The 52,553-nt window shown below is 66.0% G+C and carries 63 protein-coding genes and 2 pseudogenes (2 of these 65 cut by a window edge); 37 read left to right on the top strand and 28 right to left on the bottom strand.

Annotated features, from left to right (window positions below; translation table 11 throughout):
* On the bottom strand, positions 1 to 200 hold the 5' end (the start) of the coding sequence (locus AC1RMD_RS12860) for a glycine zipper 2TM domain-containing protein (RefSeq protein WP_492927012.1). Its footprint begins 430 nt before the window's first position; only the first 200 of its 630 coding nucleotides appear in the window; the start codon lies at positions 198 to 200; the stop codon falls past the left edge of the window.
* A gap of 120 nt (positions 201 to 320) precedes the next feature.
* Here AC1RMD_RS12860 and AC1RMD_RS12865 point away from each other — a divergent pair, with 120 nt between their 5' ends.
* Positions 321 to 1,070: a Crp/Fnr family transcriptional regulator gene (locus AC1RMD_RS12865; protein ID WP_492927013.1), complete on the top strand. Its 750-nt coding sequence runs from the start codon at positions 321 to 323 to the stop codon at positions 1,068 to 1,070.
* 108 nt (positions 1,071 to 1,178) lie between these two features.
* Here AC1RMD_RS12865 and AC1RMD_RS12870 read toward each other — a convergent pair whose 3' ends face one another.
* Positions 1,179 to 1,403, bottom strand: a complete 225-nt coding sequence (locus AC1RMD_RS12870) for a YMGG-like glycine zipper-containing protein (RefSeq protein ID WP_492927014.1) — start codon at positions 1,401 to 1,403, stop codon at positions 1,179 to 1,181.
* A gap of 117 nt (positions 1,404 to 1,520) precedes the next feature.
* Positions 1,521 to 3,572, bottom strand: a complete 2,052-nt coding sequence (locus tag AC1RMD_RS12875; RefSeq protein ID WP_492927015.1) for an AsmA family protein — start codon at positions 3,570 to 3,572, stop codon at positions 1,521 to 1,523.
* A gap of 137 nt (positions 3,573 to 3,709) precedes the next feature.
* On the opposite strand from AC1RMD_RS12875, the gene AC1RMD_RS12880 reads away from it, so the two are divergent.
* The 7 genes from AC1RMD_RS12880 to AC1RMD_RS12910 all read left to right on the top strand — a co-directional run bounded on the left by AC1RMD_RS12880 (position 3,710) and on the right by AC1RMD_RS12910 (position 7,882).
* On the top strand, positions 3,710 to 4,099 hold the full coding sequence (locus AC1RMD_RS12880; RefSeq protein WP_492927016.1) for a DUF4398 domain-containing protein: 390 nt from the start codon (positions 3,710 to 3,712) through the stop codon (positions 4,097 to 4,099).
* An 11-nt stretch (positions 4,100 to 4,110) separates the two neighbouring features.
* Positions 4,111 to 5,004, top strand: a complete 894-nt coding sequence (locus AC1RMD_RS12885) for an OmpA family protein (RefSeq protein WP_492927017.1) — start codon at positions 4,111 to 4,113, stop codon at positions 5,002 to 5,004.
* 20 nt (positions 5,005 to 5,024) lie between these two features.
* Entirely contained in the window at positions 5,025 to 5,552 is a 528-nt protein-coding gene (locus AC1RMD_RS12890) for a ferritin-like domain-containing protein (protein WP_492927018.1), read from the top strand.
* Between the two features lie 61 nt (positions 5,553 to 5,613).
* On the top strand, positions 5,614 to 5,916 hold the full coding sequence (locus AC1RMD_RS12895) for a DUF883 family protein (RefSeq protein WP_020705833.1): 303 nt from the start codon (positions 5,614 to 5,616) through the stop codon (positions 5,914 to 5,916).
* A gap of 18 nt (positions 5,917 to 5,934) precedes the next feature.
* Positions 5,935 to 6,303, top strand: a complete 369-nt coding sequence (locus AC1RMD_RS12900) for a phage holin family protein (RefSeq protein WP_492927335.1) — start codon at positions 5,935 to 5,937, stop codon at positions 6,301 to 6,303.
* Positions 6,304 to 6,315: 12 nt separating this feature from the next.
* Positions 6,316 to 6,681 (top strand): hypothetical protein, encoded by a 366-nt coding sequence (locus AC1RMD_RS12905; RefSeq protein ID WP_492927019.1) that lies wholly within the window; start codon positions 6,316 to 6,318, stop codon positions 6,679 to 6,681.
* A 43-nt stretch (positions 6,682 to 6,724) separates the two neighbouring features.
* Positions 6,725 to 7,882: a patatin-like phospholipase family protein gene (locus AC1RMD_RS12910; RefSeq protein WP_492927020.1), complete on the top strand. Its 1,158-nt coding sequence runs from the start codon at positions 6,725 to 6,727 to the stop codon at positions 7,880 to 7,882.
* Between the two features lie 3 nt (positions 7,883 to 7,885).
* Here the strand turns inward: AC1RMD_RS12910 and AC1RMD_RS12915 are convergent, their stop codons facing one another.
* The 3 genes from AC1RMD_RS12915 to AC1RMD_RS12925 are packed head-to-tail and all read right to left on the bottom strand — an operon-like array spanning position 7,886 to position 8,883.
* Positions 7,886 to 8,224: a hypothetical protein gene (locus AC1RMD_RS12915; protein WP_492927021.1), complete on the bottom strand. Its 339-nt coding sequence runs from the start codon at positions 8,222 to 8,224 to the stop codon at positions 7,886 to 7,888.
* 17 nt (positions 8,225 to 8,241) lie between these two features.
* The gene (locus tag AC1RMD_RS12920) at positions 8,242 to 8,394 is read right to left on the bottom strand and encodes a DUF3309 family protein (RefSeq protein WP_492927022.1); all 153 of its coding nucleotides are present in this window, start codon (positions 8,392 to 8,394) and stop codon (positions 8,242 to 8,244) included.
* Positions 8,395 to 8,436: 42 nt separating this feature from the next.
* A complete protein-coding gene (locus AC1RMD_RS12925) occupies positions 8,437 to 8,883 on the bottom strand; it encodes an outer membrane lipoprotein (protein ID WP_492927023.1) in 447 nt (148 codons plus the stop codon).
* Between the two features lie 209 nt (positions 8,884 to 9,092).
* Here AC1RMD_RS12925 and AC1RMD_RS12930 point away from each other — a divergent pair, with 209 nt between their 5' ends.
* The 3 genes from AC1RMD_RS12930 to AC1RMD_RS12940 all read left to right on the top strand — a co-directional run bounded on the left by AC1RMD_RS12930 (position 9,093) and on the right by AC1RMD_RS12940 (position 11,000).
* On the top strand, positions 9,093 to 9,404 hold the full coding sequence (locus tag AC1RMD_RS12930) for a BON domain-containing protein (protein WP_492927024.1): 312 nt from the start codon (positions 9,093 to 9,095) through the stop codon (positions 9,402 to 9,404).
* A gap of 65 nt (positions 9,405 to 9,469) precedes the next feature.
* Positions 9,470 to 10,624, top strand: a complete 1,155-nt coding sequence (locus AC1RMD_RS12935) for an AI-2E family transporter (RefSeq protein ID WP_492927025.1) — start codon at positions 9,470 to 9,472, stop codon at positions 10,622 to 10,624.
* 85 nt (positions 10,625 to 10,709) lie between these two features.
* Positions 10,710 to 11,000: a hypothetical protein gene (locus AC1RMD_RS12940; protein ID WP_492927026.1), complete on the top strand. Its 291-nt coding sequence runs from the start codon at positions 10,710 to 10,712 to the stop codon at positions 10,998 to 11,000.
* Positions 11,001 to 11,061: 61 nt separating this feature from the next.
* Here AC1RMD_RS12940 and AC1RMD_RS12945 read toward each other — a convergent pair whose 3' ends face one another.
* From AC1RMD_RS12945 to AC1RMD_RS12955, 3 genes are all read right to left on the bottom strand, one after another.
* Positions 11,062 to 11,259 (bottom strand): hypothetical protein, encoded by a 198-nt coding sequence (locus tag AC1RMD_RS12945; protein ID WP_492927027.1) that lies wholly within the window; start codon positions 11,257 to 11,259, stop codon positions 11,062 to 11,064.
* A 19-nt stretch (positions 11,260 to 11,278) separates the two neighbouring features.
* Positions 11,279 to 11,509 carry a hypothetical protein gene (locus AC1RMD_RS12950; protein WP_492927028.1) on the bottom strand — a complete coding sequence of 77 codons (231 nt, stop codon included), beginning with the start codon at positions 11,507 to 11,509 and terminating at the stop codon, positions 11,279 to 11,281.
* A 69-nt stretch (positions 11,510 to 11,578) separates the two neighbouring features.
* The gene (locus tag AC1RMD_RS12955; protein ID WP_492927029.1) at positions 11,579 to 12,625 is read right to left on the bottom strand and encodes an OmpA family protein; all 1,047 of its coding nucleotides are present in this window, start codon (positions 12,623 to 12,625) and stop codon (positions 11,579 to 11,581) included.
* 380 nt (positions 12,626 to 13,005) lie between these two features.
* Here AC1RMD_RS12955 and AC1RMD_RS12960 point away from each other — a divergent pair, with 380 nt between their 5' ends.
* The 3 genes from AC1RMD_RS12960 (at position 13,006) to AC1RMD_RS12970 (ending at position 16,009) form a co-directional block, all read left to right on the top strand.
* Entirely contained in the window at positions 13,006 to 13,596 is a 591-nt protein-coding gene (locus AC1RMD_RS12960) for a winged helix-turn-helix domain-containing protein (protein WP_445232481.1), read from the top strand.
* A gap of 133 nt (positions 13,597 to 13,729) precedes the next feature.
* Positions 13,730 to 14,605 carry a M90 family metallopeptidase gene (locus AC1RMD_RS12965; RefSeq protein ID WP_492927030.1) on the top strand — a complete coding sequence of 292 codons (876 nt, stop codon included), beginning with the start codon at positions 13,730 to 13,732 and terminating at the stop codon, positions 14,603 to 14,605.
* 87 nt (positions 14,606 to 14,692) lie between these two features.
* On the top strand, positions 14,693 to 16,009 hold the full coding sequence (locus AC1RMD_RS12970; protein ID WP_492927031.1) for an ATP-binding protein: 1,317 nt from the start codon (positions 14,693 to 14,695) through the stop codon (positions 16,007 to 16,009).
* 3 nt (positions 16,010 to 16,012) lie between these two features.
* On the opposite strand, the gene AC1RMD_RS12975 is transcribed toward AC1RMD_RS12970, so the two are convergent.
* The 6 genes from AC1RMD_RS12975 to AC1RMD_RS13000 are packed head-to-tail and all read right to left on the bottom strand — an operon-like array spanning position 16,013 to position 22,124.
* Complete coding sequence (locus AC1RMD_RS12975; protein WP_492927032.1) at positions 16,013 to 16,507, bottom strand: response regulator; 495 nt, start codon at positions 16,505 to 16,507, stop codon at positions 16,013 to 16,015.
* Positions 16,507 to 17,832, bottom strand: coding sequence for a response regulator c-di-GMP phosphodiesterase, NosR family (gene nosR / locus AC1RMD_RS12980; protein ID WP_492927033.1), 1,326 nt, complete (start codon positions 17,830 to 17,832; stop codon positions 16,507 to 16,509). Before nosR ends, AC1RMD_RS12975 begins: the two co-directional genes overlap by 1 nt.
* The gene (locus AC1RMD_RS12985; protein WP_492927034.1) at positions 17,829 to 19,316 is read right to left on the bottom strand and encodes an ATP-binding protein; all 1,488 of its coding nucleotides are present in this window, start codon (positions 19,314 to 19,316) and stop codon (positions 17,829 to 17,831) included. Before AC1RMD_RS12985 ends, nosR begins: the two co-directional genes overlap by 4 nt.
* Positions 19,313 to 20,146, bottom strand: coding sequence for an HDOD domain-containing protein (locus AC1RMD_RS12990; protein ID WP_492927035.1), 834 nt, complete (start codon positions 20,144 to 20,146; stop codon positions 19,313 to 19,315). The genes AC1RMD_RS12985 and AC1RMD_RS12990 overlap by 4 nt, the downstream gene beginning before the upstream one ends.
* Complete coding sequence (locus AC1RMD_RS12995) at positions 20,143 to 20,475, bottom strand: hypothetical protein (RefSeq protein WP_492927036.1); 333 nt, start codon at positions 20,473 to 20,475, stop codon at positions 20,143 to 20,145. The genes AC1RMD_RS12990 and AC1RMD_RS12995 overlap by 4 nt, the downstream gene beginning before the upstream one ends.
* Positions 20,472 to 22,124 (bottom strand): EAL domain-containing protein, encoded by a 1,653-nt coding sequence (locus AC1RMD_RS13000; RefSeq protein WP_492927037.1) that lies wholly within the window; start codon positions 22,122 to 22,124, stop codon positions 20,472 to 20,474. The genes AC1RMD_RS12995 and AC1RMD_RS13000 overlap by 4 nt, the downstream gene beginning before the upstream one ends.
* Before the next feature lie 237 nt (positions 22,125 to 22,361).
* On the opposite strand from AC1RMD_RS13000, the gene AC1RMD_RS13005 reads away from it, so the two are divergent.
* Positions 22,362 to 22,724 carry a hypothetical protein gene (locus tag AC1RMD_RS13005; RefSeq protein ID WP_492927038.1) on the top strand — a complete coding sequence of 121 codons (363 nt, stop codon included), beginning with the start codon at positions 22,362 to 22,364 and terminating at the stop codon, positions 22,722 to 22,724.
* A gap of 15 nt (positions 22,725 to 22,739) precedes the next feature.
* Here the strand turns inward: AC1RMD_RS13005 and AC1RMD_RS13010 are convergent, their stop codons facing one another.
* The 7 genes from AC1RMD_RS13010 to AC1RMD_RS13040 all read right to left on the bottom strand — a co-directional run bounded on the left by AC1RMD_RS13010 (position 22,740) and on the right by AC1RMD_RS13040 (position 29,207).
* On the bottom strand, positions 22,740 to 23,114 hold the full coding sequence (locus AC1RMD_RS13010) for a TraR/DksA family transcriptional regulator (RefSeq protein WP_492927039.1): 375 nt from the start codon (positions 23,112 to 23,114) through the stop codon (positions 22,740 to 22,742).
* Between the two features lie 50 nt (positions 23,115 to 23,164).
* The gene (locus AC1RMD_RS13015; RefSeq protein ID WP_492927040.1) at positions 23,165 to 23,590 is read right to left on the bottom strand and encodes a hypothetical protein; all 426 of its coding nucleotides are present in this window, start codon (positions 23,588 to 23,590) and stop codon (positions 23,165 to 23,167) included.
* A gap of 18 nt (positions 23,591 to 23,608) precedes the next feature.
* The gene (locus AC1RMD_RS13020) at positions 23,609 to 24,376 is read right to left on the bottom strand and encodes a hypothetical protein (RefSeq protein WP_492927041.1); all 768 of its coding nucleotides are present in this window, start codon (positions 24,374 to 24,376) and stop codon (positions 23,609 to 23,611) included.
* Between the two features lie 68 nt (positions 24,377 to 24,444).
* A complete protein-coding gene (gene otnI, locus AC1RMD_RS13025) occupies positions 24,445 to 25,224 on the bottom strand; it encodes a 2-oxo-tetronate isomerase (protein ID WP_492927042.1) in 780 nt (259 codons plus the stop codon).
* Between the two features lie 110 nt (positions 25,225 to 25,334).
* Positions 25,335 to 26,747, bottom strand: a complete 1,413-nt coding sequence (locus AC1RMD_RS13030; protein WP_492927043.1) for a DEAD/DEAH box helicase — start codon at positions 26,745 to 26,747, stop codon at positions 25,335 to 25,337.
* A 224-nt stretch (positions 26,748 to 26,971) separates the two neighbouring features.
* On the bottom strand, positions 26,972 to 27,769 hold the full coding sequence (locus tag AC1RMD_RS13035) for an inositol monophosphatase family protein (protein ID WP_492927337.1): 798 nt from the start codon (positions 27,767 to 27,769) through the stop codon (positions 26,972 to 26,974).
* A 295-nt stretch (positions 27,770 to 28,064) separates the two neighbouring features.
* Positions 28,065 to 29,207, bottom strand: a complete 1,143-nt coding sequence (locus AC1RMD_RS13040) for an acyltransferase family protein (protein ID WP_492927044.1) — start codon at positions 29,205 to 29,207, stop codon at positions 28,065 to 28,067.
* 133 nt (positions 29,208 to 29,340) lie between these two features.
* On the opposite strand from AC1RMD_RS13040, the gene AC1RMD_RS13045 reads away from it, so the two are divergent.
* From AC1RMD_RS13045 to AC1RMD_RS13110, 14 genes and pseudogenes are all read left to right on the top strand, one after another.
* Positions 29,341 to 30,129, top strand: a complete 789-nt coding sequence (locus AC1RMD_RS13045) for an RNA methyltransferase (RefSeq protein WP_492927045.1) — start codon at positions 29,341 to 29,343, stop codon at positions 30,127 to 30,129.
* A gap of 57 nt (positions 30,130 to 30,186) precedes the next feature.
* On the top strand, positions 30,187 to 30,393 hold the full coding sequence (locus tag AC1RMD_RS13050) for a hypothetical protein (protein WP_492927046.1): 207 nt from the start codon (positions 30,187 to 30,189) through the stop codon (positions 30,391 to 30,393).
* A pseudogene (locus AC1RMD_RS13055) lies at positions 30,390 to 30,668 on the top strand (M1 family aminopeptidase); the annotation flags it as partial. The gene AC1RMD_RS13050 and the pseudogene AC1RMD_RS13055, both read left to right, overlap by 4 nt.
* A gap of 506 nt (positions 30,669 to 31,174) precedes the next feature.
* Positions 31,175 to 31,699 carry a twin-arginine translocation signal domain-containing protein gene (locus AC1RMD_RS13060; RefSeq protein WP_492927047.1) on the top strand — a complete coding sequence of 175 codons (525 nt, stop codon included), beginning with the start codon at positions 31,175 to 31,177 and terminating at the stop codon, positions 31,697 to 31,699.
* Positions 31,696 to 33,351 (top strand): GMC family oxidoreductase N-terminal domain-containing protein, encoded by a 1,656-nt coding sequence (locus AC1RMD_RS13065; protein WP_492927048.1) that lies wholly within the window; start codon positions 31,696 to 31,698, stop codon positions 33,349 to 33,351. The genes AC1RMD_RS13060 and AC1RMD_RS13065 overlap by 4 nt, the downstream gene beginning before the upstream one ends.
* 27 nt (positions 33,352 to 33,378) lie before the next feature.
* Positions 33,379 to 34,335: an esterase/lipase family protein gene (locus AC1RMD_RS13070; RefSeq protein ID WP_492927049.1), complete on the top strand. Its 957-nt coding sequence runs from the start codon at positions 33,379 to 33,381 to the stop codon at positions 34,333 to 34,335.
* A gap of 94 nt (positions 34,336 to 34,429) precedes the next feature.
* A pseudogene (locus AC1RMD_RS13075) lies at positions 34,430 to 34,588 on the top strand (histidine kinase dimerization/phospho-acceptor domain-containing protein); the annotation flags it as partial.
* A 137-nt stretch (positions 34,589 to 34,725) separates the two neighbouring features.
* A complete protein-coding gene (locus AC1RMD_RS13080) occupies positions 34,726 to 38,385 on the top strand; it encodes an EAL domain-containing protein (protein WP_492927050.1) in 3,660 nt (1,219 codons plus the stop codon).
* The gene (locus tag AC1RMD_RS13085; RefSeq protein ID WP_492927051.1) at positions 38,382 to 39,605 is read left to right on the top strand and encodes a DUF1444 domain-containing protein; all 1,224 of its coding nucleotides are present in this window, start codon (positions 38,382 to 38,384) and stop codon (positions 39,603 to 39,605) included. Before AC1RMD_RS13080 ends, AC1RMD_RS13085 begins: the two co-directional genes overlap by 4 nt.
* 100 nt (positions 39,606 to 39,705) lie before the next feature.
* Positions 39,706 to 40,449: a substrate-binding periplasmic protein gene (locus AC1RMD_RS13090; protein WP_492927052.1), complete on the top strand. Its 744-nt coding sequence runs from the start codon at positions 39,706 to 39,708 to the stop codon at positions 40,447 to 40,449.
* A 63-nt stretch (positions 40,450 to 40,512) separates the two neighbouring features.
* Positions 40,513 to 40,800, top strand: a complete 288-nt coding sequence (locus tag AC1RMD_RS13095; RefSeq protein WP_492927053.1) for a phasin family protein — start codon at positions 40,513 to 40,515, stop codon at positions 40,798 to 40,800.
* A gap of 122 nt (positions 40,801 to 40,922) precedes the next feature.
* The gene (locus AC1RMD_RS13100) at positions 40,923 to 41,588 is read left to right on the top strand and encodes a TetR/AcrR family transcriptional regulator (protein WP_166100382.1); all 666 of its coding nucleotides are present in this window, start codon (positions 40,923 to 40,925) and stop codon (positions 41,586 to 41,588) included.
* Positions 41,589 to 41,604: 16 nt separating this feature from the next.
* Positions 41,605 to 42,387 carry a hypothetical protein gene (locus AC1RMD_RS13105; RefSeq protein WP_492927054.1) on the top strand — a complete coding sequence of 261 codons (783 nt, stop codon included), beginning with the start codon at positions 41,605 to 41,607 and terminating at the stop codon, positions 42,385 to 42,387.
* Positions 42,387 to 42,923 (top strand): LOG family protein, encoded by a 537-nt coding sequence (locus tag AC1RMD_RS13110; RefSeq protein WP_492927055.1) that lies wholly within the window; start codon positions 42,387 to 42,389, stop codon positions 42,921 to 42,923. The genes AC1RMD_RS13105 and AC1RMD_RS13110 overlap by 1 nt, the downstream gene beginning before the upstream one ends.
* A 13-nt stretch (positions 42,924 to 42,936) precedes the next feature.
* Here AC1RMD_RS13110 and AC1RMD_RS13115 read toward each other — a convergent pair whose 3' ends face one another.
* On the bottom strand, positions 42,937 to 43,446 hold the full coding sequence (locus tag AC1RMD_RS13115; RefSeq protein ID WP_492927056.1) for a YgjP-like metallopeptidase domain-containing protein: 510 nt from the start codon (positions 43,444 to 43,446) through the stop codon (positions 42,937 to 42,939).
* 77 nt (positions 43,447 to 43,523) lie between these two features.
* Here AC1RMD_RS13115 and AC1RMD_RS13120 point away from each other — a divergent pair, with 77 nt between their 5' ends.
* Positions 43,524 to 43,874, top strand: a complete 351-nt coding sequence (locus AC1RMD_RS13120) for a VOC family protein (RefSeq protein WP_492927057.1) — start codon at positions 43,524 to 43,526, stop codon at positions 43,872 to 43,874.
* Here the strand turns inward: AC1RMD_RS13120 and AC1RMD_RS13125 are convergent.
* Positions 43,871 to 44,005, bottom strand: coding sequence for a hypothetical protein (locus AC1RMD_RS13125; protein WP_492927058.1), 135 nt, complete (start codon positions 44,003 to 44,005; stop codon positions 43,871 to 43,873). The two genes, AC1RMD_RS13120 and AC1RMD_RS13125, sit on opposite strands and share 4 nt — an antisense overlap.
* Before the next feature lie 345 nt (positions 44,006 to 44,350).
* Here AC1RMD_RS13125 and modA point away from each other — a divergent pair, with 345 nt between their 5' ends.
* The 4 genes from modA to AC1RMD_RS13145 are packed head-to-tail and all read left to right on the top strand — an operon-like array spanning position 44,351 to position 47,293.
* Positions 44,351 to 45,097, top strand: a complete 747-nt coding sequence (gene modA / locus AC1RMD_RS13130) for a molybdate ABC transporter substrate-binding protein (protein WP_492927059.1) — start codon at positions 44,351 to 44,353, stop codon at positions 45,095 to 45,097.
* A 3-nt stretch (positions 45,098 to 45,100) separates the two neighbouring features.
* Positions 45,101 to 45,787, top strand: coding sequence for a molybdate ABC transporter permease subunit (gene modB / locus AC1RMD_RS13135; RefSeq protein WP_492927060.1), 687 nt, complete (start codon positions 45,101 to 45,103; stop codon positions 45,785 to 45,787).
* A 2-nt stretch (positions 45,788 to 45,789) separates the two neighbouring features.
* Complete coding sequence (locus tag AC1RMD_RS13140; protein ID WP_492927061.1) at positions 45,790 to 46,491, top strand: ABC transporter ATP-binding protein; 702 nt, start codon at positions 45,790 to 45,792, stop codon at positions 46,489 to 46,491.
* Positions 46,481 to 47,293: a TOBE domain-containing protein gene (locus tag AC1RMD_RS13145; protein ID WP_492927062.1), complete on the top strand. Its 813-nt coding sequence runs from the start codon at positions 46,481 to 46,483 to the stop codon at positions 47,291 to 47,293. The genes AC1RMD_RS13140 and AC1RMD_RS13145 overlap by 11 nt, the downstream gene beginning before the upstream one ends.
* Here AC1RMD_RS13145 and AC1RMD_RS13150 read toward each other — a convergent pair whose 3' ends face one another.
* Positions 47,294 to 48,091: a helix-turn-helix domain-containing protein gene (locus AC1RMD_RS13150; RefSeq protein WP_492927063.1), complete on the bottom strand. Its 798-nt coding sequence runs from the start codon at positions 48,089 to 48,091 to the stop codon at positions 47,294 to 47,296.
* 97 nt (positions 48,092 to 48,188) lie between these two features.
* Between AC1RMD_RS13150 and AC1RMD_RS13155 the strand changes: the two genes are divergently transcribed.
* The gene (locus AC1RMD_RS13155; RefSeq protein WP_492927064.1) at positions 48,189 to 49,034 is read left to right on the top strand and encodes an inositol monophosphatase family protein; all 846 of its coding nucleotides are present in this window, start codon (positions 48,189 to 48,191) and stop codon (positions 49,032 to 49,034) included.
* Here AC1RMD_RS13155 and AC1RMD_RS13160 read toward each other — a convergent pair.
* From AC1RMD_RS13160 to AC1RMD_RS13170, 3 genes are all read right to left on the bottom strand, one after another.
* Positions 49,031 to 49,393 (bottom strand): KGG domain-containing protein, encoded by a 363-nt coding sequence (locus tag AC1RMD_RS13160; RefSeq protein WP_492927065.1) that lies wholly within the window; start codon positions 49,391 to 49,393, stop codon positions 49,031 to 49,033. The two genes, AC1RMD_RS13155 and AC1RMD_RS13160, sit on opposite strands and share 4 nt — an antisense overlap.
* 244 nt (positions 49,394 to 49,637) lie before the next feature.
* Positions 49,638 to 50,081 carry a TIGR01841 family phasin gene (phaP, locus tag AC1RMD_RS13165; RefSeq protein ID WP_492927066.1) on the bottom strand — a complete coding sequence of 148 codons (444 nt, stop codon included), beginning with the start codon at positions 50,079 to 50,081 and terminating at the stop codon, positions 49,638 to 49,640.
* Between the two features lie 106 nt (positions 50,082 to 50,187).
* Complete coding sequence (locus tag AC1RMD_RS13170; RefSeq protein WP_492927067.1) at positions 50,188 to 51,216, bottom strand: NADP-dependent oxidoreductase; 1,029 nt, start codon at positions 51,214 to 51,216, stop codon at positions 50,188 to 50,190.
* A gap of 124 nt (positions 51,217 to 51,340) precedes the next feature.
* On the opposite strand from AC1RMD_RS13170, the gene purU reads away from it, so the two are divergent.
* On the top strand, positions 51,341 to 52,210 hold the full coding sequence (gene purU, locus AC1RMD_RS13175) for a formyltetrahydrofolate deformylase (protein ID WP_492927068.1): 870 nt from the start codon (positions 51,341 to 51,343) through the stop codon (positions 52,208 to 52,210).
* 18 nt (positions 52,211 to 52,228) lie between these two features.
* Positions 52,229 to 52,553, top strand: partial view of a YaeQ family protein gene (locus tag AC1RMD_RS13180; protein WP_492927069.1) — the 5' portion only. Its footprint extends 218 nt past the window's final position; 325 of the gene's 543 nt are visible here — the first part of the coding sequence; it begins with the start codon at positions 52,229 to 52,231; the stop codon falls past the right edge of the window.

The raw sequence follows: 52,553 nt of genomic DNA on the forward strand, positions 1-52,553 counted from the left end.
GGCTGCGACGGCAGCGGCTGTTCCGCCGGCGGCAGCGACGACAGCTGGCCCGGCATCGGCGCCGCGCCGGGCACGGTGGCGCTGGAAGTCGGCAGCCAGCCCATGATGGCGGCGCTGCCGACGCCGCAGAACAGCACCACCGCGACGGCGGCGATGACCATGATAGGGTGGAGCGAAGGCTTGTTGCTTGGGGTGTCCATGAGGTATGTCCTGTTATTGGTTGGAGTAATGCATTGCAGAGCAGATTTTCCCTTAAGCCTAGTCCTGCTTCCGTGCGTCACCGTACATACACGGCAAATCGCAGCCATTACGCTGCTTCCATGCATACCCATCCCTCCATTTTTTCCGACGACGACAGGGCGCAGACCAGGCCGGTGCTGAACCGCTTGTTGTCCGGCCTGCCGGACGACGATCGCGCCAGGCTGTTGGCGTTGTGCGACACGGTCCGGCTGGAAGCGGGCCAGGTGCTGTATGAGCCGGGCCAGACCGTCGACCATATTTACTTTCCGGTTGGCTGCCTGATCTCGCTGCTGGCGGTGGCCGAAGGCCGCATGACGCTGGAGGTGGGCTCGGTGGGGCAGGAGGGCATGATAGGCGCGTCGGTGGCGCTGGGCCACGGACAAGCGCTGGTGCGCGCCGTGGTGCAACGTGCCGGCCGCGCCAGCCGCATCGACGCGGCCGCCTTCCGCGCCGAGTTCAAGCGCACCGCCTCGCTGCAACGGCTGCTGTACCGCTACACCGACACCTTGCTGGCGCAGGCGATCCAGATCGCCGTGTGCAGCCGCTTCCACGTGCTGGAGGCGCGCCTGGCGCGTTCGCTGCTGATCACGCGCGACCGGCTGCAATCGGAGAAATTCCACCTGACCCACGAGTTCCTGGCGCATGCGCTGGGCGTGCGCCGCGTGGGCGTGACCAAGGCCGCCAGCGCGCTGCAGAACAAGAAGCTGATCAGCTACAGCCGGGGCAATATCGAGATCCTCGATTCGGCCGGGCTGGAAGCGGCGTCCTGCCGCTGCTACGAGCTGGTCAAGGACGACGGCGCCATCGGCATGGCCAACATCTTTCTGTGATGCGGAAAGACTATGGGGGTCAAGTCTGACATTCGGACACGAGCTCTGCCGTAGCATTTGCTACGGCAGAGCTCGTGTCCGAATGTCAGACTTGACCCCCGCGGAAGATTAACGCGGTGGCTTGCTGACCTGGTTGCCGATCACGCCGCCGACGGCTGCGCCGCCCACGGTGCCGACCGGGCTGCCGCCGGTCAGGACCGAGCCGGCGACCGCGCCGACGCCGGCGCCGATGGCGGTGTTCTTGTCCTGGTTGGACATGCCTGCGCATGCGCTCAGGCCCAAGGTGGCCGCCACGATGGCGACGGTCGATACCAGCTGTTTAATATTGTTCATGATTTTCTCCTTGCTACTGATTGAGGCGCGGCGGGGATTGCCCACACCAATGAATCAAGAGTACGCAAGAATTCGCATCGACTCCGTTCGGCAGCGCACATAGAAACGCGGCCAAGCTTAACGCCGCAGCGGCGCCTTGGGCGCCAGCGTCTTGCCCGGCGGCGGCGCCACCGGCTTGCCCCCTTGCTGCGCCAGCAGGGTGGCGCAGCCGGTGGTTTCGCCGGGACCGGCGTTGATCAGCGGCAGGATGGCCGCCACCGGCGCGACGACCGCCAGCGCCAGCGCGCCGCCGGCGCGCAAGGCCAGCACGCCCTTGTCGATGCTGATGTCCGGATCCTTGAAGGTGCCGCGCACGTAGATCGGCGCACGCAACGAAATGATGCGCACGCCCTTGGCGTCGGGCCGCATGGTCAGGTCCAGCTTCTCGTTGCCCAGGTTGACGGTGCCGGCGATGTCGATCTTGGCGTCCGAGGTGTCGACCACGAACAGGCGCGACCGCATCAGGCCGTTGGTCACGCCGAAGTCGGTCACCATGCAGTTGAGCTTGACCTGCTTGTCGCCGATCACCTTGGTCAGCACCACGTTGCCGATGTTCAGGCCCATCTCTTCCAGCAGCAGCTTGCTGACGCTGCCTTCGTTGATCACGCCTTTGAGCTCGCCGTTCGACGTCGCCAGCAGGCCGGCCACCGAATTGCCGGTGGCCGACAGCGAGATGTCGGCGTTGACCTCGCCCACCGTGGCCTGCATTTCCTCGATGCGCGGGAACAGCTGGCGCAGCTTGAGGTGGCGCGCGCCGGCCTTCAGTTCGGCGCGGATGGCGTTGGGGTTGAGCTTGCCGCTGCCGTCGAGCAGCACGGTGGAGGTGAAGCGGCCGCCGGCGATGTCGAAGTTCATCGGCGTCAGCGACAGCACGCCGTCCTGCATGGCGATCATGGTGTCGAGGTTGGCGATCGGCAGGTCCTTGTCGCGCGTGATGCGCTGGGCCTTGTAGCTGACCTTGGCGTCCAGCGCCGTCCAGCGCTCGGTCTTGAACGGCTCCACCGGCAGCACGCGGTCGCCCGGCTGCAGCGGCGCCACGCCGCGCGCCTGCTTGCTGGCGTTGGAGTCGGCGCCGATCAGCGGGCCCAGGTCGGAAAACTGCAGCAGCTTCGATTGCACCGCGCCGGTCAGCAGCGGCCGCGCCAGCGTCTGGCCGGACTGATATTCGAACTTGCCGCCGATGTCGGAATGGCCGACGCGTCCGCTGAACTGGTCGTAGGTCCAGCGGCTGGCGTGGGCGCCCAGGCTGGCCGTCAGGTGGCCCTCGGTGGCGAAGGGCGGGGTTTCCGGCAGCAGCACGCCGGTCAGGCCGTACAGCCGCGCCATGCTGGGGCCGGATACCTTGAGCCGCATGTCGAGCGCGGCCAGCGCGGACGGCTTGGTCAGCGTGCCGACCACGGCGATGCTGGTGCCGCCGACGTTGAGGTCGGCCGCCAGCGGGTAGGGCGTCGATTGCTGCTGCAGCGACAGCACGGCGCCGGCCTTGCCGCCGCCGGAGATGTTCTGCTTGTTCCACTTGCCGCGCATCTTCCACGCCACGCCGTAGGTCGGATCGGCGTTCAGCGTGTCGATCTCGGCGACCGCGTCCACGTGGGTCATGGCGTCGACGTAATGCACCGTGCCCTTGGTGAACACCACGCGCTGCAAGTCCAGCTGCCACGGCGACGGCTTGTCGGCCGGCTTGAAGGTCCAGTTGTTGCGGCCGTCCTCGTGACGCTGCAACAGCACCACCGGATTGTCGAAGCGCAGCAGCGGGATCGCCAGCTTGTGCTCCAGCAGCGGCAGCAGGTCGACCGAGAAGGAGAACTGGCTGACGCTGGTCATTTCCATCTGCGCCGGCCAGCCGGCCGGGTTGCCGACGTGGACGTCGCGCGCCACCAGGTGCGGCAGCGGCAGGTAGTCGCGCCAGGTACGGTCGGCATCGCTGTGGCCCTGGCGCTCCCAGGTCAGCGACAGCTCGCCGCGGATCGCGAACGGGCGGTCGATGGCTTCGCTGACTTTGTCGTTCAGCCATGGGCGCGCGCGGTTCCAGTCGTAATTGACCAGGACGATGACGGCGATGGCGGGCACGGCGACCAGGACGCCGGCGACGGCAAGTGCGATGCGGGTGCGGCGACGGAGCTGGGACATGACTGGCCTGTTTTCTTATTGGAGTGACGCTATTTTACTAGCCCGCAGCTGGCGTGCTATGTGCGGCACCGTACTGAGGCTGCATCGGCAAGGGCATATAACGTCAACCTACCGAATGATTTTCAAGGAGAAGAATAATGACCGCCATTCAAAACCGTCTCACCCTGTTGTGCGCCGTGGCCGCCGTCCTGGGCCTGAGCGCTTGCGCCAGCAATAAAACCCCGGCCACTGCCGACGTCGCCGTGTCACGCGCCGCCGTCGCCAACGCCACCAGCGCCGGCGCCGCCGACCTGGCCCCGGCGGAAATGCAATCGGCCCGCGAGAAACTGATGCGCGCCAACCAGGCGCTGGCCGCCAAGGACTACAAGGCCGCGCAGGACCTGGCCAACCAGGCCTCGGCCGACGCCCAACTGGCGCAAAGCAAAGCCAGTTCGAGCAAAGCCAGCATGGCGGCGGACGAGCTGCAGCAAAGCATCCGCGCCCTGCGTGAAGAACTGAACCGCAGCAACGCCACCAGCCAACAATAAGGAGCCCCGCCATGAAATCCCTCTACCTCGTTCCATCCGTGTTCGCCATGTCCATCATGTTCGCCGCGTGCAGCACCACGCCGACCACCACCAGCCTGCTCGATCAAACCCGCGGCGACTTCATGGCCGCGCAAAGCACGCCTTCGATCGCCAGCAACGCGCCGCTGGAATTCAAGGCCGCGTCCGATGCGCTGGACCGCGCCAATGCCGCCGCCGCGAAGAAGGAAAGCCTGGACGAGATCGACAAGCTGGCCTACCTCGCCAAGCAGAAGATCGCCACCGCGCGTGAAGTCGCCAAACAGAAACAGGCCGAGAACGAGATGGCCAACGCCGGCCGCCAGCGCGACGAGGTCCGCCTCGAAGCCCGCACCGCCGAAGCCAACCAGGCCAAGTCGCAAGCCAACCTGGCCAAGGCTGACGCCGACGCCGCCCGCGCCCAGGCCGACGCCGCCGCCAACAGCGCCCGCGACGAAGCGGCCAAGAACGCCGCGCTGCAACAGCAACTGGCCGACCTGAAAGCCAAGCAAACCGAACGCGGCCTGGTCATCACGCTGAGCGACGTGCTGTTCAACGTCGACCGCGCCGAGCTGAGCGCGGAAGGCATGCGCACCGCGCAGAAGATGGCCGACGTGCTGCTGCAGGAACCGCAAAGCGTGGTGCTGATCGAGGGCTTTACCGACAGCACCGGCAGCGCCGCGCATAACCTGGAGCTGTCGCAGCGCCGCGCCGAAGCGGTGCGCAACGCGCTGATCGGCCTGGGCGTCAAGAGCGACAAGATCGCCACCCGCGGCTATGGCGAAGCCTTCCCGGTCGCCAGCAACAGCGATGCCGGCAGCCGCCAGCTGAACCGCCGCGTCGAGATCGTGCTGTCGCAAAACGGCGCGCCGATCGCCACCCGTCATTAATTTTTTAAGGAATGCATATCATGGCTGAATCCACCCCCAGCGGCATCGACAAGGAAGCCATCCGCGCGGCCGCGCGCAACCTGCAGGATGGTCCGGTCACGGCCGGCTACCAGGGCGACCGCGCGGCCGTCCTCAAGATGCTCAACGACGCGCTGGCCACCGAGCTGGTCTGCATTCTGCGCTACAAGCGGCACTACTACACGGTCAGCGGCCGCGACAACGGTTCGGTCAAGGCCGAGTTCCTGCAGCACGCCATGGAAGAGCAGGAACACGCAGACTGGCTGGCTGAGCGTATCATCCAGTTGAATGGTCAGCCTGATTTCAATCCGGCAACATTGCTCGCACGTAGCCATGCCGAGTATGATGCATCTGACGATGTGCCATCGATGATCAAAGCCAACCTGATCGCCGAGCGTGTCGCCATTGAGTCGTACCGCCAGATGATCGAACAGATCGGCGCCACCGACCCGACCACGCGCCATTTGTTGATCAAGATCATGGCGGTGGAAGAGGAACACGCCGACGATATGCGCGATTTGCTGGGATAATGCTTTTTTTGCAGTTTGCTGTACAGTTTTCACTTCACACAACCATAACAGGAGCTCCATCATGCTGGAACAAAACATCAGTACCGTGAATAACGACGTGAAAACTCTGGTTAAGGATGCGCAAGCATTGTTCACCGCCGCCACCGCGCTGACCGGTGAAAAAGCCGAAGAACTGCGCGGCCGCGGCATGCGCGCGCTCGATACCGCGCTGGCCAAGGCCCACGAAGCCCAGCTCAGCGCGGTCGCCGCCAGCAAGGAAATGGCCAAGCAGGCGGATGTCTACGTCAAGGAAAACCCGTGGCGCTCGATCGCCGCCGCCGCCGGCGTCGGCCTGCTGATCGGTGTCATCATCGGCCGCAAGTAATCCATCGTGTCCGATGAGATGAACCGTCCGCCGGGCTTGATCGCGTCCTTGGGCAATATTGCCCGCAACAGCATCGGCCTGGTGCTGACCCGGCTGGAGCTGGCCGCGCTGGAACTGTCGCAGGTGCGCAATCACCTGCTGCAACTGGTGCTGGTGTTCGCGCTGGCCGTGGTGGCGGGTTGCTTCGCGCTGGCCTACGGCACGGTGACGATCGCCTACCTGGCCTGGGACGCGATCGGCTGGAAGATCCTGCCCATCATCACCGGCGTGTTCCTGCTGATCGCGATCGGCTTGATCCTGTACGCGCGCGGCCTGATACGCAGCGGCAAGCTGTCGATGCCGGCGACGATGGCGGAACTCAAGTCCGACCGCGACATGCTGTTGTAACCGGGAGAGCAGATGAGCAAACAAGCTGAACGCGCCGCCGTCGAGGCCGACATGCAGCGCCTGATCCGCGAAGGCGAGCTGTATCGCATCAAGGTGGTGCACGCCAAGGCGCTGGTCGGCAATGCCCTGCAGCCGGACGCCATGCTGCATGGCGCCGTCGAGCAGGCGATCGGCATGGCCCAGGCCCGCCTCGGCGGCCTGTTGCAGCCGGGCGGGCTGAGGAATGTCAACTTCAAGTCCTTGCTGCCGTATGCGCTGACGGTGGGCTCGTATATCGCCCGCAAGCGCCTGGTCAAGCCGGCTATGGGCGTGGCCCTGGCCGCCGGCCTCGGCATGGCGTGGCTGTTGCGGCGCAAACCCGAGCCGGAGCAGGAGTAGTCCCCAAACGCCGCAGCCGCGGCGTTTTTTATTGGAGTCACAGATGAGCAGTGCGAAACGCGAATTGAATCCCGAGCGCTTGCGCGTGGTCCTGGTGTTGCAGGGCGGCGGCGCGCTGGGGGCCTACCAGGCCGGGGTGTTCCAGGCGATGCACGAGCACGGCCTGGCGCCGGACTGGATCGTCGGCACCTCGATCGGCGCGATCAACGCCGCCATCCTGGCCGGCAATCCGCACGAGACCCGGCTGAGCCGCCTCAAGGAGTTCTGGGACGGCGTGGCCCACCGCGACAGCTACGACATGACGCGGGTGGCGGACCCGCAGCGGCGCTCCAACGTGTTGCTGCAAACCTGGGACACCGTGCTGCGCGGCGTGCCGGGCTTCTTCAAGCCACGCTTGATGAGCCTGTTCCCCATGGGGGCCGCGGTCGCGCCCGAGCAGGCCAGCTACTACGACACCAGCGAGCTGGGCGACACGCTCAAGCGCCTGATCGATTTCGACTACCTGAACGCGCCGGGCGGCATGCGGCTGACGGTCAACGCGCTCAAGGTCACCTGCGGCACCTTGCGCAGCTTCGACAACCGCGAGCAGACCTTGTGCGCCGACCATGTGCGCGCCAGCGGCGCCTTGCCGCCGGGCTTTCCGCCGGTGCGCATCGACGGCGACCTGTACTGGGACGGCGGCCTGTATTCCAACACCCCGCTGGAAACCGTGCTGGACGATAACGAGCATGTCGACACGCTGTGCTTCATGGTGGACTTGTGGAATGCCGACGGCCCGGAGCCGACCACGCTGGACGAGGTGCAGACGCGGCAGAAGGACGTGACCTTCGCCTCGCGCTCCGCGCGCCACTTGCAGGACTACGTCGCCAGGCACAAACTGAAGCAGAAGTTGCGCGCGCTGTACGCGGAGTTGCCGGAGCGGGCCGGGTCGGAGCAGGGCCGGCAGGATCTGGCCGGGCTGGGCGGCGACAGCACGCTGCACGTGGTGCGGCTGGCGTATGCGGGGCGCGACTGGAATATGGCGGCCAAGGATATCAACTTTTCCAAGGGTTCGATCGAATGGCGCTGGGAGCAGGGCTACCAGGATGCGCTGCGCGCCGTCACGGCGGCGGGCTGGTTGAGCTTTGTGGCGGACGACACGCCGCTGGTCGTGCACGAACTGCCGCCGTTGCGGCAGCCGGTGCACGAGCAGGCGGCGTAGGCCTTAGTGCGGGTGGTGCTGCGCGCGGATCTGCGCGGCGTTCGCCATGTCCTGCTGGTAGGTGGCGCGCGCCTCCTTCAGGCAGGCGCTGCGTTCGGCGGCCGGGCCTTGCTTGCAGGCGAGGTTGGCCTCGGCCAGCGCGGCGCCGATTTCCTTGCGCAGCGTGCGCAGCTGCGCGGCCGGGCTGGCGTCGTCCTGGTACCAGCGCGGCGGATCGCCCTTGGCGATCTCCGCCTTTTGCAACTGGACGTTCTGCGGCGGCGTGGTGTTGCTGCGCGCCTGGGCGGCGAAGGCGGCGCCCAGCAGCGCCGCGCCGATGATGAAGTGCTTGAAGTGAGCCATGATGTCCTCCAGTGACGTTACAGCCTGCCGGTCAGCAGCATGACCAGCAGGATCACCACCACCAGTCCGGTGATGCCGCTGGGCGCATAGCCCCAGCTGCGGCTGTGCGGCCAGGTCGGCAACGCGCCGATCAGTGCCAGGATCAGAATGATCAGAATGATGGTGCCCATAGAGTTCTCCTTGTTGAAAGCTTGACTGCCGGTGCGGCAAGATTAATAGCGATACACGCGGCCGTCGACCAGGCGCACGCGATTGCCGGCGCGCAGGTCGTAGACGCTGTCCTGGTTGACGATGCGGTAGTCGCCGTTGTCCATGCGCACGCTGATCTGGTATTGCTCGCGCGGCTGGTTGCGGTTTTCCTCTACCTTGTTGCCGACCACGGCGCCGCCGACTGCGCCGGCCACGGTGGCGGCGGTGCGGCCGCTGCCCGAGCCGACCTGGTTACCCAGCAGGGCGCCGACCAGGCCGCCCGCAACGGCGCCGGCGCCGCTGCTGCCGGATTTGGCCTGCACCACCTGGATCGATTCGATGGTGCCGTAGGAGGCGGTGTCCGCCGGGTTGCTGTAGCTGCCTGGTTGCTGCTGGCCGGTGCCGGCGCAGCCGCTCAGGACGGCGGTTGCTGCGATCAGCACGGCTGCTATGGTGGTCGAGTGTTTCATGTTGTCCTCCCGAAAATGTGTGATTCCAGAATAGACAGCGGTGCTGCCAGGGTCTGTGCGCTTCCGCACCCAGTTGGGCGATCTGCGGTCTGTGTACGGTACCGTACAGAGGTGGGCGGGGAAGGGGCGTAAAACCTCTACATCGGTTGCGGGACATCAAATTCCGCTGGCTGACAAACCACTGTTAATCACCCTCCAAGGAGAATGCTATGAAAATCGCACACAAAATCGCCACCGCCCTGTTCACCGTTTCGCTGCTGGCCACGGCCGGCTGCGCATCGACCTCGACCAAAGAAGGCACGGGCGAGTATGTCGACGATTCCGTCATCACCACCAAGGTCAAGGCCAGCATCTTCAACGAGCCTAGCCTGAAAACCACCGAAATCAATGTGGAAACCTTCAAGGGCACCGTGCAGCTGAGCGGCTTCGTCGCCCAGCCGGCCGATATCGCCAAGGCCGGCGAAGTGGCGCGTGGCGTCAAAGGCGTGACCGCCGTGAAGAACGACATCCGCGTCAAGTAAGTGTTACCTGCCGGCGCGGCAGGCCCATCCGGGTGTGCCGCGCCGGGAGTTTTTTGTGAGCCATCATGAGCCAGCTGCCTGCCGAACTTCCCCGCAACAACGCAGCGGCCGCCGATGGCGATCTGCCCCGCATTCCCCTGCACGTCAACGCCCGCGGCCTCGCGCTCGGCGTCATCGCCACCGTGGCGTTTGTCTATGCGCTGCAATGGTCGCGCAATTTCCTGGTGCCCTTATTACTCGGCATACTGTTCAGCTATATGCTCAGCCCCATCGTCTGCTGGCTGGAGCGCCGCCGCGTCCCGCGCGTGCTCGGCGCCACGCTGGTCACCGTCGCCATCCTGGGCGGCGCCTTCGTCGTGATCGACAAGGTGCAGGGCGAGTTCCAATCCATCGTCGAAGAGCTGCCCACCGTCAGCCATAAACTGTCGCGCCTGCTCACCGAGCGCATGCAGGGCGGCCCCAGCACCTTCCAGCGCATCCAGGCGGTGGCCACCGAATTGCAGCAGGCTACCGCCGGCGCGCAGGAGCGCCGCGCCGTGCGCAAGGCCGCGCCGTCGTCGGAGGGCGGCACGCTGCCGGTGATGGACTGGGTGTGGGCCGGCTCGATGGGCGTGATGGGCTTCCTCAGCCAGGCCACCATGGTGATCTTCCTGGTGTTCTTCCTGCTGCTGTCGGGCGACACCTTCAAGCGCAAGCTGGTCAAGCTGACCGGGCCGTCGCTGAGCAAGAAAAAAATTACCGTGCACATCCTGGAGGACATCAACTCGTCGATCCAGCAATACATGCTGATGCTGCTCGTCACCAACGGCCTGCTGGCCTTGCTGATGTGGGTGGCGCTGCGCTGGATCGGCCTGGAGAACGCCGGCGCCTGGGCCATCGTGGCCGGGCTGCTGCACCTGATGCCGTACTTCGGCCCCTTGCTGATCACGCTGGCCACCGGCGCGGTCGCCTTCATGCAATTCGAATCGCTGCAGATGAGCGTGCTGGTGATGGGCACTTCGCTGGCGGTCGCGACCTTGGTCGGCACCGTGGTGGCGACCTGGATGACGGGCCGCTTCGCCCGCATGAACGCGGCGGCGGTGTTCGTCAGCCTGCTGTTCTGGGGCTGGCTGTGGGGCGTGTACGGCCTGCTGCTGGGCGTGCCGCTGATCGTCATCGTCAAGGTGGTGGCCGAGCGTGTCGAAGGCATGGAAGTGGTGGCGGAATTGCTGGGCGAGTAGGCCGCTTCGGCGGCTGCATGATCGGCCTTGTTTCTATGCGCCGGTCGGCTAACATGAGCATTACCAACACCTTGAGGAGGGCGCCATGAGTCCAGAGCAAGACCGCCGCCAGCGACCGGGGACTTCGGAAACCGCAGGCTGGCACTCCCTTGAATTTATCGTGCGCCACGCGCTGGAAATGCAGCGCGACATCGGCACCGCCAACGCGGTGGAGTTTTTGCAGAGCATAGGCATCAGCCCGCAGGTGATCACCCGCGTGCTGGCGCCCGATGCGCAGGTGCGCGAGGCCGACCAGCTGGCGCTGGCCGAGTCGGTGCCGGTGGCCGAGCTGCCGGTCGCCACGCGGCGCGCCTATCTGCGGCGCACGCTGGTGTAATCTGTTGGATCTGTTGGGGTCAAGTCTGACATTCGGACACGAGCTCCACCGTAGGTAGGCCCTACGGTGGAGCTCGTGTCCGAATGTCAGACTTGACCCCAACCAGGTATTTCCCCAACGTGAACAGCGCGGCCGTGCCGGTCGCGCCTATCGTCACGTCGTGCCAGGACAGCCGGATGCGCGGCAGCATCTTGAAGATCACGCCGAACAGGGCGGCGATGACGACAAAGCCGAGGATGACATTGATGGCCGACAGCACCAGGCCGGCGTCGCGCCCCCTACGCGCCCCACAGGTTTTCCAGCAGGGTCAGCGCGGCGCTGACCACCAGCGACACCATCAGCAGGAAGGCCAGCACCAGCTGCAGCGCCTGCGGCCCGTAGAACCAGCCGGCGATGGCCAACACCAGCACCAGTATCGGCGCCATCGAGAACAGCGTGTAAAACGCCAACGCCGCGCCCCTGCTGCTGGCGCGGTGTTCCAACCATTGGGCGACTGTGCATCGCAGCACAGGGATTAAATTCGCTAAATTCGGCTACATCGGAAAAAAGCCCCGCTACCGGAGCGGGGCTGGTTCAGCTTACTGCACGCGACGTTCGATGGTGATCTGCTCGACTTCGACGCGACGGTTGGGTTCCAGGCACTTGATCAGGTCGGTGCGTTTCTGTTTCTTGTCGTCGCACTGCGCGACCGGATTGGATTCGCCCTTGCCCACGGCATTCAGGCGGTTGGCGGCGACGCCCTTGCTGACCAGGTAGTCCTTGACCGCGTTGGCGCGGCGCTCGGACAACTTGAGGTTGTACTTGTCGCTGCCGAGGCGGTCGGTGTAGCCGGAGATGACCACGTTGTCGATGCCGGAGTTGGCGTTCAGCACGTTGGCGATGTCGTCCAGCTTGGGTTGGCCGGCGGCCAGCTTGGCGCTGTCGAAGCCGAACAGCTCGGTCGCCGACATCGTCACTTTTTCAAAGCGTGCCGGCGGTGGCGGCGGCGCGATGACAGGCGCCGGTTGCGGCGCAGGCTCCATGGCGCGTGGCGGCGGTGGCGGCGGCGCCACCGGCGCAGGTTTTGGCGGCGCGTTGAAGGCGATGTTCAGGCCCACCGTTGCGTAGTAGTTGTTGCTCTTGCTGTTAGGGAACTCATTGCCGCGAATGAAGCCGTGCACGTTGCGGATGTCGGCCTGGATGGCGACCTGGTCGTTGATGTCGGCCTGGAAGCCCAGGCCGGCGCTCAGGTAGGGCGAAGTCTTGCTGCGCTGGCCGATAACGTTCAGGTTGGACTTGTCATGCTCGGCGCCGATACCGACCAGCAGGAAGGGACGGAAGGTCTTGCGGGAGAACATATACAGACCGTCCACGCCCAGCGTGTTCTGCTGGTAGCGCTGGCCGTTTTCACGGGAGCGGGCATAGGTGGTGCCGAGCTGCACATCCCAGTCCTGGTTGATGGCCTTGCCGAATTTGAGGCCGGCGCCGTAGCCGCGCTTGTCCACGCCGAAGTCCGAATCGGGCTTCATGGCGTTCAGGCTGGGCTGGATGTACCACGATGGATTGACGACCGCATCCTGGGCCAGGGCGGAAAACGACGCGCACAGCAGTGCGGCGGCGAGGGCGATTTTTTTAGCTTGGTTCACAGGTTTGCTCCCGATTTATTGATTGGATGTGTTTCATTGCCAGCAATGTTGAAGCACCGCTGTTGGACCGAAGATTAAGGATTTTGGTGCAGCTCTTCCGTGCGCTAGCGTACCTAAGATTGTGCTGTATCAAATTCGGCACAGTTCCCGAAACTTAGTTCCACACCCTTTGTCACACCTTAAGTGCCAAGGATGTTCCCTAATGTTCGTTGCCGCACAGACCAATGCGCTGCGAAAAGGCATTCTTGAGCCAGATGCAGAGAACGTAGCGAGATGCCCGCCGCCCGCCACGCCATCCGCTGCCACTAATCTCGGCAATTGTTATAAGGAGTGTTCCCATGCATGCAGTTAGACAACCTCAACATCTGGTCCAGAACGAGATGAAAGCCTCGCCGGAAATGCACGCCACCACAGCCAAGCTGATGCTGGTGGAACGTCCGGCCCCGGCGCCTCTGGACCGGAAGCCTGCGCTGTCGATGGCCTCTATCGAGCGGGTCCGCTCGACCTCGGCCACGCTGCGCCGCATCGAAAACATGCAAAAGCTGATCGGCGAATTGCAACTGCACGAAATGCTGGCCGATGAAATCGCCTGGTTCCTGAAGTTCTCGCCGTCCGGCGCCCGCAAATACATCCGCGACCTGCGCGAAGCCGGCGTGATCGAGCTGGCCCGCTATGTCGAAGGCACCGCCACCTACCTGGGCAAGGCGGTCTACCAGCTGACCCCCGACCCGGAGCGCGTCAGCGCCTTCCTGGCCGCCATCGTCCAGCCCAAGCGCGAAGGCGCGCCGCCGCGCAAGGAACGTCCCGGCCTGCGCGAACAGGCGATGGCCGGCAGCGGCCGCCACTTCCACATCCTGGCCGACGACACGCACTATGCGATCCGCGTCAACCGCGGCCCGGTGATGCGCGATCCGCTGGTGGCGGCGCTGTTCGGCTCGGCGCCGTCGATGCAGAAGGAAGAAACCGTCTGACCCTGCATGCGGCCGCAGGCTGCCGCACGCGCGTATGATGGAACGGCCGGGCATGCCCGGCTGTTTGCATATTGAAATGTCGACAAGGCCCCCCAACTAGCCTTGACTGGACCTCTCAACGGACGCGCGGCACATGGAAGCTTTGACCTGGATCGGCCTGACGGCGCTGTTGATCGCGCTGCCTTTTTACTACCCGCGCTGGCGTTTGCGGCGGGTGTTGGCGCAGCCCTTGCCGGCCGCGGCGCAGGCCATCCTGCAGCGCAACATCCCGGTCTACCGCCGCATGGCGCCCGATCTGCAGCAGCAGCTGCAGCGCATGGTGGTGCAGTTCCTGCACCAGAAAAAATTCATCGGCTGCGAAGGCCTGGAAGTGAGCGACGAGATCGCCGTCACCATCGCCGGCCAGGCTTGCCTGCTGTTGCTGAACCGCCCGTCCAAAGTGTATCCGGCCCTGCACACCATCCTGGTCTATCCCGGCGCCTTCGTGGCGCCGCGCGCCGAGGTCGGGCCGGGCGGGGTGGTCACGCCGGGCCAGCACAGCATGCTGGGCGAATCCTGGGACGACGGCCGCGTGATCCTGTCGTGGGACGACGTGCAGCGCGGCGCCGGCGACTGGACGGACGGGCACAACGTCGTGCTGCACGAATTCGCGCATCAGCTCGACAGCGAGTCGGGCCGCGCCAACGGCGCGCCCTACCTGGGCAATCCGGCCAGCTACCGCGAATGGTCGGAGGTGCTGGAGCGCGATTTCCAGAGCCTGCGCCACAGCGCCATGTACCGCCAGCACAGCGTGATGGACCATTACGGCGCCACCAATCCGGCCGAGTTCTTCGCCGTCGCCACCGAAACCTTCTTTGAAAAGCCGTACCAGATGGCCGAACGCCACGCCGAGCTGTACGCCGAATTCCTCAAGTACTACCGGGTCGATCCGCGCGCATGGATGGCGCCGCCGCCACCGCCGCCGCCCGAACCCGCTTACGAATGGGAACACCATCAATACCGGAACTAGTGCATAATCGATTCAGCCGCGCACGTTGATGCATGCCGTCCGCCTGCGCGATCTGCGCAGGACAGACGCTGTTGCGAGGCTATCAATATGCAATTTGACGAATTCGATTTTCTTTCCTCCGATGCCGCCGGCATGCCGGCCGCCGCGCCGGTGCCCGAGGCCGCATCGCCGCTGGTGCGCTTGCAGTACCTGGTCGACAACACGCCGGCCATCATCTATTGCACCGTGCCCAGCGGCGACTTCAAGATGACCTTCGTCAGCAACAATGCCTTGAACGTGCTGGGCTACCACCCCGCGCAGATGGTGGCCGATCCCAACTTCTGGTTCGACCACATCCATCCCGACGACGCCCCCAGCATCTTCTCCAGCCTGGCGCTGGTGTTCAGCGAGGGTCAGCGCGCCTACGAGTACCGCTTCCGCATCAGCGACGGCAGTTATCTGTGGATGCACGACACGCTGCGCCTGATCCGCGACGACAAGGGGGTGCCGCTGGAGGTGATCGGCTCGCTGACCGACATCACGGCGCGCAAGCGCATGGAGGAGACCCTGCAGGCCAAGGGCGTCGAGCAGCAGGCGCTGATCGGCGAACTGCGCAACGCCCACGAGCAATTGCTGCAATCGGAAAAAATGGCCTCGATCGGCCAGCTGGCGGCCGGCATCGCGCACGAGATCAACAACCCGGTCGGCTTCGTCAACTCGAACATGGGCTCGCTGAAGAACTATGTCGGCACCTTGCTCGGCGTGATCGAGCGCTACGAGCAGGCGGCCGCGCCGCATCCGGCGCTGGCGGCGCAGCTGGCGGCGCTGCGCCAGCAGGCCGACCTGGAGTTCCTCAAGGAAGACGTGACCGACCTGGTGCGCGAATCGATGGACGGCCTGAAGCGGGTCAAGGACATCGTCCAGGCGCTGAAGGATTTTTCCCACGTCGGCGAGACCGAGTGGCAGGTGGCCGACCTGCATCACGGCCTCGACAGCACGCTCAACATCGTCAGCAACGAGATCAAGTACAAGGCCCGGGTCGACAAGCAATACGGCACGCTGCCGCCGGTCACCTGCCTGGCCTCGCAGCTGAACCAGGTGTTCATGAACCTGCTGGTCAACGCCGCCCACTCGCTGCGCGAGCAGGGCGTGATCACGCTGCGCACCGGCGCCGCCGACGGCTGGGTGTGGATCGAGGTGGGCGACAACGGCTGCGGCATCGCGCCGGAAAACCTGAACCGCATCTTCGAACCGTTCTTCACCACCAAGCCGGTCGGCAGCGGCACCGGGCTGGGCCTGTCCTTGTCGTATGGGATCGTCAACCGCCACGGCGGCCGCATCGAGGTGGCCTCGGTGGTGGGACAGGGCACGCGCTTCACGGTGCACCTGCCGGTGCAGCCGGCGCAGGCCGCGGCGACCGTCTGAGCGCTACAGGATGACGGCGCCGTCGTCGTCGCGCTTGACGTCCAGCAGGCCCGGCTCCTCCGCCTCCAGCCGTTGCGCCTCCAGCTGCTGCGGCGTCAGCGGCGGTGGCGCCACCAGCGCCGCGCGCTGTTCCAGCGCCTGCCGCACGTTCTGCTCCAGCTCGGCGGCGTCCCATGGCTTGCTCATGAAGCGGAACGCCTGCGCCTGGTTGATGGCGCTCAGCACGGTGGTGTACTCGGTCGAGGCGCTGAGCATGATGCGCACCGTGTTGGGCGCCACGTCCCGCAGCGCCTGCAGCAACTCGCCGCCGGTCATCTGCGGCATGTTGTAGTCGCAGATGATCAGGTCGTAGTCGTTGTAGCAGATGCGCTTGAGCGCGTCGTAGGGATCGAGGCAGGTCTCGATCTGCGGCGGTGCGGCGCGAAACATTTGCGTCAAGGCGCGCTGCAAGGCGTGGAGCACGTTGATCTCGTCGTCGACCAGCAGGATCTTGCTCATCAGTCCCCCTTGGGGTTGCGGATCCAGATCGACAGCCGGCCGCCGCTCTTGGTCTCGAAGTCCTGCACCTGCTGGATCATGCGGGCGTCCAGCACGTGGTCGACCGACAGCAGCATCAGGCCGTCGCGGCTGACCAGGTCGCGCGCCAGCACCATGCCGGGCAGCAGCTCGCCGGACAGCACCTCGACCCCGGCGCCGACGTCGACGTCGCCGTCGATGATCTGGCGGAAGGCCGTCACCACGTTGGGATCGTAGCGCTTGCCGCTGGCGTCGAGGATCAGCGACTTGGCCTCATCCGGCCGCAGGTGGCGCTGCACCATCGCTCCCTGTTGCAGGTTGTAGTAGTCGGCCGCCAGCGCCAGGATGCGCGCGCCCAGCGGGATCGCCAGGCCGGCCAGGCCGTCCGGGAAACCGTTGCCGTCGAAGCGTTCCAGCTGGCCGCGCAGGATGGTGGCGCTGCCGCGCAAGTCTTCCAGCGGCATCAACAGCTCGGCGGCGCGCTGCGGATGCTTGCGGAACAGGCCCAGCGCCTCGCCTTTCAGCTGGGTCAGCGGGGTTTGCAGCAGCTCGTCGGAAAAGCCGATCTTGCCGATGTCGTGCAGCAGCGCGGCGATGAAGATTTCCTGGGTCGCGCGCGCGTCCAGCGCCAGCCGCTCGGCCAGCTGGCGCGCCAGCTCGGCCACCAGGCGCGCGTGGCCGGGCTGGTTGTGCGCGCGCAGTTCGATCATGCTGGAAAAAATCTTGATGGTGGTGACGAAGTTGCGCTTGAGCTTGCCGTTGGCGGCGGTGGTCGCCTCGTGCTCGGCCTTGAGCTGGCGGGTGCGCGCCTCGACCTTGGCTTCGAGGCTCTGGTTGAGCGTCTTCAGCTCCTCGTTCTGGCGCAGCGTCAGCGCTTCCAGCCGCTGCTTGTCCTGTTCCAGCAGGCGTCGCTCCAGCGCGTGGCGCACCACCAGCAGGATGTCGCCGTCTTCCCACGGCTTGGTGATGTAGCGGTAGATCTCGCCGCAGTTGATGGCGTCCTGGATCGACTGGATGTCGGAATAGCCGGTCAGCAGCAAGCGCATGGTGTCGGGCCAGCGCGCCCGCACCTGGGCCAGGAACTGGGCGCCATTCATTTCCGGCATGCGCATGTCGGAGATCACCAGGTCGACCTGCTCCTTCTCCAGCACCTCCAGGCCCAGCGCGCCGCTCTCGGCCAGCAGCACGCGGTAGCCGGCCGGGCGGAACAGGCGCCGCAGCGAGGACAGGATGTTGGGTTCGTCGTCCACGCACAGCACGGTGGCGATGGCGGCCGGCACCGCCGCGGCGGACAGCGCGCTGCTCATGGCTGCCCCTCGCCGGCCGCCTCGGGCTGGTGGATCGGCAAGCGTACGCGGAAGCGGGTGCCTTTGCCGAGTTCGGTTTCGACGTCGATCCGGCCGCCGTGCTTCTGCACGATGCCGTAGGCCAGCGACAGCCCCAGCCCGGTGCCCTTGCCGACCGCCTTGGTGGTGAAGAAGGGGTCGAAGATGCGCGACAGCGTGTCCGGCGCAATGCCGCTGCCGTTGTCGGCGACGTCGATCCACACGCAGTTGTCGCCGTCGGTGCCGGTGCGCACGGTGATGCGGCCGCGCTGCTCGCCGATGGCGTGGGCGGCGTTGACCACCAGGTTCATCACCACCTGGTTGATCTGCAGCGGCAGGCACTGGATGTCGGGAATGTCGCCGTACTCCTTGATCACGTCGGCCTTGTACTTGACCTCGTTGCCGACGATGTTGAGGGTGGAGTCGATGCCGCGGTGCAGATTGGACCAGACCCAGTCCTGGTTGGCGTCGACCCGCGAAAAGTCCTTCAGGTCCTGGACGATGTGGCGCACCCGCACGATGCCTTCGCGCGATTCGGCCATCAGCGCCGGAATGTCCTCGCGCAGGAAGGCCAGGTCGATCTGTTCGCGCCGCGCGCGCAGCGCGGCCGCGGCGGCCGGGGCGCCGATGTCGGCCTCGGCCTGCTGGTAGGCGTCGAGCATCTCGAACAGTTGGTCCAGGTAGGTTTGCAAGGTGGTGAAGTTGGAGAAGATGTAGCCGATCGGGTTGTTGATCTCATGCGCCACGCCGGCCGCCAGCTGGCCGATCGAGGCCAGCTTGTCGGCCTGCACCAGCTGCTGCTGGGCGCGCGACAGTTGGCTGTTCAACTCGGTCAACTCGAGGTTGCTGCGGCGCAGTTCGGCCTCGGCCAGGTGGCGCTGGCGGATGTCTTCCTGCAGCTGCTCGTTCATGTCGGCCAGCTGGGCGGTGCGCTTCTCGACCACGTGTTCCAGGTTGTCGTGGGCGCGCCGCAGCGCGTTCTCGGCCACGCGCCGCTCGGTGACGTCGCGCAGCGTCTCGATCGCGCCGACGATGCGGCCCTGGTGGTCGCGCAGCGGCGCCGCCGTGAAGTGCAGCCAGTGGCCGCTGGCGCCGATGTTGGGGAAGAAGTCCTCGGCCTCGTAGGCGCCGGGGATCAGCGCCGAGGCGCGGTACTTGCCGGGGTAGTGCTGTTCCAGCAACTGGTCGTCGCCGGCCACGATCAGGTCGGCCAGCACCGGGCGCTGCTTGGGATAGAAGGCTTGCCAGTGGTTGCTGGTGCCTATCATGGCCAGCTTGCTCCAGCCCAGCAGGTGCTCGCAGGCGCGGTTCCAGTGCGTGATCACGTGCCGGGTGTCGATCGCGAAGGTGGCCACCGGATGGCCGTCGAAGAATTCGGACAGCGCGATCGCGGCGTGCGCCGGCAGGTCGGCGTCCGGCGGCGCCACGGCCGCGGCGCTTGGGGGGGCGGGGGCGGCGGCGTTCATGTGGTCAGCATCTTGCACATGGTTTCGAACAGCTGTTCGGTCTCGGCGAACACGCCGGCCCAGGCGGCGTCGCTCAGGCCCAGCGCCTGCCACGCGGCCAGCGACAGCGGCGGCACCTGGTCGTCCTGCTGGCCCGACAGGTCGAGCGCGTGGGCCAGGATGTTGGCCACGTAGATCACGCTCGACAGCGTGGCCGGTCCGCCTTCGCCGGCGCGGTGGTGGTCGGCCACGGCGGCCTGGATGGGCGGCGGGAACTTCCAGTGCTTGGCCAGCGCGCTGCCGACGCTGGCGTGGTCGATGCCGAACACGGCCAGCTGGGCCGGCGCGGCGCTGCAGTCGTGCTGGCGGCGGTAGTCGTGCACGCGGCGGTAGTCGTCGGGGAAGCGGGTGGCCAGCACCAGCGTGCCGAGGTCGTGCAGCAGGCCGGCGGTGAAGGCGGTGTCCGGGTTGACCCGCACGTGCGGCGCCAGCACGCGCGCGCACACCGCGCTGGCGATCGAGTGGCGCCAGAAGGCCGGGAAGTCGAACTGGTTGCCGGGCGCCGGCTTGAAGCTGTCGGTCACCGAGCAGGCCGTCACCAGCGTGCGGATGGCGTGGAAGCCCAGCACCGAGATCGCCTGCTGGATCGAGGTGACCTTGGACGGCATGCCGTAGAACGAGGAGTTGGCCAGGCGCAGTGTCTTGGCGGTGAGCGCCTGGTCGAGCGTGATCTTGGCGGCCAGCGCGTGGGTGTCGATGTCGTCCTGGTCCATGCTGGCCAGCAGTTCGTTGACCACCGCCGGCAGCGACGGCAGGTCGCGCACCGCCTTGATGATGTCGTCGGCGGTCATGCGGCCGGTCCTTCGCGGTAGGCGCGCAGGCGTTGCAGCAGCACGGCGCCGCCGTCGCTGTCGACGCTGTGGCGGAACAAGTGCGCCAGCCGTTCCAGCTGCAGCGCGCGGGCGCGCGCCAGCGCGGCCGGATCGGGGGCGTCGGCCTCGGCCCAGACCACGCAGCGCTCGATGCCGCGCCGGCGCAGCGAGGCCAGCGTGGCGGTGGTCAGCGTGGCGTCCTGCGGCAGCAGCACGCCGCCGTGGGCGTCCAGCAGGGCGGCGGCCAGGGTCATGCCTTCGACGGCCTGCTCCAGGCCGATTTCAATGCGGTGGGCGGTAACGGTCATCGGTTGCTCTCCACGATGCTAAGGGTGATCAGGCTGCCGCGCGAAGCCGAGTGCTCGCCCATCGGGTAGCTCATCACGGCATAGCGCTGGCCGTCGATGTCGGCCAGGTGGTGGTGGTGGGGCTGGCCGGCGTCGGCCGGGAACAGCTCGGGCAGCACGTGGCAGGCCTCGTTGCCGAGCAGCGCGCCGCTGTGGCGGAACAGGCCGGCGGCGGCGCCGTTGATGAAGGCGATCATGCCGGCGTCGTCCATGCCGATCACCGCCAGCGGCAGGTGTTGCAGCAACTCGCGCGCGACGCTCAGGCTGATTTCGTCGCGGCTGATCTGGCGCTGCTTTTCCTGCAGCAGCTGTTCCATGCGGCGGTTGGCGGCCGCCAGCTCCAGGTTGGCGCTGCGCACTTCCAGGTGCAGGCGCTGGTTGTCGTCGGCGATTTCCTTGACCCGGAAGGCGTCGGCGATGTGGCCGCGCAGCTGCTCGTCCTCCCACGGCTTGGTCAGGAACTTGTAGATCGCCCCTTCGTTGACGGCGTCGGTCACCGATTGCAGCTCGGTGTAGCCGGACAACATGATGCGTATGGTGTCCGGCACCAGCGCCCTGGCCTTGCGCAGGAAGTCGGCGCCCAGCATGCCGGGCATGCGCTGGTCGGAGACGATGACGTCGACCGGATGCTCGGCCAGCACGGCCAGGCCCTGCGGGCCGTCGTTGGCGGTGTAGATCTGGTACTGGTCGCCGCGCAGCAGGCGCTTGAGCGCGGCCAGGATGTTGGGCTCGTCGTCCACCAGCAGCAGGCGGCGCGGCGGCCGGTGCATGCGCAGCAGGTGCTCCGGCAGCGCGCGGCCGCTGGCCAGCAGCAGGTGCAGCTCGCTCGAGGCCAGCGGCGGCGCGAAGAAATAGCCCTGGATCTGGTCGCACATATTGCGACGCAGGAAGTCGCACTGGGCCTCCGTCTCCACGCCCTCGGCCACCACCTTCATGCCCAGGTTGTGGCCCATGGCGATGATGCTCTTGGCCATGGCGGCGTCGTGGCTGTCGGCCACCACGTTGCGGATGAAATCGGCGTCGATCTTGATGGCGTCGAAGGGATAGCGTTTCAGGCTGCTGAGCGAGCCGTGGCCGCTGCCGAAGTCGTCCAGGGTCAGGTTCAGGCCGCGCGTCTTGAAGCCGGCCAGCACGTCGTCGCAGGCGGCGCCCGCTTCGTTGAGCGCGGTTTCGGTGATTTCCAAGGTCAGCGCGGCGGGGGTGATGGCGTAGTCGTCCAGCATGGCGGCGACGGCGGCGCCGAAGCCGGGGTCGCGGAACTGGCTGGGCGCGACATTGATCGCCACCCGCAAGTGGTTCTGGCCGCCGCGCCGCCAGGCTTGCAGGTCGCCGCAGGCGCGCCGCAGCACCCAGTGGCCGATGGCGGCGGTCATGCCGGCCGCCTCGGCCTGCGGCAGGAAGGCCTGGGCCGACAGCAGGCCGCGTTGCGGATGTTGCCAGCGCACCAGCGCCTCCAGGCTGACCACGGCGCCGCTCTGCAAGTCCACCAGCGGCTGGTACAGCAGGCACAGCTCGTCCTGCGCCAGCGCCTGTTCCAGCGCGATGAGAAACGGCTGGTCCGGTGCGACCATCGCGGGTGGGACAGCGTGCGTTGGCGTGGCTGCATGCATGGGTGCGCCTAGCGAATTGATAGTTTCTACAAATTGAAAACCCGATTCGATTATAAGGCCACACCCGTTTTGTTGCGTGTGCGCGCGCCGTCTTTTTTTGCCGCGCGCCGATTTGCCCGCGGGTGTTGCTTATTGGGGACTAAGCCAGCGCTGGCGGCAATTTTGGGTATGATAGTCGCTACAATAAAAAAACCTGGCACCCGTCGGACTAACGCGTTTTGATAGGGGGATGCGGCAATGGCACAGGCATGGGTAGTGCTCACTCGTCCAGACGGCCGCGATGTGGCGGCGCCGTCCGAAGCGCAGATGGCGGCGGTGCTGGCGGATGTCTACAGCGGCAAGAGCGCCGGCCCGGACGGCGGCCCCGGCAGCGCCGTGCTGCGTTTCGGCTACGACGACGGCTTGATGTACGAAGTCGAGGTGTCCGCCGGCGGCGGGGTGCGCTTTGCCGAATGGTCGGACCGCGATTGCGAAATCGCGCTGGCCGGCCCGCGCGTGATGACGGCGCTGGCGCAGGCCGACGCGCTGCAACTGTGGCGCCTGCTGGCGCAGCGGCAGGTGGCCAGGATCCGCAGCCAGCCCTGGCTGGAGGCCGGTTGAAGCGGGCGATGGCGTTCAGCGGCGGCGTTGTTCCTGGCGCGTCTGGCAGCTGATGCACAGCCGCGCTTCCGGCCGCGCGTCCAGGCGCGAGTAGCCGATCAGCTCGCCACAACTCTCGCACAATCCATAACTGTGGTCGTCGAATTTGGCCAGCGCGTGGCGCACGATGTGCAGCTGGCGCGCGGTGTGCTCGGCCGCCTCGTGCACCAGCGCGTTGAGGGTGCGCTGGCTGGCGTTGTCGGCCGGCGACGCTTCGGCCTCGTGCGGCGGCGGCGCGCGCACGTCGGCGCTGCGGTCGAGATCGTCCGCCAGTTGGCTCAGCAGGCCGGCGCGCGCGCGCTCCAGCCGCGTCTGCAAGGCCGCCCATTGATTGTCGTCGAGTCCATTCATGCCGCGTACTCCTTACGGCATTGGACCCGCGCGGCGCGATTTTGTTCGATTCAGGGCGGCGCGGCCAGCGCGTCCAGGTGGTGCTTGAGCTTTTCCAGCGGCGAGACCAGCCGTTCCGGCTTGCCGCCGGCGATCGCCGCGCCCAGCGACAGCAGCTCGGCGCTCAGGTCGACCAGGTCCTTGACCTGGTCGATGCGGGCGACGGCGTCCTGGGCGCGGCGGGTCTGCGCCAGCAGCTGCTGCTGGGCGCCGCCCAGGCCGGCGGCGGCCAGCTTGGCGCTGTCCAGGTACAGGCTGTTGGCGCGCTGGCGCAGCTGCACTTCGTTCTCGAACAGCGCTTGCGCCGTGCCCTGCGTCATGGCGGGCGCGCCGCCCGGGGCCCGCTTGCGCAGGGCGCGCATCAGTTGCGCGTGCAATGCGTCGGCGCTGGCGGACAGGCTGTCGCCCAGCGCTTCGATATCGTGCTGATCGGTCATGATGACTCCTTGCCGGGTTTATTTTTGCGGGATCTGGCTGAGCAGCGCGCGGTGGCTCTGCTCGATGGCGGCCAGGCTGTTTTGCGCCAGCGTGTTGCGCAGGCCGAACAGGCGGTACTCGGCCCGCCGCTGCTGCTGCTGGGCCTTGGCCAGCGCCAGCAGCAGGCGGTCGCGGCGGCTGTCGAGGTAGGGGATTTCGGTCTCCAGCATGCCGAGCACGATGCTCTCCTCGTTGTCGCCGGTCTTGCCGTACAGGCGCAGCAGGGTGCGCATGGCGCCCAGCAGTTCCTGCATGGGCTGGTGGCCGTCGCGCATCAGTTCCTGCACCGCGGCTTCCTGCGCCGGCCGGGTGAGGGCGCGCGCCAGCAGGCGGGTCAGGCCGGCGTAGGCGTTGACGTGGCGGTCGTCGAGGCCGTTGTCGGGCCAGGCCTTGATGCCGCCGCTCATGGCCTTGACCTGGTCCTCGAGGTCGTACTGGTGGTCGCCGGCCAGCTGGCCCAGGGCACGCATATAGGCTTGCACGCCGGCTTGCAGCTTGACGAAATCGTCGCAGGCGGCCTGGCGCTGGCTGTCGAGCTGGCGCTCGCGGGCGTCGGCGGCGGGGTTCAGGAACGGTTGTTCGCGCTGGTAGGTGTGGCGGTAGCGCTCGGTCAATTCATGGTAGGCGCCCAGCTTGGGCGACTGGGCGGCGAAGGCGCGTACCTCCGCCATCCGGGGCGTGCTGCTGGCGCAACCGCCCAGCAGGGCCAATAATCCGAGGATCAGCAATGCACGGGTGAGTTTCATGGGGCGCTCCACGAGGTGTGTAGGTATTTTTGCCCCGGCCGCAGATCTCCGTGTTGCGAATGCGCAGATCAGGTGGCCAGCGCCTGGCGCCAGCCGAGGCCGGCCATGGTGTCGCCGGCCGGGATGTATTCGCAGCCCAGCCAGCCGTGGTAGCCGATGGCGTCGATGTGGCGGAACAGGTGGCGGTAGTTGATCTCGCCGGTGCCCGGCTCGTGGCGGCCCGGGGTGTCGGCGATCTGCATGTGCTTGATCATCGGCAGGTGGGCGCGGATCGTGTTGCTCAGTTCGCCCTCCATGCGCTGCATGTGATAGATGTCGTATTGCAGGAACAGGTTCGTGCTGCCGGTTTCGGCGATGATGTCCAGCGCCTGCTGGCTGTGGTGGAGGAAGTAGTCCGGCATGTCGTAGTGGTTGATCGGTTCGATCAGCAGCTCGATGCCGTGCGGCGCCAGCGCGGCGGCGGCATAGCGCAGGTTGTCGACGTAGGTGGCGTGGGCGCGCTCCGGCGCCACGCCGGCCGGCAGCTTGCCGGCCATGCAGTGCAGGCGGGGCGCGCCCAGTTCGGTCGCGTATTCCAGCGCGCTTTGCACGCCGGCGCGGAACTCGTCCCGGCGGCGCGGATCGCAGGCCATGCCGCGGTCGCCCGCGTTCCAGTCGCCGCAGGGCAGGTTGAACAGCACCAGTTGCAGCTGGTGGCGGCGCAGGCGCTCGGCCAGCTGCTCGGCCTCGTAGGCGTAGGGGAACAGGAATTCGACGCCGTCGAAGCCGGCCTCGCGGGCCAGCGCGAAGCGTTCCAGGAAGGGCGCTTCGTTGAACAGCATGGACAGGTTGGCGGCGAATTTGGGCATGGCAGGATCCGAGAAATAGCTGGCAGCCGCTATCGTACCCGCAAATAACAAAACCACCTGCGCTGAACGCGATCTTGAGCGCGTTCAGGCTGGTGGAATTTTGGAGCTGCTTATCGGCCGCGGCCGCCGGAGCGGTGCTGGGCTGCCGAGCGCGGTGCGCTGGTGCCGGTGCGTGGACCGCCGCCGGCCGGCGCGCCGGGCGCGCGTGGCTTGCCGCCGCCGTTGCCGCCACCGCCGCCAGCAGGCTTGGCGCCGGCTGCCGCAGGTTTGCCGCGTCCGCCGCCGCCGTTGCGGCCGCCGCCACCGCCGCCGCCGTTGCGATGGCCTGGGCCGCCGCTGCGCAGTTGCACTGGCTGTGGACGCGCGTTCAGGTCCGGCTCGAAGCCAGGGATCACTTCACGCGGCAGGGTTTGCTTGATCAGCTTTTCGATATCCTTCAGCATGTCGTGCTCGTCCACGCAGACCAGCGATACCGCTTCGCCGGTGGCGCCGGCGCGGCCGGTACGGCCGATGCGGTGCACATAGTCTTCAGGAATGTTCGGCAGGTCGTAGTTGACCACGTGCGGCAGCTGGTCGATGTCGATCCCGCGCGCGGCGATGTCGGTGGCGACCAGCACTTGCAGCTTGTTGTCCTTGAACTCGGACAGCGCCTTGGTGCGCGCCGACTGGCTCTTGTTGCCGTGGATCGCCATCGCGCCGATGCCGTCGCCGCCCAGCTGTTCAACCAGCTTGTTGGCGCCGTGCTTGGTGCGGGTGAACACCAGCACCTGCGACCAGTTGTTCGATTTGATCAGGTGCGACAGCATCGGATGCTTCTTGTCGCGGTCGACCGGGTGGATCATCTGGGCGATCACTTCGACCGCCGAATTGCGGCGCGCCACTTCGATCATGGCCGGCTTGTTCAGCAGGCCGTCGGCCAGCGCCTTGATCTCGTCCGAGAAGGTGGCCGAGAACAGCAGGTTCTGGCGCTTGGGCGGCAGCGCGGCCAGCACTTTCTTGATGTCGCGGATGAAGCCCATGTCCAGCATGCGGTCGGCTTCGTCCAGGATCAGGATTTCCACGTGCGACAGGTTGACGGTGCGCTGTTCCATGTGGTCCAGCAGGCGGCCGGGGGTGGCGACCAGGATGTCGACGCCGTGCTTGAGCTGCTTGATCTGCGGGTTGATGCCGACGCCGCCGAAGATCACGGTGGAGTTCAGCTTGGTGTACTTGCCGTAGATGCGCACGCTTTCCTCGACCTGGGCCGCGAGTTCGCGGGTCGGGGTCAGGATCAGCGCGCGGATCGGGCGGGCGGTGGTGTTGCTGGTGATCGCCGCGCCCTTGGCGTCGGTCGACAGGCGGTGCAGGATAGGCAGGGTGAAGCCGGCGGTTTTGCCGGTGCCGGTTTGTGCGCCTGCCAGCAAGTCGCCGCCATTCAGGACAGCAGGGATCGCCTGTTGCTGGATAGGGGTGGGCGAGGTGTAGCCGGCTTCGGTAACAGCGCGGACGATAGCGTCGGACAAACCGAGGGTAGAGAATGACATGATGACTTTTTGTTAAGATAGGCCTGTCGCGTTCAAGGCGCCAGTCGCAGGCAATCAGAGTGAATGACACTGCGGCTAAAGGACTGGTCAGAATGCCGCAGGCCCGAGTATAACAGCTAAGCCGAGCATTTGTTTCAATTAGGAAATGAAAAGACCCCTGTGCGCATAAGACGGCCTTGGCCGCCTTATGCGCACAGGGGATTTTTTTTGTAACAAAAGGTTAATTATGCCTTCGGTTGCTCGCCGAACGGCGACAGCAGGCCGACCATCTGGCTGAAGATTTTCGGGCTGGCGGCGATGATGTCGCCCTTGTACAGATAATCGGATTCGCCGCTGAACTCGCCGACGATGCCGCCCGATTCGGTCACCATCAAGGCGCCGGCGGCGATATCCCAAGGCTTCAGGCCTTTTTCATAGAAACCGTCCAGGCGGCCGGCGGCCACGTAGGCCAGGTCCAGCGCGGCGCTGCCCGGGCGGCGCACGCCGTGGCAGCGTTCGGCCATGATGCCGTACATCTTCAGGTATTCGTCCAGCGCCTTGGCGTTGCCGGCCACGTAGCCGGTCGACAGCAGCGCGTTGGCGATGCGGTCCAGCTTGGTGACGCGGATGCGTTTGTCGTTCAGGTAGGCGCCGGCGCCCTTGGTGGCGGTGAACAGGTCGTTGCGCACCGGGTCGTAGATGACGGCCTGGGTGATCACGCCGCGCTGCGACAGCGCGATCGAGATCGAGTATTGCGGGAAGCCGTGCATGAAGTTGGTGGTGCCATCGAGCGGGTCGATGATCCAGGTGTATTCAGTCTCGTCGTTGGCGTTCTTGGACGGGCCCGACTCTTCGCACAGGAAGGCGTGGTCGGGATAAGCTTTGGACAGCACCTCGACGATGGCCTGTTCGGCCGCCTGGTCGACGTCGGTGACGAAGTCCTTGTGGTTTTTCTCGGTGACGATAACGCGGTCGAGGTCGAACGACGCGCGGTTGATGACGGCGGCGGCGCGGCGGGCGGCTTTGATCGCCGTGTTGAGCATTGGGTGCATGTAAGCTTTTCCGTTAAAAGAACGCTAACGCCCACCGGGGGCTGAGTGCCTGACAAAACCGTAGCGGGCTGCGCGGTAGGTTTGGTCATGCACTCTCAGCCTGCCTGGCAGCACGAAAGGGTACAAGAGTGAATTAAAGAGCGGAGCGGCGGCGACAGGGTGAAATCCCGGGGAATTTGTGTATCGATACCGCGCAATAGCGCTATTTTAAATGAACCTGCCTGAAATCAACACCAATCTTTTTAAACAGCCGCGATTTATTCCGGTCGCAAGCCGCCGCCCGGCGTCAAACCGGCTTGCCCGGCAGGGCGCCGCCGCCGGCGCGCGCCGGCCGCGCTCGGTTGTACAGCCCCAGCAGCCAGTCGCGCGTGGCGTCGGACAGCCCTTGCTCCAGATAATGGTGGGAGAGGGCGGCGATCGACAGCGCCGACACCGTGGTGAGGAACACATGGCCCCAGGAATGGGTGACGCGCTCCAGGTCCAGGCTGATCAGGCAGCGGGTGACGAGGTGCTGGGTGGTGGTGTGGGTCAGGTACAGCGAGAACGAGATGGTGCCCAGCCAGACCAGCAGCCGCGGCGGGACGATGTTCACGGTCTTGCTGCAGATCGCGAGCAGCAGGAACATGAGCGCCAATGGCCAGCCCCATTTCAGCGGGCCGTGGAAATCGCTGACGCCGGCGTAGGCGAACCAGAGCGGGAATGCGACGGCCAGCGCGATCAAATGCCAGCAGACGGCGGCATTTTTGATGCGCACCAGTTTGTTCTGGTAGATCAGGGCGATCAGGACGCCGGCCAGGAACTCCAGCACCATGGGGTTGGTCATCAGGTTCAGGTAGCCCAGGCGATATTGCAGATGGTCCATCGCGTCCAGCGCCAACCCGCGCTGCGCAAACGGCAGCGCCACCACCGTCAGCAGCAGCCATCCGGTCAGGACGGCCCAGCGCAGGCGCTTGAACAGCAGGCAGATGGCGAACACCAGATAGAAGTACATTTCGAACTCAAGCGTCCATCCCAGCGGCAGCGCCAGGTCGAAATACAAGGGCTTGGATGGATCGGCCGGGATCATGGCCAGGCTTTTCGCGAGTATGATCCAGTTGCCCGGCGAGCTGAAATAGTTGAAGCTGTAGGCGACCGCCACGAACATCAGGGTGACCACCGCGTAGGGCGGCCAGATGCGGGCGAAGCGCTTGATGGCGAAGTTGATCGAATAAGCCAGGCTCCCGTCCGAGCGCGAGGTGGTGTACACCATGATGAAGCCGCTGATGATGAAGAATAAATCGACCCCCATCGCGCCCGGACGGAACAGCGTTTCCGCCAGCGGATACTGGTCGGTGCCGAACAGGAAATTCCTGGCGTGGGTGAATACGACCAGCATGACGGCTATGCCCCGCAGCGACTGCAGCCAGTCGAGTTTGTTTTCATGAGCCATGACGATGTTGCATTAATGTAAGGCCGCGCATTATATAGGAGATTATCTTTCTAGAAAGATAAGACGCCCGGCGGGCCGCCGGCTGCGTTAAAATTCGCCGCTGTCCCTGCGTGCAACCTGGTGTTATCCCCTCATGAACCTGTCCCCCATCAATCCCCATCTGTTCAAACAGCTGCGATTCATCCTGGTCGAGACCAGCCGCGCCGGCAATATCGGCGCCGTGGCGCGGGCCATGAAAACCATGGGTTTCAGCGACCTGGTGCTGGTGACGCCCCGTTTCGAGCACGCGCTGCAAGACCCGGAGGCGGTGGCCTTCGCCAGCGGCGCCGGCGACATCCTGGCCGGCGCGCGGGTGGTCGGCAGCATGGCCGAGGCGTTGGACGGCGTCAACTTCGCCGCCGCCGTCTCGGCCCGGCTGCGCGAGTATTCGCCGCCGGTGCTGACCCCGCGCGAGGTGGCGGGGCAGATGGCGGCCCAGCCGGAGTTGCACGCGGCCCTGATCTTCGGCAACGAACGCTTCGGCCTGCCGAACGAGATCGTCGAGAAGTGTCATGTGTTGATTAATATTCCAGCCAACCCGGACTACTCGTCGCTGAACCTGTCGCAGGCGGCGCAGGTGCTGGCCTACGAATGCCGGATGGCGGTGCTGGACGGCGCGCCGCCGTCGATGAACACGCGCCAACCCGGCGGCGACGCCAACGAGATCGGCTTCCAGGGCGAGGCCGCCAGCGCCGCGCAGATCGAGGGCATGTACCAGCACCTGGAGCAGTCGCTGGTGGAGATCGGTTTTCTAGACGCCGGCAATCCGCGCAAGCTGATGCCGCGCCTCAAGCGCATGTTCGCCCGCGCCCAGCTGGAGACCGAGGAAGTCAACATCCTGCGCGGCATCGCCCGCCACATGGTGGGCAAGCGCAAGGATTGAAGCATCGAGCGCCCGGATGGCTAGCTGAGACTAAGCGTTGGGCCGGGTGAGCGCGCAATGAAGCTGGTGGTGGCCGGCGACAGCATCTTGCCGGGCTTTGAGTCCGCCAGCGCCACCATCCAGTTCAACGCGCTGAACCAGGCACCGGGCAAAGTCCTGTTGGATGGCAAGCCGGTGCAGGCGCCGGCAAGAGCGAGCAAGCGCCGCGCGGCCTGTTCCTGCAGCAGTACGTCGCGCCGGCCGGCGTCAAGGACGCGAGGTTGACCACCCAGTTCGAAGCGACCGACGCGCGCCGCATGTTTCCCTGCCGGGACGAGCCGGCCTTCCGCGCCGTGTTCAAGCTCAGCGCGACGACCCCGGCGCACCAATGGTTCGGCGACCTGGTCACAATGGGCTGGTGGGGCGAGCTGTGGCGCAACGAAAGCTTCGCTTCGTGGATGGCGGCCAAGCAGACCGACCTGCGCAATCCAGGCTGGCGCTGGTGGGAACGCCAGGACGAACGCAAGGAAGGCGCGCTGCGCGCCGATGCGCGCGCCACCTCCCACGCCATCCTGCAACATGTGAGCGGCGAGCTGGAGGCCATCAGCGCCTTCGATCCGGCCATCACCTGCAGACGAGATTCCCAAGCAGGCCGACCTGGTGCGCGTCGACCTGGTGGACGGGCTGGCCGAGCACCATCCGCAACTGGCCTGGTCTATCTTCACCGGCAACAGCGAGCGCCTGCTGGCGCCGCACCAGCCTTTCGGTCCGATGATCCTGGCGCAATACAGCCCGGAAACGCCCTGGCGCGCGGCGCCGCTCGGCCAGGCGGACGCCTGGATCAAGACGCGGGTGCCGGCCGACCTGCCGCCCAAGCCGGGGGCGCGGCATGGAAGTGGCGCGCTTCAAGCTGGCCGGGAAGGCCAGGTTGGTCAAGGCCACCGACGCCTGCCTGGGCGGCAAGATGGCGCGCGCGGAATAGACGTCGCCCTCTATTTTTTGCGAGCAAGGTTCTGCGGCCGTTCACGTACACTAGCTGGATTAAAAAAACGAGACGGACGGAGACATGAGCACCCGCAGATCTTTCCTCAAGATCGGCGCGGCCGCTGCGATTACCCTCGCAGTCGGCGGCGCCATCTATCGCCTGGCGAACCCGCCGGCGCTGCCCCATCCCTTCACGCTGGACGGCGACGCCAAGGCGGTGCTGGCCGCCATCGTGCCGGTCATGCTGGGCCCGGTATTGCCGGCTGAAGCCGGCGCGCGCGCGGCGGCGCTGGACGGCGCCATGGCGCGCACCTTGGCCGCCATCCACGGCCTGCCGCTGGGTACGCAAAAAGAAGTGCAGGACCTGTTCGGCCTGCTGGCGCTGGCGCCCGCGCGGCGCTGGCTGGCCGGCGTCTCCGGCAGTTGGGAGCAGGCCGCGCCGCAGGAGGTCGCCGCCTTCCTGGAAAGCTGGCGCCAGCATCGCCTCGACGCGCTGCAAACGGCCTACCTGGCCTTGCATGATTTGATCCTCGGCCCGTGGTATGCGGAGCCGTCGTCGTGGGCCGCGATCGGCTATCCCGGTCCGCTGAAGGAGCTGCAGAAATGAGCAACACCAATATCCCTATCGCCGCCGCCATGGGCCCGATAGCCGACCCGATCCGGGCCGGGCTGGCCGCCGGCTGGCGCGTCACCGACTGCGCGCGGCTGGACGCCGACCTGACGCTGGAGGCCGACGTGATCATCGTCGGCAGCGGCGCCGGCGGCGGCGTCAGCGCCGAGATCCTGGCGCTGTCCGGCCTGCGCGTGCTGATCGTCGAGGAGGGCGCGCTGCGCTCCTCGTCCGACTTCAACATGAAGGAGGCCGAAGCCTATCCGCAGCTGTACCAGGAATCGGCGGCGCGCAAGACGCGCGACAAGGGCATCAACATCCTGCAGGGCCGCACCGTCGGCGGCACCACCACCGTCAACTGGACCAGCAGCTTCCGCACGCCCGACATCACGCTGGCGTATTGGACCAGACAGTTCGGCTTGAAGGACTACACGCCGGAACAACTGGCGCCGTGGTTCGGCATGATGGAGCAGCGCCTCAACATCAGCGACTGGGCCGCCGCGCCCAACGAAAACAACGACCTGCTGCGCCGCGGCGCCGCCAAGCTCGGCATCCCGACCGGGCTGATACGGCGCAACGTCAACGGTTGCTGGAACCTGGGCTATTGCGGCATGGGTTGCCCGACCAACGCCAAGCAGTCGATGCTGGTCACCACCATCCCGGGCGCGCTGACCCGGGGCGCGACCCTGCTGACGCGCGCGCGCGCCGAGCGCTTCGTCATCAAGGGCGACCAGGTGGCCCAGCTCGATTGCGTGGCGCTGGACGACGCCGGCCAGCTGGCGACCGGACGCCGCATCACGCTGCGCGCCAGACACTACATCGTCGCCGGCGGCGCCATCAATTCGCCGGCGCTGCTGCTGCGCTCGGGCGCGCCCGATCCGCACGGCCTGCTGGGCAAGCGCACCTTCCTGCATCCGGTGGTGATCTCGGCCGGCACCTTCGGGCAGCGGGTGGACGGCTACGCCGGCGCGCCGCAGACGGTGTACTCCGACCACTTCCTGCACGACCAGCCGATCGACGGGCCGATCGGCTACAAGCTGGAAGTGCCGCCGCTGCATCCGCTGCTGCTGGCGACCACCACCGCCGGCTTCGGCGCCCAGCACGCCGGCGACATGGCGCAGTTCCCGCACAAGCAGGCGATCCTGGCGCTGCTGCGCGACGGCTTCCACGCCGACGCGCCCGGCGGCAGCGTGGCGCTCGACAGCCGCGGCGCGCCGGTGCTCGATTATCCGATCAGCGACTTCGTGTGGGACGGCGCGCGCCGCGCCTTCCTGACGATGGCCGAGATCCAGTTCGCCGCCGGCGCCCAGGACGTGTCGCCGGTGCACGAGTCGGCGCCGCGCTACACCAGCTGGGCCCAGGCCAAGGCCGGCATCGCCGCGCTGCCGCTCAAGCTGCTGGCGACGCGGGTGGTGTCGGCCCACGTGATGGGCGGCTGCACCATGTCGGACGATGAACGCCAGGGCGTGTGCGGCGCCGACGGCCGCTATCACGGCCTGGCCAACCTGTCGGTGTACGACGGCTCGCTGTTCCCGACCTCGATCGGCGCCAATCCGCAGCTGTCGATCTTCGGCGTGGTGGCGCGGCTGGCCAGCGGCCTGGCGCAGCGGCTGACCGGCAAGCCGGCGGCCCGGCCGCAGCGCGCCTGATCCTGGCGGCGGGGGTATGATGGCGGCATGATCAAACGCTGGATTATCCTGTTGTTGGCAGTGCAAGCCGGCGCCGCGCTGGCGCTGGCGGCCGTTTTGCACCAGCTGTGGCGGCCGGCCTGGCCCGCTTCGCTCCAGCCATCGCTGCACGCGCCGCTGACGGCGCTGGCCTGCCTCGCCGTCGGCCTGGCGGCGGTGCTGCTGGTGCGGATGGCGCTGTCGCTCAACAACTTCCTGCTCAGTTCGCGCGCCGGCAAGGGCGATCCGACGCCGGCCGCGCATGCGCTCAATCCGGCCAGCGCCGCCGGCCTGTTCCTGCATGAATTCGGCGCCTCGATGCTGGCCACGAGCTACTACATGCTGCGCCCGCTCGGCATGCAATTGCAGCCCAATGCGCGCGGCCTGCCGGTGTTGCTGATCCACGGCTACGCCTGCAACAGCGGCTACTGGCGGCCGCTGAGCGCGCAACTGGCGCGGGCCGGCATCAGCCATTACGGCATCGACCTGGAACCGCCGGGCGCCTCGATCGACGCCTACGCGCCGCAGGTGCAGGCCGCCATCGAACGGCTGTGCGCGGCCACTGGCAGCAAGCAAGTCATCATCGTCGGCCACAGCATGGGCGGACTGGTGGCGCGCGCCTGGTTGCGCCGCTACGGCGCGGCCGCGGTGGCGCGCGTGATCACGCTGGGTACGCCGCACCATGGCACCGCGCTGGCCCACCTCGGACCGGGCGGCAACGCCGCGCAAATGCGCTACCGCAGCGATTGGCTGGCGGCGCTGGCGGCGTCTGAGGCTAATTTGCAACGGAGCCTGTTCAGCTCTATCTATTCTGTCCATGACAACATCGTCGCGCCGCAGGATTCCGGCGCGTTGCCGGGGGCCCGCAACCTGGTTTTCGGCGCCGTAGGCCATGTGGCGCTGGGGCGCCACCCGCTTATTCTGCGTTGTGCCCTGGAAGAAATCGCAGCCGTCGGCGGATTGTGATTTTGTGTGAATATTCGCGTTGCTACTTACTGTATGTTTATTGTTGATGCCGCCCCGTTTGCGCCACGGCCGTGTGGCGCACCGCGGCGGCGTCGAGTTGCGCACGCCGTTGAACGCGATCATCGGTTTTGCAGGTACTATGTAGATGACGTTGCATGGGCCAATAAATGATGACCAGGAAAAACAACTGCGGACCGTGCAAGGCAGCGCCCGACATCTGCTATCCTTGATCAACGACTTGCCGGAGCTGGCCCCACGGGACTGGGCCCGCCCTGAGCCAGCGTCCGGCGGCGCTGCCGCGCGGCGAGATCTTGCTTGAAAGTGAATCTGGCGTCGGGCGCATCTTCACCCCGGCGCTACCGCTGGAACGATGAATAAGGGGAGCTCAACGTGTCGGCACGTATCCTGATCATAGAAGACAATGCCACCAACATGGAGTTGATGGTGTATCTGTTGCGCGCCTTCGGCTACCAGCCCTTGTCGGCCAGCGATGGCGAAGCCGGCGTCGCCGCGGCGCGGCGGGAAGTGCCGGACCTGATCATCTGCGACGTCCACCTGCCCAAGCTGGACGGCTACGGCGTGGTGGCCGCGCTCAAGGCCGATCCCGCGCTCAAACACATTCCGACGCTGGCGGTGACGGCGCTGGCGATGGCCGGCGACCGCGAGAAACTGCTGGAGGCCGGCTTCGACGGCTACATCGGCAAGCCGGTCGAGCCGGACAGCTTCGTCAAGCAAATCGAGTCTTTCTTGACCGGGGCAGTGTCGACCCCGCCTAAAAACGACATCGCCACCATCCTGATCGTCGACGACCACGTACTGAACCGCGAATTCCTGATGACGCTGCTGGGCTACGGCGGCCACCGGCTGCTGGAGGCGGCCAACGGCGCCGAGGGCCTGACCATGGTGCGGGCCGAGAAGCCCGACCTGGTGATCTCCGACATCCTGATGCCGAACATGGACGGCTACGAGTTCGTCACCCGCCTGCACAGCGATCCGCAGACGGCCGACGTGCCGGTGATCTTCTACACCGCCACCTACCGCGAGCGCGAGGCGATGGCGGTGGCGCAGTCCTGCGGCGTGCGTTGGGTGCTGCCCAAGCCGTCCGATCCGGAGGTGATCCTGCGCACCGTGCACGAGGCGCTGGGCCTGGCCGAAGTGGCCGAGGACGAGCAACTGCCGTCGTTCGCGCCGGAGCCGCCGCAGGAAGGACGCTTCCACAACATCGACGACAAGGTGGCCGAATACCTGGGCGAGCTGGAATCGAGCAGCCAGCTGCTGTCCAAGTTCGCCCACGAGACCGACGAGGCGGCGCCGGAAAACCTGACGCGCATGACGCAGCGCTTGACCAGTTCACTGTCCAGCCTGCAGGCGGTGAGCCTGCGGCTGACCGCGCTGATCGAGCTGGGCATCGAACTGGGCGCCGAACGCGATCCCGGCGCGCTGGTGGAGATCGGCTGCCGGGTGGCGCAGAATATCTGCGTCTCCAAGTACGCCTGCATCGGCGTGCTGGAGCCGGGCGCGGCCGAGCTGTCCTACTTCGCCAGCTGCGGCGCCGGCGTGCCGGCCCGGCAGATCGCCTTGGCGCCGCGCGCCGGCGTGCTGCGCGGCCTGCTGGAACAGCGCCAGGCCTGCCGCATCAACGACCTGAGCGGCGACCCGGCCGGCATCGGCCTGCCGGCCAGCCATCCGCCGGTGCATTCCTTCCTCGGCGTGCCGATCGCCTCGCGCGAGCGCATCCACGGCTGGCTGTACCTGGTCGACAAGCTGGGCGCCGACGGCTTTTCCGAGGTCGACGAGCGCGTGGCCGCCACGGTGGCCGCGCAGATTTCGGTGGCCTACGAAAACCTGCTGCTGTACGACGAGATCAAGCGCCACCACGCCCAGCTGACCTTGGACATGAACGCCCGCATCCGCCTCGACGAAGACCTGCGCCGCTTCCGGCTGGCGATGGACGCCACCGCCGACGCCATCTTCCTGGTCGACCGCGCCGGCATGTGCTTTGTCGACGTCAACGTCACCGCCTGCCGCATGCTGGGCTACGAGCGCGAGGACTTCCTCAAGGTCGGCCCCAACAAGTCCGTCGAGGGCGAGCTGAACCGCCTGGAGGAGCTGTACGACAAGCTGCTGGCCGGCGACCAGAGCGGCGCCATGACCGAGTTGCTGCTGTACCGCAAGGACGGCTCGCCGCTGTCGGTGGAAGTGCAGCGGCGCACCCTGCGTTCCGGTCCCAGCTGGATCCTGGTGGCGGTGGCGCGCGACATCACCGAGCGCAAGGAGGCCGAGCAGCGCCTGCTCAAGCTGGCCCACTTCGATACGCTGACCGGCCTGCCCAACCGCAGCCAGTTCTACGATTCGCTGAGCCACTCGCTGCGCCAGGCCAACGATCACAAATGGTCGCTGGCGGTGCTGTTCCTCGACGTCGACCGCTTCAAGAACGTCAACGACACCTTGGGCCACACCATCGGCGACGAGCTGCTGCGGCAGTTCTCCAGCCGGCTGGTCGACTGCCTGCGGGTGCGCGACACCATCGGCCGCTTCGGCGGCGACGAGTTCGCCGCCATCCTGATGCTGCCCGAGGGCGCGCAGAACGCCATCGCCGTGGTCGACAAGATCCGCGAATCGATGCGGCGGCCGTTCGACCTCAAGGGCCATGAAGTGACGGTCACGGCCAGCATCGGCATCTCGGTCTACCCGGACGACGGCGCCGATCCCGACACGCTGATCCAGTACGCCGACACCGCCATGTACCGCGCCAAGGAAGCCGGGCGCGACGCGTTCCGCTTCTTCACCTCGGAGATGAACGCGCAATCGCTGGCGCGGCTGGACCTGGAGAACGCGCTGCGGCGCGCCATCGACAACGAGGAATTCGTGCTGCACTTCCAGCCCAAGGTCCACATCGGCACCGGCCGCATCAGCGGCGCCGAGGCGCTGATCCGCTGGAAACGGCCGGGCCACGGCATGGTGTCGCCGGCGCTGTTCATCCCCATCCTGGAAGAGACCGGCCTGATCGTTCGGGTCGGCACCTGGGTGCTGCACGAGGCTTGCCGCAAGATCGCGCTGTGGGGCAAGTCGGGCGTGGGCGCGGTGCACCTGTCGGTCAACGTCTCGGGCATCCAGTTCTTCGTCGGCGGCCTGGAGGAGGAGGTGCTGAAGGCGATCAAGGAGCACGACATCGCGCCCGAACTGCTGGAGCTGGAGCTGACCGAAAGCTCGCTGATGTCCAACGCGGAAGAAACCATCACCGTGTTGCAGAACCTGAAGGCGCTGGGCATCCAGATCTCGATCGACGATTTCGGCACCGGCTATTCCTCGCTGGCCTACCTGAAGCGCTTCCCGATCGACAAGCTGAAGATCGACATCGCCTTCGTGCGCGAAGTGACCAGCAACCCGGACGACGCCGCCATCGTGCTGGCCATCATCAACATGGCGCACAGCATGAAGCTGGAGGTGATCGCCGAGGGCGTGGAAAAGGATGCGCAACTGGCCTACCTGCGCCGCCACGGCTGCGACGAGATGCAGGGCTATTACTTCAGCCGTCCGCTGCCGGAGGACGACTTCGAGATGATGTTGCGCGAGGGCCGCTTCCTGCAGGCGCCGGCCGATGACAACGTGGTCGAACAGCAGACCCTGCTGATCGTCGACGACGACGCCTTCATGCTCGACGTGCTGACCGATTTCCTGTCGCAGGACGGCTACCGCATCCTGACCGCGCAGACCGCGGCCGAAGGTTTCGACATCCTGGCGCAGAACCGGGTGCAGGTGATCCTGTGCGACCAGTGCATGCCTTTGATGAGCGGCACCGAGTTCATGGAGCGCGTCAAGAACCTGGCGCCGGACACCTTCCGCATCATGCTGTCGGCCTACGCCGACCTGACGCCGATCATGGCCGCGATCAACCACGGCGCCATCGACCGCTTCTACACCAAGCCGTGGAAGGGCGCGGTGCTGCGCGAGAACATCCGCGAAGGCTTCCGCCTGCATGCTCAGGTGCACGGCGGCCACGCGCCGGCGCTGCCGGTGCAGCCGGTCACCGCGGACATCAGGGAGTGAGTTTGGGCCTGCTCGATTTTTTCAGGTCCACGCCAACCCAAGAGAAATTTGCCCGACTGGCCCTGCAGGCCTTCGCCGACAGCGGCCACGCCGGACCGCTCAGCTATGACGCCGGCGAATTCCAGCTGGTCGGCGGCGGCGCCGGGATCTACAACCTGCACAACGCCTACCGCGATTACTGCGAGGCCAGCCGCAAACAGCGGCCCGCAGTGCTGGCCCACTACATCCTCAGCATGCAGGCGCCGACCTTGCCGGCCACCTTTGCCGCGGCGCGCGCCGGCCTGCGCCCGGTGCTGCGCGGGCGCTCCATGCTCGAATACATGCGGCTGATGTGCGCCGACCAGCGCGAGCCGCAAGCGTTCAAGCGGGGCGCGGCGCCGTTCAGCGCGGACAGCGTGCTGCTGCTGGCCTACGACAACCCGCATTCGATCCAGACGCTGTCGCACACCGCGCTGGCGGATTGGGGCGTGTCCTTCGAGCAGGCGCTGTCGGCCGCGCTCGACAACCTGCGCGACATGACGGTGGCGAACTTCGTGCCGGTGGCGCCCGGCGTGCTGCTGGCGGCCTGGGACGATTCCTATGAAACCTCGCGCATCCTGCTGGCCGACCTGTTTTTCCGGCTCGAGGTGGGCGGCGACCCGGTGGTCATGATCCCGACCCGCAGCCGGCTGCTGGTGGCCTCGTCCAACGACAGCGCGGCGCAGCTGGCCATGCTGGCGCTGTCGCGCGGCTATGCCGGCGACGAGGGGCGCAGCATTTCGGCGCTGATGTACCGCTTCGAGCAGGGCCGGGCGGTGGAATACCTGCCGGCGGACGCCGAGGTGCGGGCCGAGCTGGCGCAACTGAAAAAAATCTACCTGGCCGACGACTACGCCTCGCAAAAGCAGCTGCTGGACAAAGCCAACGCCCAGAACGAGGTCGACATCTTCGTCGCCACCTGCCAGCTGGTGCAGAAGAAAGATGGCGGACGCCTGATCAGCTACGGGGTCTGGACCGAGGGCGTCGACACGCTGCTGCCGGAGGTGGACCTGGTGGCGCTGGTGCGGCCCGACGATGGCCGCGAACACGGCGCCGGCGCCCCCAAGCTGGTGGCCTGGGACGAGCTGCGCGCCAGCATCGACGAGCTGACGCACAGCGTCGAGGGCTACCCGGCCCGCTACCGCCTGCGCAACTTCCCCAGCCAGGACCAGTTCGACGCGCTGACGGCGCGCGATTTCTGAACGGCGGCGTCACGCCAGAACAACGCATAGACTAGCCCAGCAGCAAAAATCTGGCTTACTATCGAGCTTGTGATGGTCGAGTTCGAGGTTGAAGATGCGCATGATGTCCAGTTTGTCCCTATTGCTGCTGGTCGCCGGCCTGGCGTCCGCCGCGCCGGACGGGTCTGCGCTGAAGATCTACGGCATGGACAGCAAGCCGATCAGCTACACCGACAGCGGCCAGCCGGCCGGCCTGGCGGTCGAGCTGGTGCGCCGCATCCAGGAGCGGCTGGGCCGGCACGACCCGATCGACATCGTGCCGTGGGCGCGGGCCCAGACCTTGGCCGAGGCCGTCCCGAACGTGATGTTGCTGACGGTGGTGCGCACCCCGGAGCGCGAGCGCCAGATGCAGTTCGTCGGCCCGATCTTCACCTCGCGCGTGGTGGCGTACGTGGTCAAGGGGCGGCTGGCCGAATTGCAGCGGCGCGATCCCGGCCTGTACCGGTCGCACGCCGGCGTGCGGCGCGGCAGCGTCTTCATCAACATGGCGCGCGGGCTGGGCTACAACGTCACCGACGAAACCAACACTTCCGAGATCGCCGCCAAGATGCTGATGAGCGGGCGCTTCGACCTGTGGTTCGACGGCGAGGAGCTGATGCCCGGCGCCATGGAGCGGGCCGGCCACCGCCCGGACCAGATCGAGGTGGCGCTGCGGCTGGGCACGGCCGAGGTGTATTTCGCCTTTTCCAACGGCACCTCGAAAGCGCTGGTCGAGGCCTGGGCCGGCGCGCTGCGCGAGCTCAAGCGGGACGGCAGCCTGCTGAAAATCCAGCGCAAGTGGCTGGCCACGCCGCCCGAGCATTAGAAAACGTGCTCTAGTTTTGCCGACTACAATCGACCATCGGCAATGCACACTTGGGAAGTTCACATGGCAAAGAAGTTGAAGCGGAATGAAGACCAGCAAACCGCGGAAGTCGTACGCATGTCCTCGCAGCAGATCTGGCAGGCCGGCCTGAGCGCCTTCGCCAAGGCGCAGGAAGAGGAGGGCAAGTTCTTTTCCATGCAGCTGTTCGAGGAGCGCGTGCTGCGCGCGCTGAGCTCGATCGGCGTGCCGACCGCCGGCGACGTGGCGGCGCTGAACCGGCGCATCGACCAGCTGACCCTGCAGGTGGCCGCGCTGCGCGCGGCGGAAAAGCTGAAGAATGGCCGGCGATAGGCCGGTTTGGCCGCAACTTGCGGCATCAGCCCGGCATGTGCGCGTAAAAGCACGCACGGATGTTTCTAAGATAGTCTCATCGGTGTTATGCTTGCAGGAGAATAAACAGAGGTTTCCTTGCTATGCTACAAAAAGCACCCCGCCGTACCCGCGAACGCATACTCGAACTGTCGCTGCGTTTGTTTAATGAATTCGGCGAACCCAACATCACCACCACGGTGATCGCCGAAGAGATGAATATCTCGCCGGGGAATCTGTACTACCATTTCCGCAACAAGGACGACATCGTCAACTCGATCTTCGTCCAGTTCGAAGCCGAGATCGAGCGCATCCTGACCGTGCCCAACGGCCGCCGCTCGAACATCGAGGACGTGTGGCTGTACCTGCACCTGATGTTCGAACTGATCTGGCGCTACCGCTTCTTCTACCGCGACCTCAACGACCTGCTGTCGCGCAACCGCAAGCTGGAGCTGCACTTCAAGCAGATCCTGGCGCACAAGATCAAGGTCGCCAAACAGCTGTGCGAAGACCTGCGCAGCGAAAAATCGCTGGAAGCCTCCGACAACGCCATCGACGCCATGGCCACCAATATGGTGGTGGTGGCGACTTATTGGCTGTCCTACGAATACGTGCGCAATCCGCGCAAATACAGCGAACAGCAATCGATGGCAGACGCGCTGGCGCGCGGCTGCTACCAGGTGCTGTCGCAGATCGGTCCCTACCTGCGCAACGAAACCAGTTTGCTGTTCCAGAAACTGTCCGAAGAATACCTGAAGAAGCTCAAGTAAGCTGACGGAGACTGCCATGGCATGGAACCCCTTTCCGTACCCCGATCCCGCCTACCTGTACACGCCGGCCAGCCTGGAAGCAGCCTGGCCGGTGCTGCATGGCGGCGACCAGGAGCCGTTCCCGGTCAACCCCTTGCTGGTGCAGGCCTGGATCGCCTTCCATGCCGGCGAGTTCGAGCGGGCCGCGCGGCTGGGCCTGGACGTCGGCGTGAACGGCTACTCGGTGGCGCACAAGGCCATCTGCATCTACGCGCACTACCTGGAGCTGAGCCCGCAAAAAAAGCTGGCCACCTTCGAATGCGTGGCCGAGCGCTGCGAGCGGCAGCAGCTGGAGCAACCCCATAATTCGTCCGGCTACTACTGGCATGCGTATGCGCTGGGCCAGTATTCGCAGGGGATTTCGGTGGTCAAGGCGCTGGCGCAGGGCCTGGGCGCCAAGGTGCGCAACAGCCTGGACACCTCGATCCGGCTGGCGCCGCTGCGCTCCGACGCGCACATCGCGCTGGGCGTCTACCACGCCGAGATCCTCGACAAGGTGGGCGCCATGATCGGCGGCCTGACCTACGGCGTGAAACGGGAAGAATGTTATAAACAGTTTCAGGCCGCGCTGGCGCTGGCGCCGGAGTCGGCGATCGCCCGGGTCCGCTATGCGCGCGCGATGATGATGTTGGAAGGTAAAAGGAAGCAGGCCGAAGCGATCAGCCTGTGCGAGCAAGCCGCCCGCTGCGCCATCCACGATGCGATGGAACGGCTCGATGCGGACGCGGCCAAACGAGAACTGGTAGAGGAAAAACAGTAGTGAAAGCTATTTGCGTGTATTGCGGCGCCAACGCCGGTGTCAATCCCGTGTATGCCGAAGCGGCCCGCGCCCTGGGCCGGGCCCTGGTGGCGGACAACCTGTCGCTGGTCTACGGCGGCGGCAATGTGGGCCTGATGGGCATCATCGCCGATGAAGTGCTGCGCATGGGCGGCGAAGTGACGGGCGTGATCCCGACCGCGCTGGTCGAGCGGGAAGTGGGCCACACCGGCCTGACGCGCCAGTTCATCGTCAAGGACATGCACGAGCGCAAGGCCATGATGGCCGAGCTGGCCGATGGCTTCATCGCCATGCCGGGCGGCATGGGCACGCTGGAAGAATTGTTTGAAATGCTGACCTGGTCGCAGCTGGGCATCCACGCCAAGCCGATCGGGCTGTTGAACGTGGACGGCTTCTATGACGGCTTGAGCGGCTTCATCCAGCACGCCAGCGCGCAGGGTTTCATCCGTCCGCAGCACGCGGCGCTGATGATGTCGGCGCCGGAACCCCAGGCCCTGCTGCAACTGCTGAAGGCCTAGCCCGCGCGGCTGCTCAGGTCCACAGGCGGGGCGCGCCGGTATCGAGGTGGGTCAGGTACAGGCGCAGGTCGAACTCGTACTGGTGGTAGTTCGGCTCCATGTAGGTGCACAGCTTGTAGAACGCCTTGTCGTGCTGTTTTTCCTTCACGTGCGCCAGTTCGTGGACCGCGATCATGGTCAGGAATTCCTGCGGCACTTCCTTGAACATGGTCGCCACGCGGATCTCGTGCTTGGCCTTCAGTTTGCCGCCCTGCACGCGCGAGATCGAGGTGTGCAGGCCCAGCGCGTGATTGATCACGTGGATCTTGCTGTCGTACCCGACCTTGTTAATCGGCTCGGCGTTGCGCAAATGTTCATTTTTCAAATCTTGCACATACTGGTAAAGTGCCTTGTCGGTGCGCAGGTCGTGCGCCTTGCTGTAGCGTTTGAGCAGCACTTCGCCCAGACGGTTCTGGGCCAGGAGTTGCGATACTTGCTGCTGGGTTTGCTCGGAATAGGCGCTGAGGTACTTCAGGGAGGACATGTTGGGCACGGCTGGAAAGAATCGAGGCGTGAATGTACCACACCCGGCCGTCCTCCCCATCTTTGGAGGGAGTTCATATGCAGGTAACGCGTATCGTGACCAATATCGCCACGGTGGACATCGAAGCCGCCAAGGCCTTCTACTCCGGCGTGCTGGGCCTGGCGGTCGTCATGGACCACGGCTGGATCGTGACGCTGGCCGGCGCCGGGCAGGCCGCGGCGCAGATCAGTTTTGCGTCCGAGGGCGGATCGGGCACGCCGGTGCCCGACCTGTCGATCGAGGTGGACGACCTGGATGAAGTCCACCGGCGGCTGGTGGCCGCGCGGCTGGCGCTCGAATACGGCCCGGTCAACGAGCCGTGGGGCGTGCGGCGATTGTTCGTGCGCGATCCGTTCGGCCGCCTGCTGAATATCCTGTCGCACGACTAGCCCAGCTGTTGTTCGATGGAGCGGGTCCTGGCGGTGATCGTGGCGCCGGTGTGCAGCGCGGCTTTTTTTTCGATCAACATGATCAGGCATTCCTGTTCCGCCACCGGGTTGTGGCGCACGCCTTTCGGCACGACATAGCGGCGTCGTGGCTATGTCTGGCCAGCGAGCCCGGTAGCTTGGCGGCCTTGACATAACTATCGTCGAGTTTGGCGATCACGCGATCGCCTTGAGCCTGGCCAGTTGGGCGTCCGTCGCCGCCGCGTCGGCGCCCGTATGCCGCGGCTTGACAGTAGGCTTCGACCAGGTCGATACCATCGTATGGCGGGCCGTGCCTCAACCAGTCCAAGCCCTGAGGCGGCGGACCCAGTGTGCCCGAGGACGCTGGCCATAGCCCGTATAGTCATTTCGGCATAGCGCAGCATCCCGCACATCGCTATATAATCGAGTTTATTGCGATACTCTTACTTGAAGGAAAAATGATGTTGAAACTCGGGGTGGCGTTGGTGTTGGCGGCGGCGGGCGCTTCGGCGTCGGCGACGGATATCACGGTGTCGGCCGCGGCCAGCCTGACCAATGCCTTCAAGGAAATCGGCGCCGCCTACGAGAAAGAGCATGCGGGCGACAAGGTGCAGTTCAACTTCGCCGCCTCCGATCCGCTGGTGCAGCAGATCGCCAAGGGCGCGCCGGTCGACGTGTTCGCTTCCGCCGACCAGGATGCGATGGACAAGGCCGACAGCCTGAAATTGCTGGCCGCCGGCAGCCGCAAGAATTTCGCCAGCAATACCCTGGTGCTGATCGCGCCGGTCGCCGCCACCTTGCCGATCAAGGGCATCGCCGATCTGCAGCAGGCCGCCGTCACCCGCGTGACGATGGGCAACCCGGCCAGCGTGCCGGTCGGCCGCTATGCCAGGCAAGCGCTGGAGCAGGCCAGGCTGTGGACCGCCGTCGAGCCCAAGGCCATCTTCGGCACCTCGGTGCGCCAGAGCCTGGACTACGTGGCGCGCGGCGAGGTCGATGCCGGCTTCGTCTACGCCACCGATGCCGCCGTGATGAAGGACAAGGTCAAGGTGATCGCCACCGTGCCGACCGCAACCCCGGTCAGCTACCCGATCGCGGTGATCGCGGCCGCTCCGCAGGCCGCCGCCGGCCACCGGTTCGCCGACTACGTGCGCTCGTCCAGCGGCCAGGCGATCCTGGCCAAGTACGGCTTCGGCCGTCCGTAAGCGGTGGACGTGCTGCTCGCCGAACCGGCCTGGATCGCGCTGCGCCTGTCGCTGAAGGTGGCGTGCTGGGCGACGCTGGTGGACCTGGTGTTCGGCGTGGCGCTGGGCTATCTGCTGGCGCGCAAGCGCTTCCCGGGGCGCGAGCTGCTGGATGCGCTGCTGACCTTGCCGATGGTGATGCCGCCCACCGTGCTCGGCTACTACCTGCTGGTGCTGATCGGCCGGCACGGCGTGATCGGCGCGTGGTTGCAGCAGACGTTCGGCATCAACCTGATTTTCACCTGGCAGGCGGCGGTGATCGCGGCGGCCGTGGTGGCGTTTCCGCTGGTGCTCAAGGGCGCGCGGGCGGCGTTTGAAACGGTCGACACGCAGCTGGAACAGGCCGCCAGGGTGCTGGGCATCTCGCCGTTCGGCGTGTTCTTGCGCGTGACCCTGCCGCTGGCCTGGCGCGGCGTGCTGGGCGGCGCCTTGCTGGCGTTCGCGCGCTCGATGGGCGAGTTCGGCGCGACGCTGATGGTGGCCGGCAGCATCCCCGGCAAGACGCAGACGCTGTCGATCGCCGTGTACGAGGCGGTGCAGGCCGGGCAGGACGACAGCGCCAACCTGCTGGTGATCATTACTTCCGTGGTCTGCATCGTGGTGCTGATCGCGGCCAACAAACTGACGCCCAACCGCAACCCGCAGGCCTGAGTATGCAAATCGATATCGACATCGCCAAGACCCTGCGTTCCGGCGCGCGCACTTTTGAATTGCGCGCGCGGCTGGCGTCGGACAGCCGGCGCATCGTCGTCTACGGGCCGTCGGGCGCGGGCAAGAGCTTGCTGCTGAAGGCGGTGGCCGGGCTGATGACGCCCGACAGCGGCCGCATCGAGGTGGCCGGCCGCAGCCTGTTCGACAGCGGCAACGGTATCGACCTGCCGCCGCAGCGGCGGCAACTGGCCTATCTGTTCCAGGATTACGCGCTGTTCCCGCATCTGAATGTACGGCAGAACATCGCCTTCGGCTTGCGGCGCGGCTGGCGCAATCCGCTGGCGGGCGTGGATGGCGCGGCGCTCCGCCACTGGCTGCGGGCGTTCGAGCTGGAGCATGTGGCCCACCAGTTGCCGCATCAACTGTCCGGCGGCCAGCGGCAGCGGGTGGCGCTGGCGCGCGCGCTGGCGCCGGAGCCGGCGGCGCTGCTGCTCGACGAGCCGTTCGCGGCGCTGGACCCCGGCCTGCGCGAGCGCATGCGCGCCGAACTGGACACGCTGCAACGCCGCCTGAACATTCCGATGATACTGATCACCCACGACCCCGAGGACGTGCGCGCTTTCGGCGAGCACGTGCTGCGCATGGAAAATGGTAGCATGGCCGACGTCAAGGACCTGGAGCTAGTCGAGCGCGATGAAGCCTGAAGAACACGCAATGGCATTGCAGGGCAATGTATGGCTGACCGTCGGCGGTCAGAAGCTGGGCGGGCAGGACCGGATGGCGCTGCTGGCGGCCATCGCCGAACAGGGGTCGATCACGGCCGCGGCCAAGGTGGTCGGCATGAGCTACAAGGGCGCGTGGGACGCCATCGAAGCGATGAACAACCTGGCCGGCGAGCCGCTGCTGGAACGCGCGGCGGGCGGCAAGGGCGGCGGCGGCACACGGCTGACGCCGCGCGGCGCGCAGCTGGTGGAAAATTTCCGTAAAATCGACGAAGAGCACCGCAAGTTCGTGGCGCACCTGAGCAGCCAGTCGCACGCGCTGGCCGACGATTTTCTATTGATACAAAGGATGAAGATGAAGACCAGCGCGCGCAACCAGTTCAGCGGCAAAGTGGTGGCGCTGAAAGAGGGCGCGGTGAACGACGAGGTGACGCTGGAAGTCGTCGGTGGGGTACACATCGTCGCCACCATCACGCGCGACAGCTGCGACAGCCTGAGCCTGGTCGTCGGCGCCGAAGCCTTCGCGCTGGTCAAGGCCTCGTCGGTGATCGTGGTGACGGACATGGGCGCGGCCCGGTTTTCCGCCCGCAACCGCTTGTCCGGCACGATCACGCGGGTGCAGGTGGGCGCCGTCAACACCGAGGTCAGCATCGAATTGCCGGGCGGCGGCGCGATCGCCGCCATCGTCACCCGCGACAGCGGCGAAACGCTGGCGCTGGAGGTCGGCATGACCGCCACCGCCATCTTCAAGGCGTCCAGCGTCATCCTCGGCACGCCGGGCTGATCACGACTCGAACTGGGCGAAGCGGGCCGGCGTGACACCCAGGATGCGGCGGAACAGCGCGATAAAACTGCTGACGCTGTCATAACCCAGGCTGAGCGCCACCGTCGTCACCGAGGCGCCGCCGTTCAGCAACTCCATGCCCTTTTGCAGCCTCGCCACCTGGCGCCATTCCACCAGCGACATGCCGGTCTGGTGGCGGAAGTGGCGCGTCAGGCTGCGGCGCGACCAGCCCAGTTTGGCGGCCCATTCGTCGAGGTCGGTCTCGTCGGCCGGATTGTCGGCGATCGCCGCCGCCATCGCCTGCAGGCGCGGATGGCTGGGCATGGTCAGGTGCAGCGGTTCTTCGTCGGCCGCGCGGACTTCGTCCAGGAACACCGTCATCAGCCGTCGTCCGGCGGCGTCGGCCGGCATGCCGCCGGGCCAGGCGACCATGCGTTCGAGCAGCGACGCCGCCAGCGGCGACATGCGCATCACGCGCGACCGCTGCGGCAGGTCGGCGCACAGCGAGGGCGTCAGATGGATGGTGTAGCCGGCCAGGCCCGGCTTGAAGGTGCTGGCGTAGGCGCTGGCGCCGTGCGGCATATTCGGCGGTATCCAGCCCAGCCGGCCGCGCGGCAGCACCTGCCGCACGTCGCCGGCCTCGACCACGATCACGCCTTGCAGCGGAATATACAGCTGGCCTTCCGGATGGTGATGCACCAGCTTGATGTCGCCGGTGCTGTGGTCGGCGTGCTGCGCGGCCACCATGATCGGCATCTCGTCCGTCAGCCGTTTGTCGCCATAGTAGTTGCTACCCATATTTTGGCCCGATTGCGATATTACTTGTCTGTCGCCAGTTAGTCAGGAGTTGAGTTCTCTGGCAATCTAGGACTTTAGCTTATAGCAAGGAATCGGCATGACTGCAATCGATACGGAAGAAGTGCTGGCGCTGCTGCGCGAGGCCGGCGCCGATCTGTGCGAGACCTTTTGGCGCCATGAGCCGGTGTTGGAAGTGGACGAGATGATGACGGCGTTGCGCCGCATCGACGGCGCCGCCAACGCCGGGCTGAAGCGGGCGTTGGGCCGCCTGCATCCCGCCATCGGCTGGCTGGAAGACCCGCTGGGCGACAGCGTGGCGGAAGATGCAGAAAGCGCCGCCCTGGCCGCGCGCGGCGAATACTGGATCTGCGACGCCATCGACGGCGCGGCGCAGTTCCTGCGCGCGATACCGAGCTGGTCCATGTCGCTGACGCTGATGCGCGAGGGCGTGCCGGTGTTCGGCGCCATCTTCGACGCCGTGCATGACGAAATGTTCCATGCGGTCTGGGGCCACGGCGCCTATCGTAACGGCGAGCAGATCCGCGTCAACGGCCGCGCCAGCCACTACCAGGGCATCGTCGCCACCAGCCAGCCGCCGTTTGCCGGCCGCGACCGGCGCGCGGTGCGCCAGGCCGGCGCCGCGCTGAGCGCCATGCTGCCGGACGTGGCGGCGGTGCGCAGCCCGGGCGCGACCTCGTTGCAACTGGCGTATGTCGCGTGCGGCCGCCTCGATGGATACTGGCAATTCGGCGCCGACGGTTTCAATTGCATCGGTGGCGCGCTGCTGGTGCGCGAGGCCGGCGGCCAGGCGACCCAGGTCGACGGCAAACCCTATGGCCTGGGGGCGCTCAGCATGGCCGCCGCGGCGCCCGGTGCGCATGCCTCCATGCTGCTGCGCTTGCAGCAAGCGCTGGAGGCGCGGGCGCCCGGGCGTCGGGATTAGCGCCCGGCGACCTTGCCCCCCTGCTGGCTGCCTCCCTTGGAAGATTGTTCGGACCCGGCGCCGCGCGTGCCGTTGGCGGCGTTTTTCTCGGCGTTGGCGCGGGCCGCGGACTGCCGGCTTTCCCCACCTTTGCGGCCGATCTGCGCCATGTGCTCGCGGTCGCGGCTGACCGCCTCGCCGCCTTTCTGGCCGGCCCGGCGCGCTTCTTCCGAATCGAATTCATGGGCCGTGCCTTTTTGGTGGGCCGCCTGTCCGCCCTTGCTGGCAATGGCGCGCTGGGTTGCTTCGTCCATCGCCGCAAAGCCGCGTTTGGCCGCGCCTTTCGGCTTGCTTTGATCGTTACCTGAATTACTGGCCATAAGACCTCCTCATGAGTGTTATGAAATTCCGTCAGGGTTCCCCGAGCAGCCAGCCCTGAAGCCGGCTGCTCTGCATGGTTAGAGAATCAAGATTGACGAAAGTTCCACAAAGAAGGCGCTTCAAAATGACCGTGGCGTTGTTGCAGCTCCTTGCCGTGCAGGCGCACTGTCTTCGTTTTCGCTGCGCCTTCGGCGCAGCCGCCTAGCCACGCTCATTTTGAAGCGCCTTCTACAACAGGGGCGATTAATGGCGCAGTTCGCTCGCCATCTGGTACTTGGACATCTGCTCGGCGGTGCGCGCAGTCTGTTCCGAGGCCTGGTGCATGATTTCCTCGGCGACGTCGGTGGCGGCGCGGCGCACCGCCGGCATGTGGGTGGCGGCCGTTTGCGCCAGGCTGGAGTTGGCGCGGCTGAGGATCTCGACCAGGTGGTGCTGGTAGTTTTGCAGCGCGCCCCAGCCCGGCGTCAACTGGGTGCCGACGGCGGAGCCCAGTTGCGCCGCGTCCTTGCTGGCCATTAGCCGTTGGAAGTTGGCGCCGAATTCGGCGATCAGGTCGCGACCCAGTTGCAGGTTCAGTTCGCTCAAGCTTTGCAGGGCTTCGAGCGCGCGCCGGGTCAGGTCGGTGTACAGCGTAATCTGGATGTCGATGTGCGATTTGATCGCGGGGGGAATGGGTTGGGCGAACATGATGCGTCCTCGTCGTGATCCTTCAATGAAAAACGCCGGACTTGCGGCCCGGCGGTGTGTGCAGCCGAAGGATAGACGCGGCCAGCGCTAAAAAAGTTCCCCGAATTTATTCGGCGGCCACCTGCAGCACCAGCTTGCCGAAGTTCTTCCCTTCAAACAGCATGTTCAGTGCTTGCGGGAAGTGCTCCAGGCCTTGCACGATGTCTTCCTTGCTCTTGACCTTGCCTTCTTTCATCCACTGGCCCAACGCGGCGATGCCCAGGTGGTAGCGCTCGGCGTAGTCGAACACGACGATGCCTTCCATGCGTGCGCGGTTCACCAGCAATGACAGGTAGTTGGCCGGGCCTTTGATCGGCGTGGTGTTGTTGTACTGCGAGATGGCGCCGCAGATGACGATGCGCGCCTTCAGGTTGATGCGGGTGAGCACGGTGTCGAGGATGTCGCCGCCGACGTTGTCGAAGTAGACGTCGACGCCGTTCGGGCAGTGTTCCTTCAGGCCGTCCTTGACCGAACCACCCTTGTAGTCGATGCAGGCGTCGAAGCCCAGCTGCTTGACCACGAAGTCGCACTTGTCCTTGCCGCCGGCGATGCCGACCACGCGGCAGCCCAGCTGTTTGGCCACCTGGCCGACGGTCTGGCCGACCGCGCCGGCCGCGCCGGACACCACCACCGTCTCGCCGGCTTTCGGCTGGCCCGATTCGATCAGGCCGAAGTAGGCCGTCATGCCGGGCATGCCCAGCGTGTTGAGGTAGGTCGGCAGCGGCGCCAGTTTGGCGTCGACCTTGCGGAAGCCGTGGCGCTTGTCGCCGGCCGGGCCGACCCAGTAGCGCTGCACGCCGGTGCCGCCCTGCACGTGGTCGCCGACGGCGAAGTCGGGCGACTTCGAGGCCACCACCACGCCGACCCCGCCGGCCCGCATCACCTCGCCGATGGCGACCGGCGCGATGTAGGATTTGCCTTCGTTCATCCAGCCGCGCATGGCCGGATCGAGCGACAGGTACAGCACTTTGACCACGACTTCGCCCTCGGCCGGCTCGCGCACCGGCTCGCTCACTTGCTGCCAGTCGCTGTCCTTGACCATGCCGACCGGACGGGCCGCCAGGCGGAATTGAAGATTTGTCTCGTTGATAGTCATTTTGTATCCTCAAAGAAGAGTGTGACGGTCAATATATCTTAAATTGAACGATCGTGCTATTTTTACGGTGTATGCCCAGCCGTGCGACAATACCGGCCTTGTTAGACCTATAACGATGGTGGATATGAGCAATCCCGAATACATTTTGACACTCTCTTGCCTGGACCAGCGCGGTATCGTTCATCGCGTGTCGGGCTTCCTGGCCGACCACGGCTGCAACATCATCGACTCGGCCCAGTTCGGCGATGGCGAGTCGAAGCTGTTCTTCATGCGCGTGCACTTCGCGCTGGAAGACCGCAACGTCAACGACGACCTGCTGCGCGCCGACTTCGGCCTGCTGGGCGCCGAGATGAAGCTCGACTGGGAGCTGCGCGACGCCCACTACAAGCCGCGCGTGATGTTGATGGTGTCGAAGATCGGCCACTGCCTCAACGATTTGCTGTTCCGCTACAAGAGCGGCTTGCTGCCGGTGGAAATTCCTGCCATCGTGTCCAACCACATGGACTTCTACCAGCTGGCGGCCAGCTACAATATTCCGTTCCACCACCTGCCGCTGGCCACTGGCGCGTCGCAGCAAGCCAAGCTGGCGCAGGAAGGCAAGATCATCGAGCTGATGAACTCGCACGAGATCGACCTGGTGGTGCTGGCGCGTTACATGCAGATCCTGTCGCCCGGCCTGTGCACGGCGTTGAAAGGGAAGGCGATCAATATCCACCATTCCTTCCTGCCGAGCTTCAAGGGCGCCAAGCCGTATGCGCAGGCGCACCACCGCGGCGTCAAGCTGATCGGCGCCACCGCCCACTTCGTCACCGGCGACCTGGACGAAGGTCCGATCATCGAGCAGGACGTCGAGCGCGTCGACCATTCGATGGACGCGGACACGCTGTCCGCCATCGGCCGCGACGTCGAGTGCGTGGTGCTGGCGCGCGCCGTGAAATGGTTTGTCGAACACCGCATTTTGCAGAACGGCGACAAAACTGTCGTCTTCAAATAAAACTAAAGAGATTCACCGATGGCCCTCAAAGCAACAATTTACAAAGCCGACTTGCAGATCGCGGACATGGACCGCAATTTCTACGAGACCCAGTCGCTGACCCTGGCGCGTCACCCGTCCGAAACCGACGAGCGCATGATGGTGCGCCTGATCGCCTTCGCGATCCACGCCAACGAAGCGCTGACCTTCACCAAAGGCCTGTTCGACGTCGAAGAGCCGGACCTGTGGCAGAAGGACCTGACCGGCGCGATCCAGTTGTGGATCGAAGTGGGCCAGCCGGACGAGAAGGTGATCCTGAAGGCCAGCGGCCGTTCGGAGCACGTCTACGTCTACAGCTACGCCG

The organism is Duganella sp. GW822-FHT06D06 (genome assembly GCF_058799615.1).

Excerpts from the sequence above, each read along its gene's own strand:
- AC1RMD_RS12865 (WP_492927013.1), top strand. The coding sequence starts at position 321 with ATGCATACCCATCCCTCCATTTTTTCCGACGACGACAGGGCGCAGACC.
- AC1RMD_RS12870 (WP_492927014.1), bottom strand. The coding sequence starts at position 1,403 with ATGAACAATATTAAACAGCTGGTATCGACCGTCGCCATCGTGGCGGCC.
- AC1RMD_RS12875 (WP_492927015.1), bottom strand. The coding sequence starts at position 3,572 with ATGTCCCAGCTCCGTCGCCGCACCCGCATCGCACTTGCCGTCGCCGGC.
- AC1RMD_RS12880 (WP_492927016.1), top strand. The coding sequence starts at position 3,710 with ATGACCGCCATTCAAAACCGTCTCACCCTGTTGTGCGCCGTGGCCGCC.
- AC1RMD_RS12885 (WP_492927017.1), top strand. The coding sequence starts at position 4,111 with ATGAAATCCCTCTACCTCGTTCCATCCGTGTTCGCCATGTCCATCATG.
- AC1RMD_RS12890 (WP_492927018.1), top strand. The coding sequence starts at position 5,025 with ATGGCTGAATCCACCCCCAGCGGCATCGACAAGGAAGCCATCCGCGCG.
- AC1RMD_RS12895 (WP_020705833.1), top strand. The coding sequence starts at position 5,614 with ATGCTGGAACAAAACATCAGTACCGTGAATAACGACGTGAAAACTCTG.
- AC1RMD_RS12900 (WP_492927335.1), top strand. The coding sequence starts at position 5,935 with ATGAACCGTCCGCCGGGCTTGATCGCGTCCTTGGGCAATATTGCCCGC.
- AC1RMD_RS12905 (WP_492927019.1), top strand. The coding sequence starts at position 6,316 with ATGAGCAAACAAGCTGAACGCGCCGCCGTCGAGGCCGACATGCAGCGC.
- AC1RMD_RS12910 (WP_492927020.1), top strand. The coding sequence starts at position 6,725 with ATGAGCAGTGCGAAACGCGAATTGAATCCCGAGCGCTTGCGCGTGGTC.
- AC1RMD_RS12915 (WP_492927021.1), bottom strand. The coding sequence starts at position 8,224 with ATGGCTCACTTCAAGCACTTCATCATCGGCGCGGCGCTGCTGGGCGCC.
- AC1RMD_RS12920 (WP_492927022.1), bottom strand. The coding sequence starts at position 8,394 with ATGGGCACCATCATTCTGATCATTCTGATCCTGGCACTGATCGGCGCG.
- AC1RMD_RS12925 (WP_492927023.1), bottom strand. The coding sequence starts at position 8,883 with ATGAAACACTCGACCACCATAGCAGCCGTGCTGATCGCAGCAACCGCC.
- AC1RMD_RS12930 (WP_492927024.1), top strand. The coding sequence starts at position 9,093 with ATGAAAATCGCACACAAAATCGCCACCGCCCTGTTCACCGTTTCGCTG.
- AC1RMD_RS12935 (WP_492927025.1), top strand. The coding sequence starts at position 9,470 with ATGAGCCAGCTGCCTGCCGAACTTCCCCGCAACAACGCAGCGGCCGCC.
- AC1RMD_RS12940 (WP_492927026.1), top strand. The coding sequence starts at position 10,710 with ATGAGTCCAGAGCAAGACCGCCGCCAGCGACCGGGGACTTCGGAAACC.
- AC1RMD_RS12960 (WP_445232481.1), top strand. The coding sequence starts at position 13,006 with ATGAAAGCCTCGCCGGAAATGCACGCCACCACAGCCAAGCTGATGCTG.
- AC1RMD_RS12965 (WP_492927030.1), top strand. The coding sequence starts at position 13,730 with ATGGAAGCTTTGACCTGGATCGGCCTGACGGCGCTGTTGATCGCGCTG.
- AC1RMD_RS12970 (WP_492927031.1), top strand. The coding sequence starts at position 14,693 with ATGCAATTTGACGAATTCGATTTTCTTTCCTCCGATGCCGCCGGCATG.
- AC1RMD_RS12975 (WP_492927032.1), bottom strand. The coding sequence starts at position 16,507 with ATGAGCAAGATCCTGCTGGTCGACGACGAGATCAACGTGCTCCACGCC.
- nosR (WP_492927033.1), bottom strand. The coding sequence starts at position 17,832 with ATGAGCAGCGCGCTGTCCGCCGCGGCGGTGCCGGCCGCCATCGCCACC.
- AC1RMD_RS12985 (WP_492927034.1), bottom strand. The coding sequence starts at position 19,316 with ATGAACGCCGCCGCCCCCGCCCCCCCAAGCGCCGCGGCCGTGGCGCCG.
- AC1RMD_RS12990 (WP_492927035.1), bottom strand. The coding sequence starts at position 20,146 with ATGACCGCCGACGACATCATCAAGGCGGTGCGCGACCTGCCGTCGCTG.
- AC1RMD_RS12995 (WP_492927036.1), bottom strand. The coding sequence starts at position 20,475 with ATGACCGTTACCGCCCACCGCATTGAAATCGGCCTGGAGCAGGCCGTC.
- AC1RMD_RS13000 (WP_492927037.1), bottom strand. The coding sequence starts at position 22,124 with ATGCATGCAGCCACGCCAACGCACGCTGTCCCACCCGCGATGGTCGCA.
- AC1RMD_RS13005 (WP_492927038.1), top strand. The coding sequence starts at position 22,362 with ATGGCACAGGCATGGGTAGTGCTCACTCGTCCAGACGGCCGCGATGTG.
- AC1RMD_RS13010 (WP_492927039.1), bottom strand. The coding sequence starts at position 23,114 with ATGAATGGACTCGACGACAATCAATGGGCGGCCTTGCAGACGCGGCTG.
- AC1RMD_RS13015 (WP_492927040.1), bottom strand. The coding sequence starts at position 23,590 with ATGACCGATCAGCACGATATCGAAGCGCTGGGCGACAGCCTGTCCGCC.
- AC1RMD_RS13020 (WP_492927041.1), bottom strand. The coding sequence starts at position 24,376 with ATGAAACTCACCCGTGCATTGCTGATCCTCGGATTATTGGCCCTGCTG.
- otnI (WP_492927042.1), bottom strand. The coding sequence starts at position 25,224 with ATGCCCAAATTCGCCGCCAACCTGTCCATGCTGTTCAACGAAGCGCCC.
- AC1RMD_RS13030 (WP_492927043.1), bottom strand. The coding sequence starts at position 26,747 with ATGTCATTCTCTACCCTCGGTTTGTCCGACGCTATCGTCCGCGCTGTT.
- AC1RMD_RS13035 (WP_492927337.1), bottom strand. The coding sequence starts at position 27,769 with ATGCTCAACACGGCGATCAAAGCCGCCCGCCGCGCCGCCGCCGTCATC.
- AC1RMD_RS13040 (WP_492927044.1), bottom strand. The coding sequence starts at position 29,207 with ATGGCTCATGAAAACAAACTCGACTGGCTGCAGTCGCTGCGGGGCATA.
- AC1RMD_RS13045 (WP_492927045.1), top strand. The coding sequence starts at position 29,341 with ATGAACCTGTCCCCCATCAATCCCCATCTGTTCAAACAGCTGCGATTC.
- AC1RMD_RS13050 (WP_492927046.1), top strand. The coding sequence starts at position 30,187 with ATGAAGCTGGTGGTGGCCGGCGACAGCATCTTGCCGGGCTTTGAGTCC.
- AC1RMD_RS13060 (WP_492927047.1), top strand. The coding sequence starts at position 31,175 with ATGAGCACCCGCAGATCTTTCCTCAAGATCGGCGCGGCCGCTGCGATT.
- AC1RMD_RS13065 (WP_492927048.1), top strand. The coding sequence starts at position 31,696 with ATGAGCAACACCAATATCCCTATCGCCGCCGCCATGGGCCCGATAGCC.
- AC1RMD_RS13070 (WP_492927049.1), top strand. The coding sequence starts at position 33,379 with ATGATCAAACGCTGGATTATCCTGTTGTTGGCAGTGCAAGCCGGCGCC.
- AC1RMD_RS13090 (WP_492927052.1), top strand. The coding sequence starts at position 39,706 with ATGATGTCCAGTTTGTCCCTATTGCTGCTGGTCGCCGGCCTGGCGTCC.
- AC1RMD_RS13095 (WP_492927053.1), top strand. The coding sequence starts at position 40,513 with ATGGCAAAGAAGTTGAAGCGGAATGAAGACCAGCAAACCGCGGAAGTC.
- AC1RMD_RS13100 (WP_166100382.1), top strand. The coding sequence starts at position 40,923 with ATGCTACAAAAAGCACCCCGCCGTACCCGCGAACGCATACTCGAACTG.
- AC1RMD_RS13105 (WP_492927054.1), top strand. The coding sequence starts at position 41,605 with ATGGCATGGAACCCCTTTCCGTACCCCGATCCCGCCTACCTGTACACG.
- AC1RMD_RS13115 (WP_492927056.1), bottom strand. The coding sequence starts at position 43,446 with ATGTCCTCCCTGAAGTACCTCAGCGCCTATTCCGAGCAAACCCAGCAG.
- AC1RMD_RS13120 (WP_492927057.1), top strand. The coding sequence starts at position 43,524 with ATGCAGGTAACGCGTATCGTGACCAATATCGCCACGGTGGACATCGAA.
- modA (WP_492927059.1), top strand. The coding sequence starts at position 44,351 with ATGATGTTGAAACTCGGGGTGGCGTTGGTGTTGGCGGCGGCGGGCGCT.
- AC1RMD_RS13140 (WP_492927061.1), top strand. The coding sequence starts at position 45,790 with ATGCAAATCGATATCGACATCGCCAAGACCCTGCGTTCCGGCGCGCGC.
- AC1RMD_RS13145 (WP_492927062.1), top strand. The coding sequence starts at position 46,481 with ATGAAGCCTGAAGAACACGCAATGGCATTGCAGGGCAATGTATGGCTG.
- AC1RMD_RS13150 (WP_492927063.1), bottom strand. The coding sequence starts at position 48,091 with ATGGGTAGCAACTACTATGGCGACAAACGGCTGACGGACGAGATGCCG.
- AC1RMD_RS13155 (WP_492927064.1), top strand. The coding sequence starts at position 48,189 with ATGACTGCAATCGATACGGAAGAAGTGCTGGCGCTGCTGCGCGAGGCC.
- AC1RMD_RS13160 (WP_492927065.1), bottom strand. The coding sequence starts at position 49,393 with ATGGCCAGTAATTCAGGTAACGATCAAAGCAAGCCGAAAGGCGCGGCC.
- phaP (WP_492927066.1), bottom strand. The coding sequence starts at position 50,081 with ATGTTCGCCCAACCCATTCCCCCCGCGATCAAATCGCACATCGACATC.
- AC1RMD_RS13170 (WP_492927067.1), bottom strand. The coding sequence starts at position 51,216 with ATGACTATCAACGAGACAAATCTTCAATTCCGCCTGGCGGCCCGTCCG.
- purU (WP_492927068.1), top strand. The coding sequence starts at position 51,341 with ATGAGCAATCCCGAATACATTTTGACACTCTCTTGCCTGGACCAGCGC.